Source organism: Mesorhizobium sp. M0293 (assembly GCF_040321735.1).
Lineage (GTDB): Bacteria > Pseudomonadota > Alphaproteobacteria > Rhizobiales > Rhizobiaceae > Mesorhizobium.
Genome location: NZ_JAMYSA010000004.1, coordinates 1 through 56961 on the forward strand (window position 1 = coordinate 1; position 56961 = coordinate 56961).

The 56961-nt window shown below is 61.3% G+C and carries 55 protein-coding genes and 2 pseudogenes; 38 read left to right on the forward strand and 19 right to left on the reverse strand.

The window, feature by feature from the left end; genetic code table 11:
* The 11 genes from groL to NKJ06_RS02690 form a co-directional block, all read right to left on the reverse strand.
* Window positions 1-1076, reverse strand: a 1076-nt coding sequence (groL, locus tag NKJ06_RS02640; RefSeq protein ID WP_352808967.1) for a chaperonin GroEL, incomplete at its 3' end; no start/stop codon positions are given.
* Between the two features lie 63 nt (window positions 1077-1139).
* On the reverse strand, window positions 1140-1436 hold the full coding sequence (gene groES / locus NKJ06_RS02645; protein WP_352808968.1) for a co-chaperone GroES: 297 nt from the start codon (window positions 1434-1436) through the stop codon (window positions 1140-1142).
* A 430-nt stretch (window positions 1437-1866) separates the two neighbouring features.
* Window positions 1867-2850, reverse strand: coding sequence for a 3-oxopimeloyl-[acyl-carrier-protein] synthase BioZ (bioZ, locus tag NKJ06_RS02650; protein ID WP_023766585.1), 984 nt, complete (start codon window positions 2848-2850; stop codon window positions 1867-1869).
* Complete coding sequence (locus NKJ06_RS02655) at window positions 2847-4112, reverse strand: adenosylmethionine--8-amino-7-oxononanoate transaminase (protein WP_352808971.1); 1266 nt, start codon at window positions 4110-4112, stop codon at window positions 2847-2849. The genes bioZ and NKJ06_RS02655 overlap by 4 nt, the downstream gene beginning before the upstream one ends.
* Window positions 4112-4747 carry a dethiobiotin synthase gene (bioD, locus tag NKJ06_RS02660; protein ID WP_352808974.1) on the reverse strand — a complete coding sequence of 212 codons (636 nt, stop codon included), beginning with the start codon at window positions 4745-4747 and terminating at the stop codon, window positions 4112-4114. The genes NKJ06_RS02655 and bioD overlap by 1 nt, the downstream gene beginning before the upstream one ends.
* Complete coding sequence (locus NKJ06_RS02665) at window positions 4744-5892, reverse strand: 8-amino-7-oxononanoate synthase (RefSeq protein WP_023814406.1); 1149 nt, start codon at window positions 5890-5892, stop codon at window positions 4744-4746. Before NKJ06_RS02665 ends, bioD begins: the two co-directional genes overlap by 4 nt.
* Window positions 5889-6887, reverse strand: coding sequence for a biotin synthase BioB (gene bioB, locus NKJ06_RS02670; RefSeq protein WP_352809077.1), 999 nt, complete (start codon window positions 6885-6887; stop codon window positions 5889-5891). The genes NKJ06_RS02665 and bioB overlap by 4 nt, the downstream gene beginning before the upstream one ends.
* A 94-nt stretch (window positions 6888-6981) precedes the next feature.
* Window positions 6982-7836, reverse strand: a complete 855-nt coding sequence (gene nadC / locus NKJ06_RS02675; RefSeq protein WP_023766589.1) for a carboxylating nicotinate-nucleotide diphosphorylase — start codon at window positions 7834-7836, stop codon at window positions 6982-6984.
* Window positions 7836-9377 carry an L-aspartate oxidase gene (locus NKJ06_RS02680; protein ID WP_023766590.1) on the reverse strand — a complete coding sequence of 514 codons (1542 nt, stop codon included), beginning with the start codon at window positions 9375-9377 and terminating at the stop codon, window positions 7836-7838. The genes nadC and NKJ06_RS02680 overlap by 1 nt, the downstream gene beginning before the upstream one ends.
* On the reverse strand, window positions 9374-10348 hold the full coding sequence (nadA, locus tag NKJ06_RS02685; RefSeq protein WP_023766591.1) for a quinolinate synthase NadA: 975 nt from the start codon (window positions 10346-10348) through the stop codon (window positions 9374-9376). Before nadA ends, NKJ06_RS02680 begins: the two co-directional genes overlap by 4 nt.
* A 67-nt stretch (window positions 10349-10415) precedes the next feature.
* Window positions 10416-11384 (reverse strand): NUDIX hydrolase, encoded by a 969-nt coding sequence (locus NKJ06_RS02690; protein WP_352567807.1) that lies wholly within the window; start codon window positions 11382-11384, stop codon window positions 10416-10418.
* A 173-nt stretch (window positions 11385-11557) separates the two neighbouring features.
* On the opposite strand from NKJ06_RS02690, the gene panB reads away from it, so the two are divergent.
* The 7 genes and pseudogenes from panB to NKJ06_RS02725 all read left to right on the forward strand — a co-directional run bounded on the left by panB (window position 11558) and on the right by NKJ06_RS02725 (window position 16797).
* Window positions 11558-12418: a 3-methyl-2-oxobutanoate hydroxymethyltransferase gene (gene panB / locus NKJ06_RS02695; protein ID WP_352808977.1), complete on the forward strand. Its 861-nt coding sequence runs from the start codon at window positions 11558-11560 to the stop codon at window positions 12416-12418.
* Window positions 12415-13269, forward strand: a complete 855-nt coding sequence (gene panC / locus NKJ06_RS02700; RefSeq protein ID WP_352808979.1) for a pantoate--beta-alanine ligase — start codon at window positions 12415-12417, stop codon at window positions 13267-13269. Before panB ends, panC begins: the two co-directional genes overlap by 4 nt.
* A 92-nt stretch (window positions 13270-13361) precedes the next feature.
* Window positions 13362-14087 carry a LuxR family transcriptional regulator gene (locus NKJ06_RS02705; RefSeq protein ID WP_023766594.1) on the forward strand — a complete coding sequence of 242 codons (726 nt, stop codon included), beginning with the start codon at window positions 13362-13364 and terminating at the stop codon, window positions 14085-14087.
* Between the two features lie 93 nt (window positions 14088-14180).
* Window positions 14181-14813: an acyl-homoserine-lactone synthase gene (locus tag NKJ06_RS02710; protein WP_023766595.1), complete on the forward strand. Its 633-nt coding sequence runs from the start codon at window positions 14181-14183 to the stop codon at window positions 14811-14813.
* A 22-nt stretch (window positions 14814-14835) separates the two neighbouring features.
* Window positions 14836-15210, forward strand: coding sequence for a transcriptional regulator domain-containing protein (locus tag NKJ06_RS02715; RefSeq protein WP_350314065.1), 375 nt, complete (start codon window positions 14836-14838; stop codon window positions 15208-15210).
* 67 nt (window positions 15211-15277) lie between these two features.
* The gene (locus tag NKJ06_RS02720) at window positions 15278-15679 is read left to right on the forward strand and encodes a DUF2285 domain-containing protein (RefSeq protein WP_245264243.1); all 402 of its coding nucleotides are present in this window, start codon (window positions 15278-15280) and stop codon (window positions 15677-15679) included.
* 155 nt (window positions 15680-15834) lie between these two features.
* Window positions 15835-16797: pseudogene (locus tag NKJ06_RS02725) on the forward strand (hypothetical protein).
* A 491-nt stretch (window positions 16798-17288) separates the two neighbouring features.
* Here the strand turns inward: NKJ06_RS02725 and NKJ06_RS02730 are convergent.
* From NKJ06_RS02730 to NKJ06_RS02740, 3 genes are all read right to left on the reverse strand, one after another.
* Window positions 17289-18068: a Crp/Fnr family transcriptional regulator gene (locus NKJ06_RS02730; RefSeq protein ID WP_023766597.1), complete on the reverse strand. Its 780-nt coding sequence runs from the start codon at window positions 18066-18068 to the stop codon at window positions 17289-17291.
* Between the two features lie 454 nt (window positions 18069-18522).
* Entirely contained in the window at window positions 18523-18981 is a 459-nt protein-coding gene (locus tag NKJ06_RS02735) for a hypothetical protein (protein WP_023766598.1), read from the reverse strand.
* Window positions 18978-19418 carry a hypothetical protein gene (locus tag NKJ06_RS02740; protein ID WP_156934443.1) on the reverse strand — a complete coding sequence of 147 codons (441 nt, stop codon included), beginning with the start codon at window positions 19416-19418 and terminating at the stop codon, window positions 18978-18980. The genes NKJ06_RS02735 and NKJ06_RS02740 overlap by 4 nt, the downstream gene beginning before the upstream one ends.
* 730 nt (window positions 19419-20148) lie before the next feature.
* Between NKJ06_RS02740 and bluB the strand changes: the two are divergent.
* The 5 genes and pseudogenes from bluB (at window position 20149) to NKJ06_RS02770 (ending at window position 24278) form a co-directional block, all read left to right on the forward strand.
* Window positions 20149-20769 (forward strand): annotated as a pseudogene (gene bluB / locus NKJ06_RS35775) (5,6-dimethylbenzimidazole synthase).
* Window positions 20770-21084: 315 nt separating this feature from the next.
* Window positions 21085-21261: a class I SAM-dependent methyltransferase gene (locus NKJ06_RS02755; RefSeq protein WP_023762808.1), complete on the forward strand. Its 177-nt coding sequence runs from the start codon at window positions 21085-21087 to the stop codon at window positions 21259-21261.
* On the forward strand, window positions 21245-21400 hold the full coding sequence (locus NKJ06_RS02760) for a hypothetical protein (protein WP_023809321.1): 156 nt from the start codon (window positions 21245-21247) through the stop codon (window positions 21398-21400). Before NKJ06_RS02755 ends, NKJ06_RS02760 begins: the two co-directional genes overlap by 17 nt.
* Window positions 21401-21682: 282 nt before the next feature.
* Complete coding sequence (glmS, locus tag NKJ06_RS02765; RefSeq protein ID WP_023766603.1) at window positions 21683-23503, forward strand: glutamine--fructose-6-phosphate transaminase (isomerizing); 1821 nt, start codon at window positions 21683-21685, stop codon at window positions 23501-23503.
* Window positions 23504-24023: 520 nt separating this feature from the next.
* Window positions 24024-24278 (forward strand): helix-turn-helix domain-containing protein, encoded by a 255-nt coding sequence (locus tag NKJ06_RS02770; protein WP_023735822.1) that lies wholly within the window; start codon window positions 24024-24026, stop codon window positions 24276-24278.
* Between the two features lie 928 nt (window positions 24279-25206).
* Here NKJ06_RS02770 and NKJ06_RS02775 read toward each other — a convergent pair.
* Window positions 25207-25596, reverse strand: a complete 390-nt coding sequence (locus NKJ06_RS02775; RefSeq protein WP_352775763.1) for a hypothetical protein — start codon at window positions 25594-25596, stop codon at window positions 25207-25209.
* Window positions 25597-25999: 403 nt separating this feature from the next.
* Here NKJ06_RS02775 and queC point away from each other — a divergent pair, with 403 nt between their 5' ends.
* From queC to queE, 3 genes are read left to right on the forward strand one after another with little or no spacing between them, the layout of a single operon-like run.
* On the forward strand, window positions 26000-26698 hold the full coding sequence (gene queC, locus NKJ06_RS02780; RefSeq protein ID WP_023766604.1) for a 7-cyano-7-deazaguanine synthase QueC: 699 nt from the start codon (window positions 26000-26002) through the stop codon (window positions 26696-26698).
* On the forward strand, window positions 26698-27054 hold the full coding sequence (gene queD, locus NKJ06_RS02785) for a 6-carboxytetrahydropterin synthase QueD (RefSeq protein WP_023735818.1): 357 nt from the start codon (window positions 26698-26700) through the stop codon (window positions 27052-27054). The genes queC and queD overlap by 1 nt, the downstream gene beginning before the upstream one ends.
* On the forward strand, window positions 27051-27785 hold the full coding sequence (gene queE / locus NKJ06_RS02790; protein WP_023735817.1) for a 7-carboxy-7-deazaguanine synthase QueE: 735 nt from the start codon (window positions 27051-27053) through the stop codon (window positions 27783-27785). Before queD ends, queE begins: the two co-directional genes overlap by 4 nt.
* A gap of 335 nt (window positions 27786-28120) precedes the next feature.
* Here the strand turns inward: queE and hemN are convergent, their stop codons facing one another.
* The gene (gene hemN / locus NKJ06_RS02795; protein ID WP_352808983.1) at window positions 28121-29470 is read right to left on the reverse strand and encodes an oxygen-independent coproporphyrinogen III oxidase; all 1350 of its coding nucleotides are present in this window, start codon (window positions 29468-29470) and stop codon (window positions 28121-28123) included.
* Window positions 29471-29624: 154 nt separating this feature from the next.
* On the opposite strand from hemN, the gene NKJ06_RS02800 reads away from it, so the two are divergent.
* The 13 genes from NKJ06_RS02800 to NKJ06_RS02860 all read left to right on the forward strand — a co-directional run bounded on the left by NKJ06_RS02800 (window position 29625) and on the right by NKJ06_RS02860 (window position 43755).
* Window positions 29625-30371, forward strand: coding sequence for a Crp/Fnr family transcriptional regulator (locus tag NKJ06_RS02800; RefSeq protein WP_023766606.1), 747 nt, complete (start codon window positions 29625-29627; stop codon window positions 30369-30371).
* 547 nt (window positions 30372-30918) lie between these two features.
* Window positions 30919-32529, forward strand: coding sequence for a cytochrome-c oxidase, cbb3-type subunit I (gene ccoN / locus NKJ06_RS02805; RefSeq protein WP_352441140.1), 1611 nt, complete (start codon window positions 30919-30921; stop codon window positions 32527-32529).
* Between the two features lie 11 nt (window positions 32530-32540).
* Window positions 32541-33272, forward strand: coding sequence for a cytochrome-c oxidase, cbb3-type subunit II (gene ccoO, locus NKJ06_RS02810; protein ID WP_352808985.1), 732 nt, complete (start codon window positions 32541-32543; stop codon window positions 33270-33272).
* A gap of 11 nt (window positions 33273-33283) precedes the next feature.
* Complete coding sequence (locus NKJ06_RS02815) at window positions 33284-33433, forward strand: CcoQ/FixQ family Cbb3-type cytochrome c oxidase assembly chaperone (RefSeq protein ID WP_023735812.1); 150 nt, start codon at window positions 33284-33286, stop codon at window positions 33431-33433.
* Between the two features lie 2 nt (window positions 33434-33435).
* Window positions 33436-34299, forward strand: a complete 864-nt coding sequence (gene ccoP / locus NKJ06_RS02820) for a cytochrome-c oxidase, cbb3-type subunit III (protein WP_352808988.1) — start codon at window positions 33436-33438, stop codon at window positions 34297-34299.
* A 129-nt stretch (window positions 34300-34428) separates the two neighbouring features.
* Window positions 34429-35988: a cytochrome c oxidase accessory protein CcoG gene (ccoG, locus tag NKJ06_RS02825; protein ID WP_352808990.1), complete on the forward strand. Its 1560-nt coding sequence runs from the start codon at window positions 34429-34431 to the stop codon at window positions 35986-35988.
* Window positions 35985-36482, forward strand: a complete 498-nt coding sequence (locus NKJ06_RS02830; protein WP_352441137.1) for a FixH family protein — start codon at window positions 35985-35987, stop codon at window positions 36480-36482. Before ccoG ends, NKJ06_RS02830 begins: the two co-directional genes overlap by 4 nt.
* A complete protein-coding gene (locus NKJ06_RS02835) occupies window positions 36479-38767 on the forward strand; it encodes a heavy metal translocating P-type ATPase (RefSeq protein ID WP_352808992.1) in 2289 nt (762 codons plus the stop codon). Before NKJ06_RS02830 ends, NKJ06_RS02835 begins: the two co-directional genes overlap by 4 nt.
* Window positions 38764-38934: a cbb3-type cytochrome oxidase assembly protein CcoS gene (gene ccoS, locus NKJ06_RS02840; RefSeq protein ID WP_023762793.1), complete on the forward strand. Its 171-nt coding sequence runs from the start codon at window positions 38764-38766 to the stop codon at window positions 38932-38934. Before NKJ06_RS02835 ends, ccoS (NKJ06_RS02840) begins: the two co-directional genes overlap by 4 nt.
* Before the next feature lie 475 nt (window positions 38935-39409).
* Complete coding sequence (locus NKJ06_RS02845) at window positions 39410-39670, forward strand: BON domain-containing protein (RefSeq protein ID WP_352808994.1); 261 nt, start codon at window positions 39410-39412, stop codon at window positions 39668-39670.
* Window positions 39671-39835: 165 nt separating this feature from the next.
* Window positions 39836-39952: a cbb3-type cytochrome oxidase assembly protein CcoS gene (gene ccoS, locus NKJ06_RS02850; protein ID WP_084025756.1), complete on the forward strand. Its 117-nt coding sequence runs from the start codon at window positions 39836-39838 to the stop codon at window positions 39950-39952.
* 417 nt (window positions 39953-40369) lie between these two features.
* On the forward strand, window positions 40370-41551 hold the full coding sequence (ubiM, locus tag NKJ06_RS02855) for a 5-demethoxyubiquinol-8 5-hydroxylase UbiM (RefSeq protein WP_352809079.1): 1182 nt from the start codon (window positions 40370-40372) through the stop codon (window positions 41549-41551).
* Window positions 41552-41844: 293 nt separating this feature from the next.
* On the forward strand, window positions 41845-43755 hold the full coding sequence (locus NKJ06_RS02860) for a putative bifunctional diguanylate cyclase/phosphodiesterase (RefSeq protein WP_352808996.1): 1911 nt from the start codon (window positions 41845-41847) through the stop codon (window positions 43753-43755).
* A 94-nt stretch (window positions 43756-43849) separates the two neighbouring features.
* Here the strand turns inward: NKJ06_RS02860 and NKJ06_RS02865 are convergent, their stop codons facing one another.
* A complete protein-coding gene (locus tag NKJ06_RS02865; RefSeq protein WP_352808998.1) occupies window positions 43850-44131 on the reverse strand; it encodes a DNA -binding domain-containing protein in 282 nt (93 codons plus the stop codon).
* A 104-nt stretch (window positions 44132-44235) separates the two neighbouring features.
* Here NKJ06_RS02865 and NKJ06_RS02870 point away from each other — a divergent pair, with 104 nt between their 5' ends.
* From NKJ06_RS02870 to rlxS, 8 genes are all read left to right on the forward strand, one after another.
* Entirely contained in the window at window positions 44236-44469 is a 234-nt protein-coding gene (locus NKJ06_RS02870) for a helix-turn-helix domain-containing protein (RefSeq protein WP_023735803.1), read from the forward strand.
* A 538-nt stretch (window positions 44470-45007) separates the two neighbouring features.
* Entirely contained in the window at window positions 45008-45970 is a 963-nt protein-coding gene (locus NKJ06_RS02875) for an ArdC family protein (RefSeq protein ID WP_352752674.1), read from the forward strand.
* 347 nt (window positions 45971-46317) lie between these two features.
* Window positions 46318-46521 (forward strand): hypothetical protein, encoded by a 204-nt coding sequence (locus NKJ06_RS02880; protein WP_352567832.1) that lies wholly within the window; start codon window positions 46318-46320, stop codon window positions 46519-46521.
* Between the two features lie 544 nt (window positions 46522-47065).
* Window positions 47066-47389, forward strand: coding sequence for a DUF736 domain-containing protein (locus NKJ06_RS02885; RefSeq protein WP_023762782.1), 324 nt, complete (start codon window positions 47066-47068; stop codon window positions 47387-47389).
* A 169-nt stretch (window positions 47390-47558) separates the two neighbouring features.
* Window positions 47559-47828: a helix-turn-helix transcriptional regulator gene (locus NKJ06_RS02890; RefSeq protein WP_023735797.1), complete on the forward strand. Its 270-nt coding sequence runs from the start codon at window positions 47559-47561 to the stop codon at window positions 47826-47828.
* Complete coding sequence (gene lepB, locus NKJ06_RS02895) at window positions 47825-48373, forward strand: signal peptidase I (protein WP_352809002.1); 549 nt, start codon at window positions 47825-47827, stop codon at window positions 48371-48373. Before NKJ06_RS02890 ends, lepB begins: the two co-directional genes overlap by 4 nt.
* A gap of 17 nt (window positions 48374-48390) precedes the next feature.
* A complete protein-coding gene (locus NKJ06_RS02900) occupies window positions 48391-49047 on the forward strand; it encodes a lytic transglycosylase domain-containing protein (protein ID WP_352789956.1) in 657 nt (218 codons plus the stop codon).
* Between the two features lie 184 nt (window positions 49048-49231).
* On the forward strand, window positions 49232-51202 hold the full coding sequence (gene rlxS / locus NKJ06_RS02905; protein WP_352809004.1) for a relaxase/mobilization nuclease RlxS: 1971 nt from the start codon (window positions 49232-49234) through the stop codon (window positions 51200-51202).
* 752 nt (window positions 51203-51954) lie between these two features.
* On the opposite strand, the gene NKJ06_RS02910 is transcribed toward rlxS, so the two are convergent.
* Both NKJ06_RS02910 and NKJ06_RS02915 read right to left on the reverse strand, forming a co-directional pair.
* Window positions 51955-53601, reverse strand: a complete 1647-nt coding sequence (locus NKJ06_RS02910; RefSeq protein WP_031203413.1) for an MFS transporter — start codon at window positions 53599-53601, stop codon at window positions 51955-51957.
* A gap of 546 nt (window positions 53602-54147) precedes the next feature.
* Complete coding sequence (locus NKJ06_RS02915) at window positions 54148-55293, reverse strand: trans-sulfuration enzyme family protein (protein WP_352695812.1); 1146 nt, start codon at window positions 55291-55293, stop codon at window positions 54148-54150.
* 89 nt (window positions 55294-55382) lie between these two features.
* Between NKJ06_RS02915 and NKJ06_RS02920 the strand changes: the two genes are divergently transcribed.
* Complete coding sequence (locus NKJ06_RS02920) at window positions 55383-56027, forward strand: helix-turn-helix domain-containing protein (protein ID WP_352809007.1); 645 nt, start codon at window positions 55383-55385, stop codon at window positions 56025-56027.
* Between the two features lie 48 nt (window positions 56028-56075).
* The gene (locus tag NKJ06_RS02925; RefSeq protein WP_352809009.1) at window positions 56076-56714 is read left to right on the forward strand and encodes an FMN-binding negative transcriptional regulator; all 639 of its coding nucleotides are present in this window, start codon (window positions 56076-56078) and stop codon (window positions 56712-56714) included.
* Window positions 56715-56961: the final 247 nt, after the last annotated feature.

A 56961-nucleotide genomic window follows, 5' to 3' on the forward strand; every position in this document is an offset into this window, starting at 1 on the left:
TCCGAAGTGGTCTCTTCGATCTGCTGCTTGATCTGGGCAACGCGGCCCTGGATCTCGGCCTTCTTGCCGGCGCCGTCGACGATGGTGGTGTTCTCCTTGGAGATCGACACCTTCTTGGCGCGGCCGAGCATGTTGAGGCCGACGTTCTCGAGCTTGATGCCGAGGTCTTCGGAGATGACCTGGCCACCGGTGAGGATGGCGATGTCTTCCAGCATGGCCTTGCGGCGATCACCGAAGCCCGGCGCCTTGACGGCGGCGATCTTAAGGCCGCCACGCAGCTTGTTGACGACCAGCGTGGCGAGCGCCTCGCCTTCGACGTCTTCCGAGATGATGAGCAGCGGCTTCGAGGTCTGCACGACGGCTTCGAGGACCGGCAGCATCGCCTGCAGGTTGGAGAGCTTCTTCTCGTGCAGGAGGATGTAGACGTCCTCCAGTTCGGCAACCATCTTGTCGGCGTTGGTGACGAAGTAGGGCGAGAGATAGCCGCGGTCGAACTGCATGCCTTCGACGACCTCGAGTTCAGTCTCGGCGGTCTTGGCTTCCTCAACCGTGATGACGCCTTCGTTGCCGACCTTCTGCATCGCTTCCGCGATCATCTTCCCGACCGACTCGTCGCCATTGCCGGCGATCGTGCCGACCTGGGCAACTTCCTCGGAGGTCTTGATCTTCTTGGCAGCCTTGCCGAGCGCCGCGACGACTTCGGTCACGGCCAGATCGATGCCGCGCTTCAGGTCCATCGGGTTCATGCCGGCGGCAACGGCCTTGTTGCCTTCCTGGACGATCGACTGCGCCAGAACGGTCGCGGTTGTGGTGCCGTCACCGGCGATGTCGTTGGTCTTCGAAGCAACTTCGCGGATCATCTGCGCGCCCATGTTTTCGAACTTGTCGGAAAGTTCGATTTCCTTGGCGACGGTGACCCCGTCCTTGGTGATGCGCGGTGCGCCGAACGACTTGTCGATGACGACGTTGCGGCCCTTGGGGCCGAGGGTGACCTTCACCGCGTCGGCGAGGATGTTGATGCCGTGAAGCATGCGCTCGCGGGCATCGCGGGAGAATTTTACGTCTTTGGCAGCCATTTTTTTACTCCTGGGCATCTCGCCCGAAATTCAGATTTGATGGTGCGAAGGAAAGGCCTGATATCAGCCGATGATGCCCATAATGTCGGATTCCTTCATGATCAGAAGGTCTTCGCCATTGAGCTTGACTTCGGTACCCGACCACTTGCCGAACAGGATGCGGTCGCCGGCCTTGACGTCCAGCGGGACCAGCTTGCCTGCTTCGTCACGAGCGCCGGAGCCGACGGCGATGATCTCGCCTTCCTGCGGCTTTTCCTTCGCCGTATCCGGGATGATGATCCCGCCGGCGGTCTTGGATTCGGATTCGACCCGGCGAACGACCACGCGGTCAAGCAGCGGCCGGAAATTCGACTTTGCCATTTTTGGATGTCCTTGGTGCGGATGTTGAACGGTTCTCCGTTGCCGGAGCGTGCTTAGCACTCAGCGGAAGCGAGTGCTAACGCGGCAATGAGATAAGCCGCATGCTCCTGCTAGTCAAGACGAAAGAGCAAAGAGCAAAGAGAAAAGAGCAGACAGCAAAGAGAAGAGAGCAAAGAGCGTGTAAGCATCGAGCCTTTTATGTGAACAATGTCGGGTATCAGACATATATGGGGCGGCTCACCCTTTGTATTTGAGCTTTATTCAGATGGCACGAATGATGCAACAGGTGATGCATTTGATCTCATCCAGAGGCTCGCACGGGGTCGTGCTGCGTCAGCTCGGTCATGTCGAGCTTCAGAAGGCCATTTTGGCATTGGTTCTGTTGCCCTATTCCCATTCATGACCAGTCCTGCGCGCGTGAGCCGGCCGGCTAGATTCCAACCACGAGAGCGCCGCCGCTGAGACCCGCACCCGCCGCCGACAGAAGGATTTTCTCTCCAGGCTGGAATGGCTCCGTCTGGTTGGCGAGCGAGAGCGACAGCGGGATCGTCGCGGCCGAAGAGTTGCCGTATTCGGCAATCGTCTTGACAATTGCTTGGTCCGCGATGCCGAGGTTCCTCCCGACCGCGTCGAAAATCCGAGTATTGGCCTGATGGGGCACGAACCGGCCGAGATCGTGTGGCCGCACTCCGGCAGCGGCTAGCGCGCTTATCGAGCAATTGGTCATCATCTCGACGGCCTTTGCGAACACTTCGCGGCCGTCCGTCATCCTCATTCGGGTTTGCGCGAGATCGAGGTCACCGTGGAACGGCTTGTTGCTTCCTCCTGCGGGAATCTGGATCAGCCCGTATCGCGAGCCGTCCGAAGCCACCGAGGCACCGAGAATGCCCCGATCAGCATCATCGCACTGACCGATCACCAGGGCGCCGGCGGCATCGGCAAACAGGACCGAGCTTGCGCGCTCGGCTGGATTGATGCGGCGGCTGAGGATATTGGCGGCGATAACAAGGCTCGCTTTGCCGTGCAGGCGGGTAAATCCGTCCGCAAACATCAGCGCATAGATGAAGCCGGCGCAGGCGCCTGTCAGATCCACCGCGCCTGCGCTGCCAAGGCCAAGCTTGTGTGCGACCAGCGGCGCGCTCGGCGGCAGAAGATGGTCGGGCGTCGAGGTGGCAAGCAACAGCAGACCGATGTCGTGGCGCGCAATACCGGCGTTCGCCAGCGCCATGTCGCCGGCCTGCGCAGCAAGACCAGACAGCGTGTCTTCGTCGGTTGCCCAGAAGCGCGACCGTATCCCGGTACGCCTTTCGATCCAGCCTGGATCAAGACCGAGATTGCTCTCGATTTCGGCATTCGCCACCTTTCGCCCAGGCGCATGATGGCCAAACCCGAGAATGCGCGACGACTTGCTCATGGCCTGGACCCGAAGCGTTCGCCCGCCCCCTCGATGGCGTCATAGAGTCGCTCGAGCTCGTCGCCTGCCATGCAATAGGGCGGGAGAAGGTAGAGGACATTGCCGAGCGGGCGCACAAGCAGGCCGCGCTCGAGGAAGAACGCACGCAGCTTCGGACCAATCTCGGCGAGATAACCTGCGGAACCGGTTCGCAGGTCGAGCGCCGCGATCGTGCCGGTCGCGCGGCTGTTGGCAAAAAATGGATTGTCCCGAAACCGTTGCAGCCCGGCGGCCTGCATCGCGCTCAATGCCGTTATCCGCTCGGCCACCGGCTCGTCCCGCCAGATCTCGACATTGGCAAGTGCTGCCGCGCAGGCAATCGGGTTGGCGGTGTAGGAGCTCGAATGGAAAAACGTCTTCTTCCGGTCCTCGGAATAATGAGCCTGGAAGATGGCATCGGTGGCAAGCGTTACGGCCAGCGGGATGGCGCCGCCGGTCAGGCCTTTCGAGGTGCACAGGATATCTGGAGAGATCGATGCCTGCTCGCAGGCGAACATGGTTCCGGTCCGCCCCCAGCCGGTCATCACTTCGTCGGCGATCAGCAGCGTGCCGGAGGCCTCAGTGATCTTCTTCAATTCGGCCAGAACTGAAGCCGGATACATCAGCATGCCGCCGGCGCCCAGCACCAGCGGCTCGACGATTAAGGCTGCGGCTCGTCGATCGCGGGTCACAGCCTCTAAACGATCCAGCGTCTCTTGCTCGCGCCCCGCTGCCGGAAAGGGGATGGTGGCGACCTCGAACAGCAAGGGTTCGTAGGCGGCGTTGAACACGCCACGCGCACCGACGCTCATCGTGCCGATCGTGTCGCCATGATAGCTGTGATCCATGACGACGATGCGCGAGCGTGGGGCGCCGATATTGCGGAAATAACCGAGCGCCATCTTCAGCGCTACTTCGACCGAGGTCGAGCCACTGTCGGAATAGAACACCCAGTCGAGTCCAGCGGGAGCGAGGCCGACAAGCGCCTTGGCCAAGCGCTCTGCCGGCTCGTGCGTGAAGCCCGCAAAGATGATCTGGTCGAGGCTCGACGCGGTTGTCTCGATTGCCTTCATGATGCGGGGATGGCGGTGGCCATGTGTGACGACCCACCAGGAGGAGATGGCGTCCAGGATGCGGGCGCCGTCGGCCCTGCGGAGATAGGCGCCTTCAGTCCGGACGATTTCTGGGATCGCAGGCTCGAGCGCGTGCTGGGTGAAGGGATGCCACACATGAGACTGCGACATCAGTCACCTCCAGTAATCGAGGCGAAGGCGAAGCCGGCAATCATTGCGTCCCTCAGTGTCTTGCCGGTCAGCAGATCGAGGTGCGGCAGCCTGCCGAGCTGCGGCGCACCGCTGAATTCCACGATGGTCCGTTGCGTATCGGCCATCTCATCGCCGATGAAAGCGATGCCGGCCAACGGGATGGATCGGGCGCGGAGCGCCTCGATCGAGAGCAAGGTGTGGTTGATGGTGCCGAGCGTGGTGCGGGCGCACAGAATAACGGGCAGCCGCCATTCAGCGAAGATGTCGATGAGCCTTGTGCGCCGGTTGAGCGGCACCATCAGGCCGCCGGAGCCTTCGATGACGAGCGGCGTCGGTAGGACGGGAAAAGCAAGATCGGCAGCCTTGATCGCCACGCCGTCGATCTCGGCCGAACGATGCGGCGACAGCGGGCTCCGCAAGCGGTAGGCTTCCGGCAGCACGCGCTCTGAGGGCAAGCCGGCAAGCCGCGCGACCACTTCGCTGTCGGTCTCGCCGTCGAGGCCCGATTGCACCGGTTTCCAGTAAAAGCCGTCGAGCGAACCGGCGAGCCCAGCCGCAAACACGGTCTTGCCAACTCCCGTGTCGGTTCCGGTGATGACGATGCGTTGGGTCATACCGCCTCCGGTGATGTTTGGGCCAACACCTCGACCAGCGCCTCGACCATGGCGGAAATGTCGGCTTCGCCGATATTGAGCGTCAGTGAGATGCGCAGCCGCGACGTGCGCACGGTCGGAGGACGAATACCGCGTATGTCGAAGCCGCGGGCCTGCAGGCGCGCCGCCACTGCCATGGTGCGCCTGATATCGCCGATTACGAGGGGCTGGATCTGCGAGCCGCTGGGTATCACGCCGCAGCGCTCGGCCAGCTGGCGGCCGGCGAGGGCAACGCGTTCATGCAGCTGAACACGCCGCATAGGCTCGTCGGCGAGCATTGCGAGTGCTTCGCGCACTGCCACTGCCATCAGCGGCGATGGCGCGGTGGCGTAGATGAATGGCCGGCAACGGTTGATCAGATACTCGCACAGTGCCCTCGGCCCGGTCACGAGCCCACCAGATGCGCCGAGCGCCTTGCCGCAGGTGTGGAGCGCGACGATGTTGTCGCGGCCCTCGAAAGCGGCGGCAAGCCCCCGGCCGTCCGGTCCCCAGACGCCGGTCGAATGCGCCTCGTCAATGACGATGAATGCGCCGTGCCGATCGGCAAGCGCGACCAGGCTCTCCAAAGGCGCGCAGTCGCCATCCATGCTGTAAAGGCTCTCCACCGCGATCCAGACGCATCCCATGCCGCCTGCGGCGCGCCAACGTGTGATCGCATCCTCAACAGCGGTGGCATCGTTGTGCGCGGCCAGCACGAACTGTGCGCGCCCGGCCTGCGCACCCTCATGCATGCTGGCATGGGCGAGCTCATCGAGAACCAAAAGATCGCCCTTCCGCGGCAGGGCGCTCAGCAGAGCGAAGTTGGCGATGTAGCCGCTGCCGAAGAACAGCGCGCGGTCGGCTCCAAAGAATGCCGCCGCGTCTGCCTCGAGCTGCTCGTGTTCCGGTGCATTGCCGCGCAACAGCCGCGACCCGGTGGCGCCAACCGGCGTGCCCCGCGCAATCGCCGCCACAACAGCATCGCCAAGTCTCCTGGACGAGGCCAGCCCGAGATAGTCGTTCGACGAGAAATCGAGACCTGCGCGCGGCGCAAGCGTCCGCAGCCGGTCCTTGCGGGCCAGTCCCTGCAAGGTCGCGTCATAGCGGGCAAGCGGTGCCCCGTTCATTGCGCCTCGAGTTCCATCGGCTCAATGCCGAGACGGCGGAACAGAAGGCTATCCTTGTCCTCACCGGGATTGTCCGCCGTCAGCAGCGTGTCGCCGACGAAAATCGAGTTGGCACCGGCAAAAAAGGACAGCGCCTGCATCTCGTCGGTCATGGCGGTGCGGCCGGCGGAAAGACGCACATGCGATTTCGGCATCATGATGCGCGCCAGGGCGATCACGCGCACGAATTCGATCGGCTCAATAGGCTTGGCATCGGCAAGCGGGGTGCCGGCGATCGGGATCAGCATGTTGATCGGGACGCTTTCCGGCGGCTCGGGTAGGTTCGCCAGCGTAACCAGCATGTCGATCCGGTCCACCGGATCTTCGCCCATGCCGACAATACCGCCGCAGCAGACCTTGATGCCGGATCGACGAACCTGCTCAAGCGTGTCGAGCCGCTCGGCATAGCCGCGCGTGCTGATGATCTCGCTGTAGTAGCGTTCCGACGTATCGATGTTGTGGTTGTAGTAGTCGAGGCCCGCCTGCTTCAGTCGAGCGGCTTGCTCAAGATCGAGCATGCCGAGCGTCATGCAGGTCTCCATGCCCAGCGCCTTGACGCCTTCGACCATCGCCACCACCGCATCCATGTCGCGCGCCTTGGGGTTTCGCCAGGCCGCGCCCATGCAATAACGCGTGGCGCCGGCATCACGCGCCTTGGTCGCCTCGGCGATGACGCGCCGGACCTCCATCAGCTTCGACGCCTTCAGGCCGGTTTCGTGACGCGCCGACTGGCTGCAATAGCCACAATCCTCCGGGCATCCTCCCGTCTTGATGCTGAGCAGCCGGCTGAGCTGGACCTTGTTTGGATCGAAATTCTGGCGGTGCACCGTTTGCGCCAGGAAGAGGAGATTGTTGAAGGGGGCATGGTAAAGTGCCTGAGCCTTCTCCAGGGTCCACGCTCCGGGGTCAGGGGATTGAGCCTGTGGCGATGTCTGCGTTGAACTTGCCGTTTGCATGTCCATGCTGTTCCTCCGGTCTGTCTTGCGGGGTCTTTGCTATCTGACTGTTGACGATCGGAGAGGACAGTTGACCCAATCCTGACTCAGACAATCATGAGCCCCGATGGTCGAGGCCGATATCCAGGATCGGCGCGCTGTGGATGAGTCGGCCGACCGAAATCAGATCAACGCCGGTCGCGGCAACCGCCCGCGCTGTATGGGACGTGATCCCGCCAGAAGCCTCGGTGATAGCGCGGCCACCGACCATTGCGACGGCGCGGCGAAGATCGGGGAGGGACATGTTGTCGAGCAGAACCGCATCGGGAGCGAAGCCAAGTACCTCCTCCAACTGGGCCAGAGTATCGACCTCGACTTCGATCTTGACGAGATGACCGGCCGCTCTTCGTGCTCGCTCGAGCGCTGGGCGGACGCCGCCTGCGATGGCGATGTGGTTGTCCTTGATCAAAATTGCATCGTCCAGACCGAAGCGGTGATTGGACCCGCCACCTGCGCGCACGGCATACTTTTCGACTGCCCGCAATCCGGGCGTCGTCTTGCGGGTGCAGACGATCTTCGCGCCATACCCACGAACCGCAGCGACGATCGATGCCGTTGCCGTGGCGATGCCGCTCAGATGGCACAAAAAATTGAGTGCCGTCCTTTCGGCTGTGAGAATGGCCCGGGCCGGGCCAACCACTGATGCAATGATCTCTCCATCCACGACATTGCAGCCGTCTGCGCGCTCCACCGAGATTTCGACAGCAGGATCAATCAAGCCGAAAGCGAGCATCGCCAGATCGAGGCCGGCGACAACTCCGGACTGTCGCGCCACCAACACGGTTCCCGCTTGGTATTCCTTCGGGACGATGGCCTGCGTGGTCAAGTCGCCGGCTCTGCCAAGATCTTCAAGAAGAGCTGCCCGTACAAGCGGCTCAAGCACGACCGTGGGTAGCGGTGAAAGTGTCATCACTTCGGCCCTTCGAGACTTGGCGAGTGTCCGAGTCCCCGCGCTGTAGCCAAGGCGGCTTCGAGGGTGATTTCGGACCGTCGGGCGGCAGTCGCATGATGAGGAAAATCTGTCCGGTAATGAGCGCCGCGGCTTTCTTCGCGCAACAAGGCGGCAACCGCGATCATTAGCCCGACAGCCGCCGGATCCGAGACCGCATCCTTGCTTTCGGCGAGCGGCAATAAGGCACGCGCGGCTGCTTTCAACCCTTCACCGTCCCGGACGATGCCGAGTGCGCGCGACAGGAAAACACGCACGCGTATCGGAGCGGGCGGTGGGTAAACGTTCGCAAACGCAGGCCTTGTTCTGCGCGCAGGCGTCCCGGCGACACTTTCAGCGACCCAGCGGGCGCACACGATGGCTTCTGTCAAGGAATTGCTGGCGAGCCTGTTGGCGCCATGCAGTCCTGTCGAAGCGACTTCGCCGCAGGCCCACAGCCCCTTGACGGAGGTTCTGCCGGAGCTGTCCACTGCAACGCCACCCATGTGGTAGTGTTGGGCCGGCCGAATGGGGATGAGATCGCGGGCGGGATTGATGCCCGCTCCACGACAGGCTGATGCGATTGTCGGGAAATGTCGAGCGAATGCCGGGCCAGGCCGTTGTCGGGCGTCGAGAAAAACACGGTGGCCGTCCGCAAGATGGTTCCACACGGCCCGGGCCAAGACATCGCGAGGCGCAAGTTCCGCCCCTGGCACGCTCTGGAGAAAAGCCTGGCCGGTTTCATCGATCAGGGCAGCACCTTCGCCTCGGACAGCCTCGCTGACCAGCGCCATAGGGCGTTCCGGGCCGTCAAGCGCGGTCGGGTGGAACTGGATGAATTCGAGGTCGGCTAGGACAGCTCCAGCGCGGGCCGCAAGTGCAAGGCCTTGTCCGCAACTTCCCCAAGGGTTCGTGGTGTCGAGAAACAGTCCCCCGATGCCACCGGTGGCGAGGACGACCCGCCGTGAGCCGAAGAAGAAAGGTCCGATCGAACAGCTCGCCCAGACGCCCCGGATCGCATTCTCTCGCACGGCCAGCCGGCGCGCTTCCACGCCCTCCACGACAACTATCGACGGAGTGGAACGCACAGCCGCGATCAGGGCACGCATGATCTCACGCCCGGTGCCGTCCCCATGCGCATGAACGATGCGACGTCGGCTGTGTGCGGCCTCCAATCCGAGGCACAGTGATCCTTTCGGCGTGCGGTCAAAGGGAACCCCAAAGGCCGCAAGCCCCTCTATCGCCTTGGGCGCGGCTTGGAGGATGCGGCTCGCCACGTCTCTGTCGCAGAGACCATCCCCGGCAGCAAGCGTATCGGCCAGGTGCATTGCCGGCTCGTCGTCTTCGCCGAAACTTGCAGCCAGACCCCCCTGTGCCCAGGTGCTCGAATTGTCAGCTCCCAGCAGCGACCTTGACAGAAGAAGCACCGGCTCCGGCGACAGTTGAAGCGCGGTCATCAGTCCGGCGATGCCGCCGCCGATGATGATGGGACGCCCGAAGAAGCTGCGGAGGTCGGCGCTCAAACTGCCAGCATCCGTTCGACCGCAAGCCGCGCGCGCCCGGCGATCCCGGGTTCGATGGTTACGACATGTTGGTTCTGCTCGAGCGCCGTGCGGATGTTGGCAAGCGTGATCCGCTTCATGTGCGGGCACAAATTGCAGGGCCGGATGAACTCGACCTCTGGGTGCGCTAACGCGACGTTGTCGCTCATCGAGCATTCCGTCATCAGCACGACACGTGGCGGCCTTTGCCCTTCGACATAGTCGGACATGGCAGCCGTCGAGCCGGAAAAATCTGCTTCAGCCACGACGTCGGGCGGGCATTCGGGATGGGCGAGCACGACCACGCCGGGATGGCTTTCGCGCAACTCGCGGATGTCGGCCGGTGTAAAGCGCTCATGCACCTCGCAATGCCCTTTCCAGGCGATGATCTGTACATCGGTCTGGGCGGCGATATTCTGGGCCAGATATTCGTCCGGCAGCATGATCACCCGGAGAACCCCAAGGGATTCGACGACCGCCTTGGCGTTGCCGGATGTACAGCAGATATCCGACTCGGCTTTCACTTCGGCCGACGTGTTTACATAAGTAATGATCGGAACGCCGGGATAACGCTGGCGCATCAAGCGCACGTCTTCTGCCGTGATTGATTCCGCCAACGAGCAACCGGCGCTGAGATCCGGAATGAGCACGGTCTTGTCCGGATTAAGGAGCTTGGCCGTTTCGGCCATGAAATGGACGCCGGCCAGCACGATGACTTGCGCCTCGATCGTCGCAGCCGTGCGGGCTAATGCCAAGCTGTCGCCGACGATGTCGGCCACGCAATGGAAAATCTCGGGCGTCTGATAGTTGTGCGCCAGGATGATGGCGTTGCGCTCGCGCTTCAGTGCAAGGATCGCCTCGATATCGTCGACGAAAGCCGGCCATTCGATCGGCGGGATCACTCGCCGGACGCGCTCGTAGAGCAACGCGGCCGCAGGCAGCATGGCGCTCATCAACCCTCTCCCGCTTATACTCTAATTGAAAATAACCAGCATATACTTGCTGTGAGTATAAGGGATGTCAACCCCGCGCCAGCGGCAATTTTGTCCCGGCGATGAGCCTATCGTCGAGAACGGCGTGGCGGAAACGGAAAAGCTTCGCTGGCCGGCCGCCGGTCTCAGTAGTGGCCTCTCCGGTCTCCTCGACCAGCTCCTGCTGTTCGATCAGTCGGCGAAAGTTCGGCTTGTGGATGAGTCTGCCGGCGAGCGCCTCCACGGTTCGCTGCAGCTGCAAAAGCGTGAAGACCGGCGGCATCAGCTCAAAGACGACCGGCCGGTATTTGATCTTGGAGCGCAGCCGCGCAATGCCGGTCGCCACGATGCGGCGATGATCGGCGACCATGGACTTGCTGGGCACCAGCGGAGGGGGCGCCGCGTCCCGCCCTCTTACGGCCTCTTGGACCAGGCCTGCTTCGTAGACTAACTCATAGCGTTGAAGCGTGAGTTCCTCGTTCCAAAGGCGGTCGTCGAAGCCGAAGGCTATCGTCGCCCGCTGCCAGCGTTCACGTCGCGTGGCCGCATCGCGGACGCCGTTTGCCCATTCAATCAGGCGTGGTCGCAGAACGTCCAGCACGACCGGAGGCGTGCCGGAGCGGTGGTCCTCCCATGGAAAATATTCATACCAATTCTGCCATCCGCACTTGGGCGAGCCCGCTGCCTGTTCCTTGCGGGTCAATGCAAGATAGCTGATGGAGATGACGCGCTGCTGGCGCTCGGCGCCGATGCGATCCCGATCAGCGAACGTGTAGAGTTGCTCAATGTACCCCAGCCGATGGCCGGTCTGCTGCTCGACCCACCCCCTCAAGCCGGATTGCAGCGATCGGTGCTCAAGCGCAAAGGGACCGGAGGGCAAGGTGTCTGCCTGGCCGATGGTGAGGACACAGGGTTCACTGTCGTTTACGGCGACGACAAGGGCGATCAGGTCCACTTTGACGTCGTCGGCCTTGAAGGCGGCTCTGTCTTTCCTGAGTCGTATTGCCTGATCGTCCATGTTCGCGAATTGGTTTGCCAGCTCGGGGGGGCACTTAATCGATTTAGTGTAAGCGCGCCTGTCGGCACGTCAACACCCCACAGCTGCACGGCCATTTTTTTGCTCTTCGCACCTGCACAAAAATGTGCGAAAGGCGACACCCGCGGTTGGTAACGTAGGGGAAGGAGGATCCATTGAGCGCGTTTGGTGATACCAAGGCGATCACACCGCCGGATATTCGTTCGCGCAAAGGTGGGACGCCGCTCGTCTGCCTTACCGCCTATACCACCCCAGTCGCGCGGCTTGTCGATCCCCATTGTGATGTGGTGCTCGTCGGCGACAGCGTCGGCATGGTTCTCCACGGTCTGCCCTCGACGCTCGGTGTCACGCTGGAGATGATGATCACGCATGGCCAGGCGGTTCGCCGTGGCATCAAGCAGGCGCTGATGGTCGTCGACCTGCCGTTCGGTTCCTTCGAAGAAAGCCCAGAGCAGGCTTTCCGAAATGCTGCGCGCGTCATGGCGGAGACCGGCTGCACGGCCGTCAAGCTCGAAGGCGGCGAAACGATGGCAGAGACGATCGGCTTCCTCGCCGCACGCGGCGTGCCCGTCATGGCTCATGTCGGCTTGACGCCGCAGGCCATCAACGCCATCGGTGGCTACCGCGTGCAGGGCAGGGGCGGGGATGCCGAGCGCATCAGGCGCGACGCACTTGCCGTGAGCGAAGCGGGCGCCTTTGCGGTCGTCCTGGAAAAGGTTCCTGAGGCGCTCGCCCGCCGGATCACCGGGGAGGTGGCGGCCCCGACCATTGGCATCGGTGCCTCGGCAGCCTGTGACGGCCAGATTCTCGTCGTCGACGACATGCTGGGCCTCTTCGGCGACTTCCGACCCAAGTTCGTCAAGCGCTATGCTGAACTGGGGGAGGCGGCTGCGGCTGCGATCGCTTCCTATGCGCACGAGGTGAAGGAGCGCCAGTTTCCGGCCGCCAAGCACGTGTTTGCCGATGCGCCCAAGCCCGCCGACACGGACGCCACCAAGAGCGGAGAAGCAGCGTGAGCGTGCCGATCGTCAGGAGCGTTGACCAGCTTCGCGAAATCGTCGCCGCATGGCGCCGCGAGGGCGTGAGGATTGCCGTGGTGCCAACCATGGGCGTCCTGCATGAGGGCCATCTCAGCCTGGTGCGCGCTGCACTCGAGAAAGCAGACCGTGTGATCGTGACGCTCTTCGTCAACCCGAAGCAATTCAATAGCCAGGCCGATCTTGCCGCGTATCCGCGCACCGAGGACGAGGATGCCGCCAAGCTGGCACCGGTTGGCGCGCACCTGCTTTATGCGCCAGATGCAGAGGAGATGTATCCGGCGGGCTTCGCCACCACCGTTTCGGTGTCCGGTGTCAGCGAGGGCCTGTGCGGTGCCTTCCGGCCGGGACATTTCGATGGCGTGGCGACCGTCGTCGCCAAGCTCTTCCTGCAGACCAGCGCTGACTTCGGCTTCTTTGGCGAAAAGGACTTTCAGCAAATTCACCTGGTCAGGCGCATGGCCCGGGATCTGGATATTCCAATCACCATTGTTGCCTGTCCGACAGTCCGTGAAGCCGACGGTCTTGCGCTATCATCGCGCAATGTGCGGCTCTCGCCAGCGCAACGCGCTGTTGCTCCCAAGCTATCATCGGTCCTGCTCAAGACGGCTGAGCGGCTTGGGCGCGGCTCACCCGTCCTGCCAACGCTTGCAGAATCTCGCGCAGCAATTCTGGCTCGCGAGGTCGAATACCTGGAACTTCGCGAAGAGGCAGATCTGCACCCGATGCCAAGCCTTGATCGACCGGCACGGTTGCTTGCCGCGGCCTGGCTCGGCGGCACACGTCTCATAGACAACGTCAGACTATTTCGGATTGGTTCAACAGATTAGCCACGTTCTCGGCACGCGCTGTATCCGTCCGGGATCGTTTAAAACAAGGTCTCTGCCTGGCATTGAGCGAACGGAGGTTACGCACAGGGCAAATGCATCGCGTGTTTGAGAACTTCGTCGAGCAACTGTCTGCAAGTGTTGATGCTGCCGATCTCTGTGAGGCAATGGCCTCCGCTGCAGCCGGCTTCGACTTCCCGCTATTCGCCTATTTCACTTACCCGTCGGCCTCCGGCGACGCCCCCCAATTGATTTCAAACTATCCTTCATCCTGGACATCACGTTATCTGCAACAGCGGTACCACAGGTTTGATCCGGTCATCCTGCGCGGGCTGCAAGGCTGGGATACATTCGATTGGGGTGTGGACCGCGCTCGACACTGTCTGCCGAATTCGCAGCAACAAATTCTGGAGAGTGCGGCTGAGTTTGGCATCTGCGGCGGCCTGACGATGTCCATGCATGATCATCTCGGCCGGTTTGCTGCCCTGACCTTTGCTTCCGACGAGTCCCGTCCGCTTCTGTTGCGGTCACTGGCACGTTACGAAAAAGCATTGCAGCTGGTGGCCATCAACTTTCATATCCACGTCCGGCGCAGGCTCGCCGATGATCGCGTGGTGGATGGTGTAACGCTCACCCCGCGGGAGTTCGAGTGCCTGAAATGGGCGGCGCGCGGCAAGTCGGCTTGGGATATCAGCCAGCTTCTCGGCGTCTCAAAGCGCACCGTGACTTTTCACTTGGAAAACGCCAAGGCAAAGTTTGGCGTTCGAACGATCAACCAGGCCGTTGCACGCATGGCTGCCTCCGGCCAGACGAGATCCTGATTCTTCAGCCACGATACCTGTAAACCTCTACAGGCTGCATCGCTGTCAGCTTTGCCCTTCGATGGCGGGAACACATCCCACATGGAGGCGACCATGATGCAACTGATAACACCAGACTTTTACAACGAGTTTGCAGGCGAACTCAAAGAGATGCACGGGCTCAGGTTTCGGGTGTTCAAGGAAAGGCTCGATTGGGAAGTTGATACCGAAGACCAGATGGAATCCGATTCGTTTGATGCTCTGAAGCCCGTCTATCTGCTCCTCAAAGGATCCGACTGGCGAATTCGCGGTTGCGTGCGTCTTCTGCCCAGCACCGGACCCACAATGTTGCGCGACACCTTCCCGGTGCTGCTGGGTGCTGACGTCGTGCCCTCGACCACCGACATATGGGAGAGCAGTCGTTTCGCGCTCGATCTTCCTCCGTCGGCGCCCAAGGCTGCGGGCGGGCTGGCCCAGGCGACCTACGAGCTCTTCGCGGGCATGATCGAGTTCGGCTTGGCCAAGGATCTGACCCGGATAGTAACGGTGACGGATACGCGCATGGAGCGGATCCTCCGCCTGGCTACGTGGCCATTGTCGCGCATCGGAGAACCCAAATGCGTCGGCAAAACGGAGGCGGTGGCTGGGTTTCTCGAGATTTCCCACGCGAGCCTTTTGCGCATCCGCAGCAGGGGACGTCTGATTGGACCGGTACTGTGGCAACCGGTTCTAGGCCCGTCGGCATAGCGCTATAGTGGACACCTGAGCCATGAAGGATGCTGGTCTGTCCAAGGAAGCGACGGTCGGCCTTGTATGCTGGCCGGACTGGCGTCGCCACGACGCTTACCACTATGCCAGACGATTGCCACGCACTGGCTGGGCCTGGGAGTTTCTTCGGCGCAATCCACAATTCCAGCGCGACCACGCCAAAATGGCACCGTCCGCCTGCATTGTCGGACCCCAAGGCGACATGCAGATAATCGAGTTGACGACAGGATCAGCTCTCCTAAGACAATGGAGCCTTCTTTTTCGCCGACGCGCCACTTTCGGACGCTACATCGGCGAGGGTCTTTTGGGATCCGCGCGATTGCGCCTGTATTCTACGAGCGGCCGCGGAGCCGCTTGGGCTCGACCACGATTTTGAACCGCTTCACCTTTCTTCGCTCTCATGCTGCAAGGACATCCTGCTGACAGCTGCGGGCGTGCAGCACGTGCTGCTGAGGGAGAACTGCCGGAGTCTGCAGATCGCCGTTTCCGGTGCGTCCGTCCTCCGCCCGTTGCGGCTATATGTCGACGCGATCGTTCAGCCGCAGCACCTCAAGTTCCATGTCGCTGCCCTTCAGTTCTTGAACCACGTCAATGGTTGCGCCCGCCTGTCAGCTGCTTGCTTTCCGCCGGAACACCGCGGAGCGCGTCTGCGTATCGTACTCCAGGCTTTGGATGGCTCGCTTGCCGGAGCATCTCATCAGGAGGTCGCCATTGCCTTGTTCGGGACACGCCGCGTCGAAGAAGATTGGCGTCATCCAGGTGGCCATCTTCGCGATCAGGTACGTCGCGCCATCCAACGTGGCCGCTACCTGATGGGCGGCGGCTACAGACAGTTCCTGAGGTAATTGGGGCGGTTGCGATTGTCTTATTCGAACGCGCAACCTCCATTTCTGAGTGCAATTGTGCGTTGCACAAAACGTGGCAAGCGCCCAGTTCTTCCGCGGCGAAGCACTGGGACCCAACCTTCGTCGATGAGTGCATTCATGCCTTGAGGATCCCGATGACCGTTATGAACCCCGACAAAGCCGGCGCGGCAAGCCTTGAGACGATCGCGCGAAACGGCAGCATGCTGCGTCGCATAGCCGTACGCATTCCGACCTACCTGTCGGATATTCGCGAGAACCCGGCGTGGCTGCCCATGTTCATGTTGGCGCGCACCATGCCGGCACGGAGAATGCACTGGCGTGGTGCAAAGCCGGTCCGAAGGTCGCAAAGAGCCCAGGATACGATGTTTGCCGGTATCAATTGCCAGGACGTTGTCGACGCGCTGCGAATGGATGGGCTTTTTCCCGGCCTCGTCCTGCCAACAATGGTGGCTGAAGATGTAGCCGCATTCGCCAGGTGCACACCTTGTTTCGGCACGAATTCATGCCGGCGGAGCATGCGGTGGCTGAGGCGCGGTTTGGCCGTCCGTTGCTCAGCGGTCATTCATTATTTCGAGCGCATTCTGGGCTGTAACTTGGCCGTTGCCATCCAAAACGATCCGCTGCTCATGGATATTGCCGCGCACTATCTCGGCGGCCAGGCGACGCTGATCACAACGCGCGTCTGGTGGAGCTTCCCGACCGGCCAGGCGTCGGACGCCGACAAGAACCTGGCTTCGCTCGGCAAATACCACTTCGATCTGGACGACTGGCGGATGCTGAAGTTCTTTTTCTATCTGGTGCCCGTCGACGAGGGGACCGGCCCGCATGTCTATGTCCGCGGCAGCCATGATCGCCGCGCCCTCAAGCACCAACTTACGCTTGTCGTCGGCCATCCCGCGCAAGAGATTCTGGACGTGTACGGCAAGCAGAGCCCGGTCACGCTGACCGGCGAGGCCGGTTTCGGTTTCGTCGAGGATCCGTTCGGGTTCCATATGGGCACCGTGCCGGCGCACAGGCCACGGCTGATGATGGAAGTTGGCTTCGGGGTTTCTCCTCCATCACGCCGCCGCTTCCATGGCGAGCCTGTGATCCGCTGATTTCGAAAAGTCCCGAAACAGCCTTCCCGGACCACAAGTCTTGTGAGGCAAGATAAGGCTATGCCGCCAATCGATCTGTTCGGCGCCCAAAGCGGTTGTCCGCACATGCCTTGAACTGGGCTGGTGCAATGAGTCTCGCCATTGCTCCAACCAGCGCATGAATGCCTGCTTAATCGAGGTTAGACGGCAGTGCGCCCCAAGATCCTCCTCGATATCGCCTCAGATGCTCTTCGAAAACCGCCTTTACGGACCGAGTCATCTCGGGTCCCCTTTGCAGTGGCCGGAAGGTGGTGCACAGCCGTATCGTGCTTCGGAATCCTGAATGGATGCGAGGGGCGGTTTCCCTGGGGCGGCGCATGCAGCGGTGCCGGCATGACAGCTTCGTCTTGGATCTGATGCTCGACAACGTCGGCGGTGAAGGCTCTGTTTAGGCGGCTTACCCGGACATGGCCTCAATGCAGGAGATCGGCCATCTCCCTGTTCGAGCACATTCATTGGCGATCAGGCGCCTGCGGCCAAGGCAGTTGGCTGATTAGCCGAGCGTATTCGGCTTCAGCCCTGCCATACGACCCGTCAGCCAGCGCAATCAGACGCGTGCGATCAAGGATAACGACCTCTCCTCGCATCGATCGTATCAGACCTTGCCCCTCTAACATTTGCAGCGCTATGGTGACGCCGGGCCGCCTGACACCGAGCATGACTGATAAGAACTCGTGCGTAATCGCCAAGCGGTTTCCGTCGACGCGATCATCACACATCACCAGCCATCTTGAGAGCCTATCGACGATGTTCATCCGGGCATTGCTGAGCGCGGTGAAGCTTGCCTGGAGGTGAAAGTAGTGAACGTAGCGGAGCAGAAAAGTTCGCAGGGTTGGGCTTGTCAAAAGCGCCTTGGTGAAGAGGCCCGCGTCGATAACAAAGGCGCGGGCTTCTAATTGCACGTAACAATCGTGCGTTGATCGGTCATCGCCCATGATAAGCGCTGAGCCGGTCATGCCCTCACAACCAATGATTCCGATCTCAGCTTCAATACCAGGCCGCAGTTCGCCCACCACTGACCCGAGACCGCTCTCGAAGAAGTACACGGTTCTGATTGGTGACCCCGCCACTTCGAGATGCGTCTTCAGTCCAAGGGAGACGCTTTCCAAGTGAGGTTGCAGCAATGCCAAATCTGCCGAGCACATTCGAAGCAGCAGCGAATTGCGATAGATGGAATTTTGGCGGGTGTCGCGTTGCGCGGCAGTGTGAGTTTGTGAACTGGAGTCTGTCATAGCTCCCTCTCCCTATTGGGGCGGAAGCATGTTGATCGCTCACAGCCGACGGACGCCCTTAGAGTTGCCGTCGATGGCACACTGTATGCCTGCGAACCCCGGATGTCCCATTTTTTTGATTAACTGCCTTGACCGGCGCGAGCCAAGGTTTGGCGCGCCCGCGCTAACACGGCATTCAGATACCCAGACCTTACGGAGGCCTCACCGCACAGGGCGGTGCGCACTCCGGCTCGACGACGGCTGTCGAAATCAGACTGCTGTGGATGCACTACCATTGACCGGTACTAGGATTCTCGACCTCGCCGATAAGCTCGTCTGTACAGCAAGCGGCCTTCCTGCCTATCCCAATATCAAAAGTCAAACCCGCCGCAGATGCATATGCCTGGCAGCATGTGTCGGTCTTTGGCCACGCATCTGCGACACCGAAATCAAGTAGCCCGCCATGGCGCGACCCTCAATCTTCTACTTCAGGGAGCCTGCCCTGCCATTCAAGGTCAGTCAGCACTTCGGCCTCCACAGTCATGTTTTCCGCGAATTCACCGGCATGTTCGGCGAGAAGCTTTCTCGCCGCGACGACCGCTGAACGCTTTCCTTCGCACTTCTCGTGGAACCTGGCTACGCTCTGGCCTACGTGGTCGCCGTTCCATTTTATTACGCCCACTATGGCATACCAGACGCCTTTCCCGGTCCTGCGACGTCGCAGAATTTCGAGTCGCTGATCTGCCAATTGGGCGATGGCTTGGTAGAGAAGTTCGTGCTCCGGGCGGTCGGCACCTCTCGAACGAGCCTCATGGGCAAAGCCCTTCAGGCTAGGCTCCTTAAGTTCAGCTACTGCGTGCGAAATCTTCCACAGATTTGCGGTAGCCTCGTCGAGTGCGTGCCGAGCATCATAGGTAAGCGGCGGTCGCTTCACCGAACCCCCTGCGCGGATCTCATCTTGTCCGACTTCACCTTCGGCCAGATGTCTGCGGCAATCCTGTCGAGTTCGGCCTTGCCCACTACCCAGCGGTGCTCCTCCTCAGCCCTCTTCTTGGAGAGCTTTGGCTGAAGTGCCACCACCGTTCCCTTGTTGTCGGAATCATTGAAGGTGGCGCTCATAATGTCGCTAGTCGACCGTGTGAGGCCCTTTCGGATATCGCCCGCAGCATCGAAAACCCAATAGGCTCCTTGGGCATCTAGAATCCGATTCGGCGCGGTGCCTTCGTTCTCAACTATCACCGAGACGACCCGCTGGCGTGTGCCGGCGTATTGCGGGAGAGCGTCCTTTCCGAAGATCATTCCCTCTACAAGCCGCCGCGATAGCCGCAGAGGTTCGCTGTTCTCCGGGAATATGTAGTGACGACTGGACACCCGGCTTCGCTCCTTCGATCGCCGAAACGCGATGGCACATTCATGGTAGGCGGCTGTCTAAAGATTGCAGTATCAAAACTCATTGGCAGCATTTGATCAACTATCGCTCACGCTGCTGGATACGAGCAGCTGTCGCACTTCGCCGGAGACAAATAAGTCAACCGCGAATTGACTGTGAGAGGGATGAGTCCCAATTGGGTGATGCCTGACACTGGTGGAAGGCGAAACTGCGGGCGACTGGAAGCTCAGCAATGCCCATGAAATTGGGCAGCTGGTGCTGGTCCGGCGCTATGACGTCAGACGATGGTATCTGCCGAATGACCTGGGGAACCTTCGGGGACGTCGAGGCCGACGTGGTCGGAAGCAAAATGAGTTACAGGCGGTGCGGCAGGAACGAGTATATGCAAGCTGAGACGCCTGTCGCCGTCGCCGCGTTCTAGGCCGACGTTCTCCGCATTCCGAGGCCTGGTGAGCGATACGGGTGCGCCTGAGTGTCAATGGCGCATTTAGCAAAGGCCCTGGCACATGATTCACCGCCGTGCGAGCTGATCGAAACTGGTTTGCTGGATTGCATCGTAATAGCGCCGCCCACCAGGAAACATTTTTCTATCGTTTGCGGTTAGGGCCGCATGGCGCGCTTGTCGGACGCAACAAGCCAGCTTGGGCAATAGGCAGCTGGCAATCCACCCCGTACTCCCTACTGCAATCCCTAGCCCCGAACGAGACCGCCATGCCGTCACCTCCCGATTTCGCCGACGATTTTCGGGCCGGGCTGATCACGCTGCTGCGCTGGCGCAGGGATGTGCGGCGCTTCGAGCCGACGGCTCTGCCGGAGGGCAAGCTGGAACGGCTGCTCGAGCTCGCCAGCATTGCGCCCTGCGTTGGCCTCAGCCAGCCCTTGCGCTTCGTAGTGGTCGACAGCCTCGAGCGGCGCACCGCCGGTGAGAGACTGCTTCGAACGCTGCAATGCCGAGGCGCTCACGTGCTTTTCGGGAGAGCGCGCTGCACTCTATGCCCGGCTGAAGCTTGCCGGTCTCAACGAGGCGCCCTGTCAGTTCGCGGTTTTCGCCGACCGCACGACCGGACAAGGCCTTGGGCTCGGTCGCATAACCATGCCGGCGACCATCGACTATTCGGCCGTCATGGCGGTGCACACACTGTGGCTAGCGGCGCGGGCGGAAGGCATCGGCATGGGCTGGGTGTCGATCCTCGATGTGACCGAGATGGCCGAGATTCTCGACACGCCGCCCGAGTGGACGCTGATCGGTTATTTCTGCCTCGGCTAGCCTGCGAGGAGCACGACATGCCCACCTTGGAACGCGAGGCGGCCGCCGGTGGTAATCAGCGGTAGGGGGGTGCCCATCACTTCGTCTCTTCCCTGGCGATGAGCTTGACGCAGATCGGGTCGCCCTTCGCCATCGGGGTACATTGCCATTCCGGACCGAAGCCGAAGTTCGTGTTCTTGCCAAGGCCAGGAAAGAGCACTGACAAACCGGACCGCAGCGAAGATGGCGCTGGCGGCAACCGGGCTGAAGCCGGGCATGGAGGTGGTCGACCTCTGCTGCGGCGACGGCTGTGCCGATCGCCACGGTCGCCCGCCATGTCGTCGCCATAGACATCTACGCCGACCAGCTGGAGGCCACGCAGCGCCGCTACCGGCGCCGGCGTGACCAATTGCGAATTCGTCGCCGGCGACGCCTATGAACTCGCTACTCTGGTGTCACGCCCCGTCGACCTCGTCTTCATGGCCAACGCTTTCCATGGCGTCCCGGACCGACCGCGGCTGGCACGTGCCGTGCGCGAGGCGCTCGCCCCCGGCGGGCATTATGCCATCGTCAACTGACACCGGCGCCGCGCAGACGACGACGGTCCTGGGCGAGCCGCGCGGCCCGCGAAGCGAACTCAGGCTGTCGCCGAGACAGACCATCGCCGATGCCGAAGTCGGCGGCACAATGCTTCTACATGCCGGACTGCCTGACTAGGGCTCGCAGGCCGGTCGTCCGTCCACTGTCCAAGGCCTGCTGGCCGTTTCTGAGGCCGTGATCCTGCCGCGGGTGAGTCTGCGATTGTCATAAGAGCGTCAGGCGCGAATAGAACTTTAGGTCCCCACAGCAGCCGACCTATCCATGGGGCGGATGGTAGTGATCACTACAATCAATTGTACCAATATCATGGAATACTACTACAAGGCCGCCACTTAAAGCGGCCGGATGGGTATCCGTCTCGCGTGGGCGGATGCTGCCCGCAAAAATGCGGAGACGAACATGTGCGGGATTGTTGGCATCGTTGGGCAACAGCCGGTGTCGGATCGGTTGATCGGCGCGTTGAAGGGTTTGGAATATCGCGGCTATGATTCCGCCGGCGTTGCGACGATCATCGACGGTGCCTTGCACCGCCGGCGCGCCGAGGGCAAGCTCGTCAATCTCGAGAGGCGACTGAAGGAAGAGCCGCTGAGCGGCAAAGTCGGCATCGGCCACACGCGTTGGGCAACCCACGGGGCCTCGACGGAACGCAATGCGCACCCGCACTTTACCGACGGTGTCGCCGTCGTCCATAACGGCATCATCGAGAATTTCACCGAGCTGAAGGAGGAATTGGCGGCGGATGGCGCCGAGTTCCAGACCGACACTGACACCGAGGTCGTTGGGCATCTCTTGGCAAGATACCGCCGCGAGGGCATGAGGCCGCAAGAGGCCACGCGTGCCATGCTGAAACGCGTCAGGGGCGCCTATGCGCTTGCCATCCTCTTCGAAGATGAACCGTCGACCATCACGGCGGCGCGCAACGGACCACCGCTGGCGATCGGTCACGGCGACGGCGAGATGTTCCTGGGCTCCGACGCGATCGCTCTTGCGCCCTTCACCAATGAAATTACCTATCTCATGGACGGCGACTGGGCCATTGTCGGCAATTCGGGCGCCCATATCTTCGATATCGACGGCCATCCCGTCGAGCGTCCGTGCCATATCTCCACGGCCGCGGCCGATCTGGCCAACAAGGGCAGCCATCGCCACTTCATGGAGAAGGAAATATACGAGCAGCCCGAGGTCATCGCCCATGCTCTTCGTCATTACATCAAAATCATAGAGGGTCGCGACATGGTTCCTGGCATCGATTTCGCCAAGGTTCCGAGCTTGGCGATCTCTGCCTGCGGGACCGCCTATCTCGCCGGACTGATCGGAAAATACTGGTTCGAGCGCTATGCGCGCCTGACGGTTGAAATCGACGTTGCGTCTGAATTCCGTTACCGCGAGATCCCTTTGCCGCCGCAGTCCGCGGCTCTTTTCATTTCGCAATCCGGCGAAACCGCCGATACGCTTGCATCGTTGAGGTACTGCAAGGAGCGTGGGCTGAAAATTGGCGCTATCGTCAATGCCTGCGAATCGACCATCGCTCGGGAGGCCGATACGGTCTTCCCGATCCTTGCCGGACCGGAGATCGGCGTCGCCTCTACCAAGGCTTTTACCTGCCAGCTTGCCGTTCTAGCCGCACTCGCCATCAGCGCCGCCAGAGCCCGCGGGACCGTCCCCGAAGGCGAGCTGCAGGCGCTCGTCAGGAGCCTCGCCGAATTGCCGCGCGTCATGGGCCAGGTACTCAACAGCATCCAGCCGGAGATCGAGTTCTTGTCGCGCGAACTGTCAAAGTATCGTGACGTCCTGTATCTCGGCCGTGGCACCAGTTTCCCGCTAGCGATGGAAGGAGCGCTGAAGCTCAAGGAGATTTCCTACATCCATGCCGAAGGCTATGCAGCGGGTGAATTGAAGCACGGGCCAATCGCATTGATAGACGAGAACATGCCGGTGATCGTCATCGCGCCCCATGACCGCTTTTTCGACAAGACCGTCTCCAACATGCAGGAAGTGGCTGCCCGTGGAGGGCGGATTATCCTCATCACCGATAAAAATGGGGCAGCCGCATCGAAACTCGACACCATGCACACGCTCGTGCTGCCGGTAGTCGACGAGATTATCGCGCCAATGATCTTCTCGCTGCCGATACAGCTTCTTGCCTACCACACGGCGCTCTTCATGGGGACAGATGTAGACCAGCCGCGCAATCTCGCAAAATCGGTCACGGTCGAATGATTGTGAACCTGTACAGATGGCGAAGCTCTCGATGGAAAGCTACCCTTTGTCTGGATCCGGATGAAAACCAGATGACCAGTGTTTGCTGGAATTTGGAATCCCTTTTTTCGGCCGGTCGATCGGGGCACAGGGCGATCGAGCTTCCTAGAGCCGACGTCAGCACGCAGCCGGGGGCTTTCAAGAGTGGGTCTTTCGCTCCCCCGCCGGTGGAGATTGGCCGAAGGAAGCAGTGTCCGTACCGGGAGTTCGAGTTGGTGTTCAGAGTTCCAGGGCCCCCTCCTGAGATGGCCTGATCGGCTGTAGCGCATCCGACCTGCGATCCTTCGCGAATAATTCTCGCCGTTGGCTTTCTTGATTAGAAGGAGGTGAGCCGCCATATTCCGATCCAGCTCCTAATTCAGGCGGCCCATTCCATGGATGAAGCCGGTCCGGCTGAATGGACGTCCATTTTTTGATTTGCTTGGTCTGCGCCGCCGGGGGGGTATCTCCCGAGGGAGCTCCCATGTTCTTGGAGATGTTTATGAACGATTCGCGCATTCCCGAACCAGTCTTGACGGCTATGTCGCAGGGGACCCACATCGTCCGCGCTTATCGTGAGCACCTTGGGTATTCGATCGAGGACCTGACGGTCGCGAGCGGGCTTGCCGCTGAGGAAATTCAAAACATCGAGCGAGGTCTGAGGTACAACAAGGGATATCGGGATCGGATAGCGAGATCGCTTTCCATACCTGTGGGAATCCTTGAGGCAGAGTCGCACATTTCGGACGCCGCCTGATCAGTCGGATGATCCGCAATGGGTGGACTACCGCTCTTGTGATGTGAAGCTTGCGGCTGATTGTAGACGCTGATTCCGTTGGGATGCCTCTGGCGCAGTACCGCCAAGAGAATCTCGTCAACTTTCCGATGCAGGAACCCTTCACATGGGCTCGCGAACAACAAGGCGATGTAGCCGCCCGGAGTGCTACGAAACGTGCACGAGGGCATCGGCTCGCGACGAAGGATTGTAACGGCGAACTCTTGGTAGTTCGGCGAGGCGATGCTGGCGCTTGAGCATCAACTCGGCCTACGAGAGTGGCTACTCCTAGGCTGAATCGGCCAACATGGCCGGCATCGCGCCGCTCTGAAAATAACATGGCGGGCATCCTGACGTTTCCGGGTTGACTATGGGTGTTCGAACCACGAAAAGGGGCCGCTCTTCGTGAGTGGCGTGCGCCGGCAGTCTAACCCCAAGCCCCCCCGCCCAGGCTGCCGGCGCGCTTCTAGAAAGATCGAGGTAGGCACTCGCTGCGCTCTGCCCGCCGACACCTTGTGCTTCCTCCAGCGAGTCCAGCGGACCACCATGGGTGTTGCCAGTTCTGGTGCTTACCCACGTCCATTTGCGATCTCGGGTCATTGAGAGTACCGCAAGCACCCTCTCTGCTGGATGGCAACGCGGCTCGCGCCGCCCGTATGCAGCGCAAGCTCCATGCACGAGGTCGTCCCTTCAAAATACTTGATGCAGTTGCGCTTGCGTAGCTCCTTGCATGCGCTCGATGCCAGGAGGAGACCTCTGTCTAAACGCTCGCATCGATGCAACGCCGTTGATCACCATCATCGCGGCGACCGCTTCGCGGGGGGCCGCAGCCGTTTTGGAGCATGACGATCATGCCGGCGCCATCGCAGTGACGCACATGCAAAATTCACAGATGCATTCTCGCCCAATGCTAGGTGCCCAGCATATGTCCGGCATCCCGCAACGCGGCTACGAAGAGACGGGCATTGCCGTTGGCATCCATCTTGGCCTGCATCGACAGGGGCATCCCGTGCCAGCTCTCCAAGGACGCAATGTAATGTGAGAACATGCCGTTAACGATGCAATAGTGGGTAACTAGGCCGTGTACATCCAACGCCAGCACGCCGAATTGGCCGCCGTGATATCGGATGGCAGCGACCCGCTGGACCTGCGCGTCACCGTCGATCCGCACGTCGAAAAGCAGGATGCCGCGGCTCCTGGTGGCTATCTCGGCGGCTTTTTCAGCGAAGCTCAACGAGAGCGAGCGGACGCTTTCGACTGCCATCTGTAAAACCATCAAGTTCAGTTCATCCACTGACATAAGGTACCTGTGCGCAAGACATGGGTGATTGCAATCGACCACACCGCTTGTTCACAGATGTCGGCTCATCACCGGTTATTCAGGGTTTGCCGGTCATCTTTGCGGCAAGCCATCCGGGCTCCTTGTACCCTGCAACCGTTGCAGTGGCGTCCCTCGGCGCTCGGAACCGCCAGGCTCTGCTCGTCGAGAACTTTGTCCGCGAGCAGCGGCCGCTTGAGCATTCCGCTGAAGCGTGACGTCTCACCAGTCCGTGTCCTTGCAGCTCACCGCGAGGGCGTTTTGCGCACCGCACGCAAGCGCACGAAACTGGTCTCCGTTCACTTCACAAAATGGTTTTCCTGAAGTACTGGAGCGCAGAGAAATCTCCGGTCGCAGCCTACCCGGTTAAAACAAGGACCCAACGATGAAGACTCTCGTCGTCTGCTCCGGCGGATTGGATTCCGTTACTCTTGCTCACAAGGTGGCAGCGGAGCACCAGCTTACCGGCCTGCTATCGTTCGATTACGGCCAACGGCATAGGAAGGAATTGGGCTTCGCCACCCTTTGCGCGGAGCGCCTGGGCGTCCCGCAGCGAATCATCGACATCCACGAGATCGGCGGCGGCCTTTCCGGCTCCGCGCTGACCGACAATGTGGACGTGCCCGATGGGCACTATGCCGAAGATACGATGAAGGTAACGGTGGTGCCCAACCGGAACGCCATCATGTTGGCCATTGCCTTCGGCCTCGCCGCAGCGCAAGACGCTGACGCGGTGGCGACGGCCGTGCATGGTGGGGATCATATTGTCTATCCCGATTGCCGTCCGGCCTTCATCGATGCTTTCCAGATGATGCAGGACCACGCGCTCGACGGCTACGCGCAGATTCGCCTTTATGCACCCTATGTGAACCTGACGAAGGCGGACATTGTTAGGGATGGAGCCACATACGGCACGCCGTTTGCGCAGACCTGGTCCTGTTACAAGGGCGCCGAGCGTCATTGCGGGAGGTGCGGGACCTGCGTCGAGCGGCGTGAGGCGTTTCACATCGCCGGGCACCCGGACCCAACCGAGTACGAGGACTCCGACTTCTGGCTCGGAGCGCTGCGAAGGACCACCGCGTAATGTTCCGCATCACCAAGGAATTCCACTTCTCAGCCTCGCATCAGCTCACCTCATTGCCACCCGATCACCAATGCGCGCGCCTGCACGGACATAACTACATCGTCGAAGTGGAGCTTTCAGCGAATGGACTGGACGATCACGGCTTCGTGCGCGACTACCACGATTTGGCGCCATTCAAACGCTACATCGACGAGAGCTTCGACCACCGACATCTCAACGACGTGCTGGGACACGAGCAAGTCACGGCGGAATATCTGGCCAGACATTTCTACGACTGGTGCAAGGCACGCCTGAGCGAAACCGCGGCCGTGCGGGTGAGCGAAACGCCGAAAACCTGGGCGGAATACCGGCCATGACCAATACGCATCCCGCAATCCGCGTTAGCGAGATTTTCGGGCCGACGATCCAGGGCGAGGGCGTGCTCATAGGTTTGCCGACGATCTTCGTCAGAACCGGCGGGTGTGACTTTCGCTGTTCCTGGTGCGACAGCCTGCATGCTGTGGACAATCAATTCCGCCATGAATGGGAGATGATGTCCGTCGGCGCGGTGTGGAAAAATGTGCTTGCGCTTTCCGGTGGCCGCCCGCTTATGGTGTCACTGTCAGGCGGCAATCCGGCCATCCAGCCGCTCGGCGCGCTCATCGACCGAGGCCATGGTGACGGTTACCGTTTTGCGCTGGAAACCCAAGGTTCGCTTGCCAGGGACTGGTTTGCGCACCTTGACGTGCTGATCCTCAGCCCAAAGCCGCCGTCAAGCCAAATGACGACAGATTGGGCCGCTGTCGAGGCGTGCCTCCAGGCGGCACAAGGCAAGCCCCAAATCGTGCTCAAGCTCATTGTTTTCGACGAAAGGGACTACGCCTACGCGAAAGACGCCGCTGCGCAATTTCCGCAACTTCCGATCTATCTGCAACCCGGCAATCACACGCCGCCACACCCGGCAAATGATGACGCGCCCGTCGACCTTGACGGAATATTGAAGCGCATGGAGTGGCTGGTTGACAGCGTGACCCGCGACAAATGGTTCGAAGCCCGCGTGCTACCGCAGCTGCACGTTATGCTCTGGGGTAACAAGAGAGCCGTCTAGGCCAGGCCCTTTCCACCGGAACTGCACCGGCATATTCGGGTGAACGGGTGGTTCAACGTTGACCGCGCTGCCGGGGTGCTTGCGGACTTCTGCCACCGGCCCAAGTGTTGTCAGCCGCTTGCACGGCACCTTGCATTCTCCTTGCAAGGTCGAAGGGAGCTGTCGCCGACAACCATGATCTCACAGGCAGGGCATGAGCGGGCGACATCGTCGCCATGCCAAGACGCGTCTGGTCCGCTTCGAACCGTCTCGGCCGACGGTCGCCGGTCAACAGTGGAAAACGATCGCAATCGGTTCACGATCGAGTGAGAGCCATGACCGTTCCTCTGCGGTGCTCAGACTGCCGCCGAGTGCCTGGCCGTTCCAGTTTCGAAATATTTGTCGAACCTGGCCGCGATGCTTCGGACGAAAGGGCGACTTTCAGCCGGCACAACGAATCTGTCGCCATCAAGTTCAAGCAATCGAACCGGATCGTGGAGGGCCATGGAACTTGACTGAAGGAGGAGCCTCTGGCCGGCCTCGCCGAAGCGTTCCACCAGATCGATGGCCGAGAAGGCGAAGTCGCACATCAAACGTTCGATGATCCAGCCGCGAACGCGGTCGTCGTCGGAAAGTGCGATACCGCGGACGGCGGCCAGCCCGCCGTCATCAACCGTGCATCGATATTCGCGGGTCGAAGGCATGTTCTGCGCATAGCCCTGCCGAAACTGGCTGATGGACGATGGGCCTAGCCCAATCAAGGTTTCGCAGCAATCGTCGGTGTAACCCTGAAAGTTCCGGTGCAGTGTTCCGGCGCGGGCGGCAAGGGCCAGGGCATCGCCGGGTTTGGCGAAATGGTCGAGGCCGATTGCTTCGTACCCCTGGTCCACGATCGCCCGCGCCGCCAGTTGCAATTGAGCAAATCTCTCCGCGGGACCGGGCAGCCATGCCTCGTCTATCATGGTCTGATGTTTCTTGAACCACGGCACATGGGCGTAGCCAAAAAGCACTATCCTGTCGGGTTCCAAGGTCAGCGCCTGCGCGACGGTGGAGGAGACGCTCTCCCTCGTCTGGTGCGGCAAGCCGTAGAGCAGGTCTAGATTGACCGATTCGACGCCGCGCGAACGAACACCGTCGACTACCGCTTTGGTCTGCAAAAAGCTCTGCTCGCGGTTGATTGCCTTCTGAACCTTCGGATCGAAGTCCTGGACGCCGAGGCTCGCACGGGTCGTGCCGATTTCGGCAAGCGCATCGAGGCGGGCATCGTCCATATCATTGGGTTCGATTTCAACGCTGATCTTGGCGCCGGGAAGAAAGGCGAAGCTGTTGCGCAGGACGCTTCCCAGCGCCACAATATCCTCAGGTTCCAGCATCGTCGGGGAACCGCCGCCGAAATGAACCGCGCGAACTCGGCCCTTGCCGGTAACAAGGCCGCCAACCGTGGCGATCTCCGCATACAGCGAGCGCAGATAAGCGGCCACCGGCTCGTAGTGGCGGGTCTGTTTGGTATGGCACGCGCAGAACCAGCAGAGCCTGTCGCAATAGGGAATATGCAGGTAAAGCGATATCTCGTCACCACCTTCGAGCGCCTCCAACCAGCCTCGGTAAACGACGGCATCGACGCCCGCATGGAAATGGGGCGCAGTCGGATAACTGGTATAGCGCGGGACGTTCTCGCCAAGTCTGGCAGCTAGCTTTTGTCGCATGTCGTGGTCCACCGTGTTTGCGTCGCCCGAACTGTGGATGCTTGGATGAGCCTAAGCCCTGATTTCGATCAACCTTCAGCACGGACAAACTGCCGCAAGGATTTTTCTACCGTGGATTGCTATCCTGCCCGCACTGGACCGGTAGAGCGATCGAATGACATTACGGCAGGATATTCACAGTTCCGGCATTCCCGTTCTTTGCCTGCCTTGCGAGGCACGGCGCCGCGGTGTCTGTGGCGCGCTCGAGCCAGACGATTTGGCTCAGCTCGCCAAAACGTCGTCGCGGCACAATATCGAGCCGGGGGTCGAACTGATCGGCGACGCCGAGGCGGTGGACTGTTATTCAAACGTGCTTTCAGGCGTGGTGAAGCTCACGAAGAGCCTTTCGGACGGCCGCCAGCAGATCGTCGGTCTCCAGTTCGCGCCGGATTTTCTGGGACGGCCCTTCAAGATGAAAAGTGCGATCAATGCGGAAGCGGCAACAGCTGTCTCGCTGTGCTCGTTTCCGAGAGCGGCCATCGAACGGATGATGAAGCAGTCACCCGAATTTGTGCATCGCCTGCTCAAGCAGGCGCTGAACGAACTTGACGAGGCCCGCGAATGGATGGTGACTCTGGGGCGCAAGACCGCACCAGAGAAGGTGGCGAGCTTTCTCCTCATGATTGCCCGGAACATCGACTCCAATGTTGACCCGGCGGCTAGGTCGGCATGCTTCGAGCTGCCGATGACGCGTGCCGACATATCTGATTTCCTTGGCATCACAAACGAGACCGTGAGCCGTCAGCTGACCAGCCTGAGAATGGACGGCGTGATTCGGATCGAGAACAACCGCCGCGTCACCGTGGACAGCATGAGCCGGCTGGAACGGCGCTGCGGCGGCCGAGGCGCAATAGCCGTTTGAATGACACGGAGCTGCATGGCCCACGCCACTTACTTCATTCGGGGCAGGGCATGCTCGCGTTGGGCTCAGAAGACATCGCGTAGCGACAGCCCGTTCTAATTCCGATCGTATACGCCAGTTGCGTTTCGGCTCGTCGGCGAAGCATCCACACTTGGCCGAAGTCAATATGCCTCATACGCAGGCGAAAATCGCCGTCTCCCCAAACTATAAATGTCGCGAAGGCAGCGCAACGCTGGCGCTGGCTGTTCCAAGGCATTGAAACGATCGACGTTCGGTAAGGCATCGGCCTGCTTACCAGCGTCACAGAAGGTGCGCTCACACGCCCGCGGTCGCCTCCTACCCGGGCCCCGACTGGGGACGCCGGGCCTGTCCATAAACCGGCGGCCGGTGCTGCACTTCCACATTCGACACAGTCTGATCGCACCGAACTCGATGCTGCTCGAAGCAAAATGGTGCGGCTCTGACATGGATCAGGGCGAGCAGGCGACGGCTGCGCAATAAGGCACCGCGGTTTGGCATCCGCCGGAATTGGAAATCGGGGCTTGCGATGAAATTCGGCAAAGAAATCGTGCTTCTAAGCCTGTTCGCATTCGCGGCTTTGGTGGCCGCTGGCGCTGGGGTGGATGAACCCTTTCGCCAGCATATGTGGGTCTTGTTCTTCGCCTTGGCTGGCTTCACTGCGATCCTGTTGCGCAACACTGAGTTCAAGCCTGCCGCGCCGATCGACCCGTCCGCTTACATGGACGGGCCAATCCGCTATGGCGCCATCGCCACCATGTTCTGGGGTGTCATCGGCATGCTTGTCGGCGTGGTCATCGCGCTGCAGCTTGCCTATCCCGATCTCAACATCCAGCCCTGGTTCAACTTTGGCCGTTTGCGGCCACTGCATACGTCGGGAGTCGTCTTCGCCTTCGGCGGCAACGCGCTGCTTTGCACGTCTCTCTATGTCGTGCAACGCACCTGCCGCGCCCGGCTGTTCGGCGGCGATCTCGGCTGGTTCGTGTTCTGGGGCTACCAGCTCTTCATCGTCATGGCAGCGACTGGCTACCTGCTCGGCATCACCGAGAGCCGCGAATACGCCGAGCCCGAATGGTATGTGGACATCTGGCTGACCATTGTCTGGGTCGCCTATCTCATCCTGTTCCTCGGCACGATCCTGAAGCGCAAGGAACCCCACATCTACGTCGCCAACTGGTTCTACCTGTCCTTCATCGTCACCATCGCGATGCTGCATGTGGTCAACAACCTCTCCATGCCCGCCTCCTTCCTGGGCTCGAAGAGCTATTCGGCTTTCTCCGGGGTCCAGGACGCTCTGACGCAATGGTGGTATGGCCACAACGCCGTGGGCTTCTTTCTGACCGCCGGCTTTCTCGGCATGATGTATTATTTCGTACCCAAGCAGGCGAACCGGCCGGTCTATTCCTACCGGCTGTCGATCGTCCATTTCTGGGCAATCATCTTTCTCTACATCTGGGCTGGACCCCATCATTTGCACTACACCGCCTTGCCCGATTGGGCGCAGACGCTCGGCATGGTGTTCTCGATCATGCTGTGGATGCCGTCATGGGGCGGCATGATCAATGGCCTGATGACGCTGTCGGGCGCCTGGGACAAGCTCCGCACCGATCCGATCATCCGCATGATGGTGATGGCCATCGCCTTCTACGGCATGTCCACCTTCGAGGGCCCGATGATGTCGATCAAGACGGTCAACTCGCTGTCGCACTATACCGACTGGACCATCGGACACGTCCATTCGGGCGCACTCGGCTGGGTCGGCATGATCTCGTTCGGCGCGCTTTATTACATGGTGCCGAAGCTGTGGAACCGTGAACGGCTCTACTCGCTGCGCCTCGTTACCTGGCACTTCTGGCTGGCGACGCTTGGCATCGTTGTCTACGCGTCGGTCATGTGGGTGTCCGGCATCATGCAGGGCCTGATGTGGCGCGAATACGACGAGCAGGGCTTCCTGGTCTACTCCTTCGCCGAAACCGTGGCCGCCATGCACCCCTACTACATCATGCGCGCCATCGGCGGAGCCATGTACCTTTCCGGCGCCCTGATCATGGCGTGGAACATCGCCATGACCATCCTTGGCTACCGGCGCGAGGAGGATCCGATGCCCGGCTCCGTTCCCGCCCTCCAGCTTGCGCGATGATGAGACAGAAAATGAGGTTGATGAACAGACACGCGGTCATCGAGAAGAACGCTACACTTCTTCTCCTCGGGTCGCTGCTGGTCGTGACAATCGGCGGCATCGTCGAGATCGCGCCGCTCTTCTATCTCGACAACACGATCGAGAAGGTCGAAGGCATGCGGCCCTACTCGCCGCTCGAACTCGTCGGGCGCAACATCTATGTGCGTGAGGGATGCTATCTATGCCATAGCCAGATGATCCGCCCGTTCCGTGACGAGGTCGAGCGCTATGGGCATTACAGCCTGGCGGCCGAGTCGATGTATGATCATCCCTTCCAGTGGGGATCGAAGCGCACCGGACCGGACCTCGCTCGGGTTGGCGATCGCTACTCAAATCTTTGGCATGTCGAGCACCTCACGGACCCTCGTTCCGTGGTGCCGGAATCCATCATGCCGAGCTATGGCTTTCTGAAGGATACGCCGATCGCGGTGAAGGATTTCTCGACGCATCTGGTTGCCAACAGGCGCGTCGGCGTTCCCTACTCCGACGACATGGTCGCTAACGCCAATGCCGATATGATGGCGCAGGCTGATCCCAATGCCGACACGTCCGGCCTCGAGGCCCGCTACCCCAAGGCCAGGATCGGCGATTTCGACGGTGATCCGCAGCAAGTCACCGAAATGGACGCCCTGGTTTCCTATCTCCAGATGCTCGGCACGCTTGTCGATTTCAAGAACTACGATGAGACCGCCGGCTACCGCTGAGGACAATGGCGATGACGTACAATTTCATGCGGGAGTTTGCTGACAGCTGGGGCCTGCTTGCCATCGCTCTTTTCTTCATCGGATCCGTTGCCTTTGCACTTCGCCCCGGCAGCCGCAGGCAAGCCGGCGAAGCAGCTCAAATTCCTCTGAAGGAGGACTGATCATGAGCAGCGATCACATTGACGAGGTTTCCGGCATCTCGACGACCGGTCATGAGTGGGACGGCATTCGCGAGCTCAACAACCCGCTCCCGCGCTGGTGGGTCATCACCTTCTACATGACCATAGTCTGGGCGATCGGTTACACAATTGCCTACCCGGCATGGCCGCTGTTGCACTCCGCGACAAAGGGCGTATTTGGCTATTCCAGCCGCAACGAAGTCAAGAACGAGTTGTCCGCGGCCGAAGCGGCAAAGGGCAAATATGTCGCCGCAATAGAGTCGAAAAGTGTTTCGGAGATTGCTGCGGATGACACGCTGCGCGAATTCGCCGTCGCTGCCGGCGCCGCCGCGTTCAAGGTCAATTGCGTGCAGTGCCACGGTTCCGGCGCCCAGGGGTCCAAGGGCTTTCCGAACCTAAATGACGACGACTGGCTGTGGGGCGGCGAGGTGGACCAGATCCAGCAGACGATCGCTCATGGCATCCGCTTCGCCTCCGACCCGGCTACGCGCCTGTCGGAAATGCCGGCCTTTGGCGACATCATCACCGCCGATCAGATCAAACAGGTCAGCACCTACGTTGCCAGCCTGTCCGGCACTGTCGGCGATCAATCGTTGGTCGCGCCCGGCGCCAAGGTCTTCGCCGAAAATTGCGTGGCCTGTCACGGCGACAATGCAAAAGGCAACAAGGAACTCGGCGCTCCAGATCTGACCGACGCCATCTGGCTCTACGGGTCAGGCGAAGCGGCCATCGCCGCCCAGGTCACCGCGCCGAAACAGGGCGTGATGCCGGCCTGGGGCGCGCGCCTCGGCGAGACCAAGGTCAAGGAACTGGCGGTCTACATCCATTCGCTTGGCGGCGGAGAATAGGAGCAGAAGCCTATTCTCGTCCTCCCCCTCCCGCCAAGCGACGAGGCCCGGCGCAAGCCGGGCCTCGGCATCATCCAGAACCGATGAGTCGGTTTCCGGCGAAATCGTCGCTGGTGACTGGAGCTTCTCGTGCTTGATAACACGCAAATAGAAAGGATCGAACCCACGCCGGTCAACTCCGCCAAGGTGCGTCAGCCAATGTACGCTGCGCGCAAGAAGATCTTCCCGAAGCGGGCCTCGGGCAGCTTTCGCCAGTTCAAATGGCTGGTGATGGCGGTCACGCTCGGCATCTACTATCTGACGCCGTGGCTGCGCTGGGATCGGGGCTCGTTTAGCCCGGACCAGGCCGTGCTGCTCGATGTCGCCAACCGGCGTTTCTATTTCTTCTTCATCGAGATATGGCCGCAGGAATTCTACTATGTCGCCGGCCTTCTGGTCATGGCCGGCGTCGGTCTTTTCCTGATCACGTCGACTGTCGGCCGTGCCTGGTGTGGCTACACATGCCCGCAGACCGTATGGGTCGACCTGTTCCTGGTCGTCGAGCGCGCGATAGAGGGCGACCGCAACGCTCGTATCAAGCTTGATGCCGGTCTCTGGACCCCCCGCAAACTCGTGCTGCGGGTATCGAAACACGCCATCTGGCTGGCCATAGGCGCGCTGACGGGCGGCGCCTGGATCTTCTATTTCGCTGACGCGCCGACGCTGCTCGGCGAACTCTTCACCGGCACGGCAGCGCCTGTCGCCTACATCACCGTCGCGGTTCTGGCGGCTACCACCTACACGTTCGGCGGTCTGATGCGCGAACAGGTCTGCACCTATATGTGCCCGTGGCCCCGCATCCAGGCGGCCATGCTCGATGAAAATTCCCTCACTGTCACCTACAATGAATGGCGCGGCGAACCGCGTTCGCGCCACGCCAAGAAGGTGCTGGCCGCAGGCCAGCTCGTGGGCGACTGCGTCGACTGCAATGCCTGTGTCGCGGTCTGCCCGATGGGGATCGACATTCGCGATGGCCAGCAGCTCGAATGCATCACCTGCGCGCTCTGCATCGACGCCTGTGACGGCGTCATGGACAAGCTCGGCAAGGAGCGTGGGCTGATCGCCTATGCGACGCTCTCCGACTACAACGCCAACATGATGCTGGCGACTGCAGGCGGGTCCAGCTCAGTCAATCCGGCGCTGGTCAGGACGGATGACGGCCTGTTTTCGGACAGAGTGGCGCATTTCCACATCCGCAAGATCTTTCGGCCACGCACCTATGTCTACATGGCCATGTGGTCGCTGATCGGCCTGGGCCTCCTCTACTCGCTGCTGACGCGCGACCGGCTCGAAATCAATGTCCTGCACGACCGCAATCCACAATTCGTGACGCTCTCCGACGGCTCGATCCGCAACGGCTACACCGTCAAGCTGCTCAACATGATCCCCGAGCCGAGGACGATCGTCGTAACCATGCAGGACCTTGAAGGCGCTGACATGGTCGTCGTCGGCGACGACATCCCCGCAGGCCGTTCCTTCGCCATTCCGGTCGAACCCGACCGCCTGAAAATGCTGAGGGTCTTCGTTCGCCAGCCGGCGGACCAGATCCGCGCTCCGGCACAGACCTTCAAGTTCCGCGTCGAGGACAAGGCGAGCTTCGAGTCGAACGAGTACACCGCCACCTTCAACGCGCCGGAGACTGCCAGATGAGCGCCAGAACACAAAAAACCCGCGAATTCACCGGCAGGCACATGTTGGCCATCATCCTGGCCTTTTTCGGTGTGGTCATCGCGGTCAATCTGACCATGGCGACGCTTGCCAACACGAGCTGGACCGGCCTGGTCGTCGAAAACACCTATGTGGCGAGCCAGCAGTTCAACAGGAAGGCCGAGGAAGGGCGGGCGCAGGCAGCCCTCGGCTGGACCGGCAAGCTGACCATCGCATCGGGTGAAGTCCGCTACGGCCTCATCGACGCCGCCGGCAAACCGGTTCCCTTGCATGGCGTGAAGGCGCTGTTTCGCCATCCCGCTTACGAAAAAGAGGATGAATCCATCAAGCTCGTCCTCGCCTCGGGTCAGGAATTCGCCGCCCAGCATATGCCGAAGGACGGTGTCTGGATCGTCGAAATCGACGCCGATGCCGGTCTGGCAAGACCATATCGCGACGTGCGCAGGATCATGATTTCCCATGGAGCGCTGAAGTGAGCTGCTGCGCGCCGGGCGCCGAAATGGCGCTTGATCTGGTCAACGCCGGATCGGTCCTGCCGTCCAGCCAGGAGATCAGGCTGGCGAGCCGATCGCTTGGCGATGATCTCCGCCAGACCGATCTTTCGGTCCCCACGGTTCATTGCGCGGCCTGCATCCAGGCGATCGAGACAGCACTGGGAAAGCTCGATCAAGTGGAGAGCGCTCGTGTCAACCTGTCGACGAAGCGGGTCGCGGTCCGCTGGCGTGGAAACCAGGTACCACCATTCGTCGCCGCGCTGGGACGGCTGGGCTACGAGGCGCATCTGTTCGACCCCGAGGTCGACAACAAGGACAAGACGCTTTCGGAGCTGATCCGCGCCGTTGCTGTCGCCGGCTTTGCGGCGGGCAACATCATGCTGCTTTCGGTCTCTGTCTGGTCCGGTGCTGAAGGCGCTACCCGCGACCTGTTCCACTGGGTCTCGGCGCTTATCGCCATCCCGCCACTGGCCTTCGCCGGCGGCATCTTCTTCCGCTCGGCCTGGAATGCGCTGCGTCACGGCCGCATGAACATGGATGTGCCGATCGCGGTCGGGGTGTCCCTAGCCTACGCCATGAGCCTCTATGAGACGATCAACCATGGCGACCACGCCTATTTCGATGCATCGGTGTCGCTGCTGTTCTTCCTGTTGATCGGCCGCACGTTGGATCACGTCATGCGCGAACGTGCCCGGACCGCCGTGAAAGGCCTGTCCCAGTTGGCCGCACGTGGCGCCATGGTGCTGCGCGGCGATGGTGCACGCGACTATCTGCCGGTTGGCGAGATCGAACTTGGCATGCTGCTGTTGATCGCTGCCGGCGAGAGAATCCCCGTCGACGGCAAGATCATTCAAGGGGCCTCGGATCTGGACTGCTCGTTGGTTTCCGGCGAGAGCACGCCTCGAAACGTAGCGGCAGGCGAAGCCGTGCAGGCCGGTGTCCTCAACCTAACCGGCCCGCTGACGATCGAGGCGACCGCCGCCGCGAAAGATTCGTTTCTGGCGGAAATGGTTCGGCTGATGGAGTCCGCAGAGGGCGGCCGCGCGCATTATCGCCGGATCGCCGATCGTGTTTCAGCGCTCTATGCCCCGGTGGTTCATCTCACAGCCTTCGCGACGTTCCTTGGCTGGATGGCGGCGACCGGTGACTGGCACCGGGCCATAACCATCGCCATTGCCGTTCTCATCATCACATGCCCATGCGCGCTCGGCCTCGCCGTACCGATCGTCCAGGTGGTCGCGGCGCGGCGCCTGTTCGAGAACGGCATCATGGTCAAGGACGGTTCGGCCATGGAGCGCCTGGCGACGATTGATAGAGCGGTGTTCGACAAGACCGGAACGCTCACCCTCGGCCAGCCCCGGCTGGTCAATGCGGACTCGATTGATCCGGCCATGCTGGCAATCGCGGGAGACATGGCTGCGCATTCGCGTCACCCGTTTTCAAAGGCCATAGCCGGTTTTGCCCGCCTTGGCGGGCAGCACAAATTCGATGCCGTCACCGAGCACCCGGGTTTCGGGATCGAGGCCACAGCCGCCGGTAGCACCTGGCGGCTGGGCCGGCGCGGATGGGCTGGATGGAAGGCCCGGACCGGCGGCGAAGGCAAACATGGCTATGGCGGAACGGTGCTGACAAAAGACGGGTTCATTGTCGCGACCTTCGATTTTGAGGACGCGCTGCGCGCCGACGCCAGGGCGGCCATCGATCAACTGCACAACGCTGGTATATGCGTGGAGATGCTGTCGGGCGACACCGCGAAAGCCTGCGCCGAGGTTGCGGACGGGCTTGGTGTCGATGATTTCGTTCCCTGCCTGCTGCCGTCCGGCAAGGTTGAACGCATCGAGACGCTGGCGAGGGACGGGCACAAGGTTCTGATGGTTGGCGACGGGCTCAACGATACGCCGGCGCTGAGCGCTGCGCATGTCTCGATCGCACCCGCCACCGCCGCCGACATTGGCCGCAATGCAGCCGACTTCGTTTTCCTGCGCGAAAGCCTCTTGGCGGTCCCGCTGGCTGTTGACGTATCGCGCAAGGCGGGAAGCCTGATCCGACAGAACATAACAATTGCGATCGTTTATAATGCTGTTGCCGTGCCGATCGCCATTCTGGGCCATGTTACGCCTCTTATCGCCGCGGTCGCGATGTCAGCCTCGTCATTGCTCGTGGTTGGAAATGCCATGCGTCTGCAAGGCTTCGCAACGGGTGCGTCGTCCGCGATTGCGCGGCAAGACAGGCCCGCGCGGGCCGGCGCCTTGGCTCAATCGTCATGACGACGCTCGTCTACCTCATCCCCGTAGCGCTATTCCTTGGCGCACTCGGCCTGTCCGGCTTCCTTTGGGCGTTGAGAAGCGGCCAGTACGAGGATCTCGATGGCGCGGCGGAGCGCATTCTCATCGACAGCGACGACGGCGCGGAGAATGCCACTCGTTCCAAGTGACTCAGATCAAAGCGCCGCGGGTCGGGATGTCCTATCGTCGTCCGACGAAAGATCAGGAGGGTGAGGATGCAAGCCGAATCCTTAATGACAAAGCCAGTCATCACGACGCATGCGACGCGACGATCGCCGAAGCGGTCATGCTTTCAAGCAAAGTCAGCTGCCTGCCAGTAACGACCAGCGACGGCACCTTGGTTGGCATGTAAGCAAAAGCGACTTCTTGCGCCGAGAGGAACTCGGAACCCAGCGTGTGCGTCCGCGCTGGCTGGAGCTTGATCTTGGCCCGGGCACAACCGCCAATGACTATGTGTGCGCTCGAATGGACGGATCATCCATCAGGTGATGACCACACACGTCATCTCGGCGCCTCCTGTCGACCTGATGATGCAACATCGCACAACAATGTCCCGATTGTCGATTCGGGAAAGGGTCGTCGGCATCATCACGCGAACTGATTTGCTGCTTGTCCTGATCCGCCATGCCGAAACAGGGAACCACGCCACCCGATGACGAACGGATCCGCAAGGCTATCCTTGCCGAGCTGCAGCCACAAACCTGGAGCGGTGGTGACTTGATCGATGTGAGGGTCAGCGACGGCCTTGTCGAACTGAAGGGGGCGATTGTCGACGAGCGTCAGCGGAAGGCAGCGATCGTTGCGGCTGAGAAGGTTGCCGGCGTCGGGCAAGTCAAGGACCGCCTCCTCCTCAGTACGGATCCGTTCTCGGTGATGGTTTCATAGCTGCGAAAAAAGCGGGGACGCCAAGCAGAGTCCCTTTGGTTCTGCTCCCTTCCCACATCACTTGGACATGAGGCCGTCGGCGAGTTCCTTCGGCGTCTAGCGCGTTAGGAGAGCACGCTGTCGGCAGCAAGACGCCCGTCCAGACGGAAATGCGGTGGCCGCTGCCTGTTTTGGTGGGGCTTGGACCGGGGCTTCCTGTGGATCTTGAAGAGCGGCCAATACGAAGATCTCGACGGCTCCGCCGAGCGGGTCCTTATCGATCGGGAAGAGCCGCGAGGCTGAACCGGTTGGCGGCGCCAACGACTGTGCGGATGCTGGTCGTCAGTCGACCGAATCTTTGCTGGCGATTGCCCGCGTCATGACGATATCGGCGCGGTGCGAAGAACGGATCAGCCACAATACGTTGCCGAACCTTTGGCCAGGAGGGGCACGCGATTGGGAAGCCGACCATTCAGAATGCCCAGACATGGAGACGTTTTCACGGCAATCGACCACTCGACCGTGAACCCGCCGCTGACGGGTTTGTCGAGCCTGGTTGATCCAGATCAGCGTTATCTCTTCATCGGCATGGTTTCATTGACCAGGCTTCCAACGGAGAACGCATGTCTATCGAGTTGGGGAGATGAGCGGCAAACCGTGGGTGATTGCGATGCTTCAAGAGCGCTTCGTGTCGAAGATAGCCGCTATGGCGGCACGCTGATGGCCGGCTATGTCGACAAATTCGACATCATTGTCGTCGGAGCTGGTCCGGTCGGACTTGCCTTCGCAGCATCGCTCGCCTGGAGCCGACTCAAGGTGGCAGTGGTTGAACGGCAGTCGCTCGACAGCCTGGCGAATCCGGCTTTCGACGGTCGCGAGATCGCGCTGACCCACGCATCAGTGAGAATCCTTCGCGAGCTCGGCGCCTGGGATGCCATCCCCGCATCGGACAAATCACCGCTTCATGGCGCGCGCGTGCTCAACGGATCCAGCCCTTTCGCCCTGAGCTTCGATGCTCCCAGCGGATCTGGGGAACCACTCGGATTTCTGGTCCCAAATTGTCGGATCCGCGATGCCCTGTTCAAAATTGTCCACTTCCAGGATCATGCCCGGCTGCTGTGCGGCAACTCGGTCGTCAATGCAACAAATAGCGAAGACGAGGCGGTCATAACGCTTTCTGATGGCAGGCAATTGGCCGCTCGGCTGCTCGTAGCAGCGGATTCGCGTTTGTCCCCGATGCGCGACCTGCTCGGCATTGGCGCCAACATCCATCCGCTTGGCCACTCCATGCTGATTTGCCGAGTGAGGCACGAGCGCGTCCATCACCAGATCGCGGTCGAATGGTTCGACCACCATCAGACCATAGCGATGTTGCCGCTCATGGAAGGCGTGTCGTCGCTGCTTCTGACTTTGCGCTCAAGCGAGGCCGACAGACTGTCTGCTCTCGACGACGAATTGTTCCGCATGGAATTGATGAACCGGTGTCGAGGACGCCTCGGACAGATGACCCTGGCAAGCACCCGCCATGCCTATCCGCTGGTCACGACCTGGGCGCACAAGTTCTCGGCTCCGAGTGCGGCACTGATCGGAGACGCTGCCATTGGCATGCACCCGGTGACCGCGCATGGCTTCAACATCGGCCTCAGCGGCCAGAAGCAACTCGCTCATAAAATACTGACAGCATGTCGCGCCCGCCGCGACATTGCCGATCCCGACATGCTCGGCAGATACGAAAGCCGGCTGCGGCTGTCGGCGGGGCCGCTCTATCATGCCACCAACATGCTTGTCGGTCTCTACTCAAGCGAGCACTCGGCGGCACGGCTTGCAAGACATGCTGGGCTCCGCTTTGCCCAACATCTTCCCTTTGTCCGCCATGGCATTTCGGCCATGCTCAGGCGGTGAATCGCACAGAGCGCTGCCGCTCTGGAACGCTGTCTCGGCGAGGCTTCCTTGTCTTGCTGGCGCGCGTCGTCGCGGGGCAAGGCTGTCTCCTGGTGACGTTGCCGATCATGGCATGATTCGGATCAAGGCACGCGCGCGGGCGAAGCCTTGATGATTCGGCAATGCAAGCCAAAGGTGTGACCCGAAGCATGGTGAGCGCACTGGTTACCCTCGCTGGGTAGTTAACCCGTCCTTCAGTGGGCTTGCATAGATTTGGTCCTCGCGAACAACGACGCAAGCAAGCTGGTCCATTCATGGCACCCCTAAAGGAAGAAGAATCGCTGGAGGCCAAAATCCGTCAGGATCAGCTTGCTGACCTGAGGGCCGGGCTCTTCGTGTCGATGCCGATAAGCGCGATCCTGTCAGGCCTGATTTGCGCGGTGCAGGCCCTTTCTGGCGGCGGCTTTGCCGCTGCCAGCTGGTTCCTGGTCGTCAATGCGCTAAATGCCGTCCGGCTTGCACTCGCCCGTTTTCAGCTAAAGGAAACGGGGCGCCATCAGGATTTGCTTGGCGTTTTGCCGCGCCTTCGCATGTTTGGCGTCCTTGCCCTTCTGGCAGGGTTTGCCTGGTCCTTCCCGGCCGTGCTGACTGTTGGATACACAACACCACAAGCACCGATGCATCTGGTCATACTGGCGGGCATTTCAGCTGGTGCGGTTACATATGGCAGTTCGTATGCCGCGGCGGCGACCAGCTTCATCACACCTCCACTCCTCATCACGGTGGCGTGCCTTTTGGCGAAAGGCAATTTTGAACGCTACATTCTGGCTTTCACCGTTCTGCTCTTCATGGGCGGCTTGGTCCGAGCTTCGTTTGTTGGGCAGGCGCGCTTCCGCGAAGCAAGCCGCCTGAGACATGAGGCAGAGCGATTTGCGTCGGAAATGGAGCGCAACTCCAGGGAGGACCATCTGACCGCCCTTCTCAACAGGCGGGGCCTTGAACACGCCATTGGTCGGTTCAAGACCGCGGATGGCCCCTTCGTGGCAATGCTGATTGATCTGGACGGCTTCAAATCTGTCAACGACACCTACGGTCACAGGACCGGTGATGAACTGCTTGTCATGATCGCCCGCCGCATAGAGCAGGAAGCACCCGAAGGCTCAACGCTCGCTCGTATCGGCGGCGATGAATTCGTGCTGGTTTTTCCCTCAACGAGAGCTTCGCTTTCTGCCAGTGATCTCGCCTCCAATATCATAGCCAAAATTGCTCGCCCCTATATCGAGGTCGCGTCCGTTCGGGTCGGGGCATCGATAGGGATATACTTGGCGCAGACGCCGAGCCTGACTGAAATGTTGTTGCGGGCGGATATCGCCCTGTATACGGCCAAGCGCCATGGCAGGAACGAATTTTGCCTTTTCGATGCCGAACTCGACAGGGAACTGCAACGTCGCCAGTCGATCGAACGGGATCTTCATTCGGCGATAAAGACGGGAAGATTGCAACCTTGGTTCCAGCCGATCGTGAAACTCGAAACCGAGACCGTGGTCGGTTTTGAAGCCTTGCTGAGATGGTCCCATCCGACGCATGGTGCCATCTCTCCACCCGAAATCATCACGGCCGCACGCGAAACCGGAATGCTTCAGCTGCTGACGCAAACCGTATTCGCCGACTGTTGTGCTTTTATCGACGGCTTGGTGAAGGCTGACTGTCGTGACATTCGTGTGGCGATGAATGTTTCCCCTCGCGAACTGGAAGCCGGCGATATCGACGACATGGTTCTGGAGGGTCTGGCGGCAAGAGGCCTGCCTGCGACGATGTTCGAAATCGAGATTACCGAAGAATCGCCGGTGGACCCGGACAGAGTGGATGAAAAGCTCGGACGGCTTTCACATGCCGGTATTTCCATCGCGCTCGATGACTTCGGCACCGGCTTTTCTACCTTGGCATCTCTCAAGGACCGTCGTATACGCAAGGTGAAAATAGACCAGGGCTTCATTCGCGGCTTGGCCAAGTCCCGAGAGGACCGACTGCTTGTCAAATCGGTCATCGAACTCGGTGACATGCTCGGGATCGAGGTCATGGCCGAGGGCGTCGAAACAGAGGCGGATCGGCAAACCCTGCACAAGCTTGGCTGCCGAACCGCTCAGGGCTTCCTCTTCTCCAAGGCTGTGCCTTTGATGCAAGCACTGGAAATGGCAGTCAAACAGCACGCGAACCAGTTGTGACCGCTCCCGCCGCGCCGGCTGTCGCGGCCGTGCGCTGCCGAATTTGGCTACAGAGACTTGCCTGCTCGAAACACGTGGCAGTGGGCGTTGTGCATCAGCCGGCGAACAGTTCCTTGTAGCCGGTCGTCACCATCCAGTTCGCACGGTCGATATGGCTGCGAAGAGCTTTGCGGGCGCGGACCGGGTCAATGGACGGGTCGATGCCGAGAATGCGCTCGACCATCTCCTTTTCGCTGGCATTGTCGGCGCAGGCATCCAGGATCCGCAGGTAGATCGTGAAATGCTCCCTGTCGTAGCTCGTGAGGTTCTCCGACCAGGGGACTTCATCGCTCAAAGTTGAGCTTCGAGTCTCATCTGTTCCCATTGATCCATTCATGCCTGCGAACCTCGCCTGTGAGCGCACGCAGTATATCCCAAAATGGGATAATCCGAAACCGGGATTAGTCGCTGATCCGGTCTTTACCCGACCGGTTCGCCTCCATGCCCAAATCCCTTCGATCGCCCCGCCACCAGCGGTTTCTGGCCCAGCTGGTTTCGCTGCGCAAGGCCAAAGGCCTGACCCAGGAGCAGCTGGCTGACAAGCTTGGTCGTCCCCAATCCTTCGTGGCCAAGTACGAGGGCGCAGAGCGGCGTCTCGACGTCATCGAGTTTCTCGACATAACTGCGGCCATTGACGCTGATCCGTGCGAGATTCTGTCCAGCCTCCGGTCCTAGCGGGCGCGCCGCATCTATCATGATCCGGACAGGAATATTGTCTAGGACAATGCCTCAATTTGTTGAAAGGCGAGCGCTGGTTTTCGGAGGAAGCCGCGCGCACGGCGCCGATGCCGTCGGGTTTCTCGACGTAACTGCGCCGCCTGACCATGTGCGAAAAAACTTGTCGCGCGCCCGCGCGCCTGACGACGCGCACCAGGTGCTCGTGAACCGAGCCCGCTTTTCTTCGGCAAGCTCAGGCGGTCTCGGCCATTCGGCTTCGCCCCTTGGCGTGGGCAGCCCTTCGGGCTGTGACGGCCGCCGCCCTTGCGGGCGGCGCGGTTTGTCTGTTGGCCTTTCCCGGCGGCGCGGGGCGGGCGGCACTCCCTTCTAGACCCGCCGCGGCAGCCCGCAACCCTTCGCGTGCCGCTCAGGGTCCTCCTCTTCGTTCCGGTCCTTCGGATGCGGTCCGCCTACTGGGCGGGCCCTTCCGGTCGCGACTCGCCGCCCACCCCGCTTCCGGGGAAAGGCGCGGCGATTGGTGAGCGGAGGATAACACATGCGTGCAAACAGCAAGCGTACCACCAGCGGAGAGGCTGGCGCAGGCAAGGGCAGGCGCCCGGGCGCCAGCCTCTATCAGGAGATCACCGACCGCATCATTGCCGAGCTGGAGCGCGGTACCGTGCCATGGGTCAAGCCATGGGGCAGCGCAAAAGCAGGCCTCGGCCTGCCGAGGAATGCGTCCACGGGGCGCAGCTATTCCGGCATCAATATCCTCATCCTGTGGGGCGCCGTCATCGAGCGCAGCTATCCCAGCCAGAATTGGCTGACCTTCCGGCAGGCGCTTGCCCTGGGTGGCAATGTCAGGAAAGGCGAGCGCGGCACGACCATCGTGCATGCCGACCGCTTTGTCCCCAAGGACGAGAAGGAGCGCGCACGCCACGAGGGCGATGCACCACAGGCCGTGCCTTTTCTGAAGCGCTTTACCGTCTTCAATGTCGCGCAGTGCGACAATCTTCCGGAACACCTCCATGCCCCCGCCGAGCCGCTGCCTCAGTGCGAGATCGTGCCGCAGGCCGAAACGCTGATTCGCGCCAGTGGTGCGGATTTCAGGGTCGGCGGCGATCGCGCTTTCTACATGCCGGGCAGCGACCACATTCAGGTGCCGCCGCAGCCGGCGTTCCATCAGCAGATCGACTATTACCGGACCTGCTTTCACGAGCTTGGCCACTGGACCGGCCACCCGACGCGGCTTGCTCGCGACCTCTCCGGCTCGTTCGGCTCCAAGGCTTACGCGCGTGAAGAATTGGTCGCCGAAATCACTGCCGCCTTCGTCTGCAGCAATCTCGGCATCGAGCCGACCGTGCGTCACGCCGATTACATCGGCTCATGGCTGAAGGTGCTGCGCGGGGACAACCGCGCCATTTTCCGTGCCGCCAGCCTCGCCTCGAAGGCCGCCGATTTCCTGCTTGGCCTTCAGGCCGATGCGGAAGGCGAGGCGCAAGAAGGGACTGCGGCATGACGATGCCCGATGCTCAACTGGCCACGACCGAGCCGACGCCGGATAGCGAGGAGATGCCCATTCCCGACGGCGCCCGGGACTCACCCGCCCCGATGCAGAACTATGCCGATCTGCATCGCCAAGGTGCGCCCCGAGCCGCAGCGCGCAGCCAACGAGACGGTGACTGCCATCCTTGCCGGCTGCAAGGCTGACGCCGCATTCGGCAAATGCGGCACAAGCTGTTGGCCTGCCCGGTGGTGGCCAGCGGCAATCGCGACCCCTTGCTGCCGCCGGCATGTTCGCGCGCAAGGTGGGCGCTCGGCGACGACAATTCGTGCGCGTCGTGGGCATATGGTGGCAACCGGACGATGCCTTTCGATCGCTTGCGCGACGAGGAAATCGCCGATTCGATGCTCACCGAGATCGGCGGCAAGAACATCGAGAAGCCGCCTCAGCTTGAGGCCTGGCTGCCGCGCTGGGTGAAATTCCCGGCCGAAAGCTACACCAGCCGCGAGGCCTTCCTATTCGCCGATCTGTGCGCAAGGAAGCAGTCGCTGTTCGTGCGCGAATAGTCGATCACGGCCCGAGCGGCGTTTTCTCGAGTACTGCCGCTAAGGACGCGCGCGCCGCTCCGGGCCGCGCCGGCTCCGATTGATCGTCTTGCCGAGCCAGTGCCGCGTGCGATAAATTCCAACGCCAATTCGCCCCCATTTCGGCAGCCCGCACCGGCCCGCATTGCTTGCTGAGGCGCCAGGCGCATGGCGCCAATTGCCAATCCGATTGCCGAGAGAGCCCGCGCCGCCGGCCCCCTGCATAGTGCCGCCTGCTCGTTGTGCCCCCGATCGCGCAACCTGTCTCCATTGTGTCTCAGGGACCATTCCCCTGCGCCTGGCTTGACGACCTATGGGCGGATCCGGCCCGCCCGAAACCCTCGCCGGCAGCTTTTTTCCCCGCCGCCTGCGGCGGCTTCCTCGCGCCGCTTCGCTTCAAAAAAACTCCCCGCTCGGGTCCTCCGCTATCGCTGCGGCCGTGCCGGTTCCGGCGATCCGGACGCGCCCATCACGGTCCGCCATCGCAGGGGAATGGTCCCCTGCGAGCACCAAGAGGAGACTGAAAATGACCGCAATCGGATACGTCACCAAACAGGAAAACGGCGGCTACAAGGGCCAGCTCAAGACGCTCAGCGTCCGCGCCGACATCGACATCGTGCCCAATCAGGCAAAGAGCGCCGACACCCATCCCGACTTCCGGGTGCTGACGCAAGGGGTCGAAGTGGGTGCGGCCTGGATCCGCACCGGCGAGACCTCCGGCAAGGACTATGTGAGCCTGTCGATTGCGGCCCCCGAGTTTGGCCCGCGCAAGCTCTACGCCAATCTGGGCCGCGCCGCCGGCCAGGATGACGACGACACTTACGCCATCATCTGGAACCCGGTCGACTGACCGGCCGACCCGCAAAGCCCTGCGCCGCCCACCGGCGCAGGGCCTCTCTCAGGACCCGTGAGGCCGCCGAAGGGGCGGCGAAAACTCGCCCCCCACTCTTCGCCCGTCCCCAAAACGATCTCGCTCGCCGATCCTCGGTTCGCTTGCCCGTAACGAACCGAGGATCATCATGGACGACGAAAACGAACGCGCAGCCCGCGCCAAGAAGGGCAGTCCGTTTCTCAACACCGCGCAGGCGGCCTTCTATATCGGGCTGTCCCAGCGCACGCTGGAGAAGATGCGCCTCAAAGGCGGTGGCCCACAATTCCGCAAGCACGGCCGCTATGTCCGCTATCACATCGACGAACTCGACGACTGGTCGAAAGGGCACGCGCAGGAGACCGCGCCCGAGGATGGCGCGCACGAATCCGGCTCGGCCGGTGAGGGAGGCCGCTCATGAGCCGGCGTCCCACCATCCGTCTGATCGGCAGCCATCTGCGGCGCATTCGAGCCCGCAAGACGATCGTCGTTGCCACAATCGGCCTTGGCCTGATCGGCTTCGCCGCCTTCGGCAAACCATCGCCCTGGCTGGTCTGGAACGCCTCGGCGAGTGCGCCGGTCGGCCTCTATCGCGTCGCATCCGGATCGCCCGCTCGTGGTGATCTCGTACTCGTCCACCCGCCAAGACCGGTCGCCGATCTCGCCGCCGAACGCTTCTATCTGCCCAGCAACGTGCCGCTGATCAAGCGCCTTGCGGCGCTGCCCGGCGAGCATGTCTGCACCTTCGGCGACGCCATCATCATCGGCGGCGAGATAGCCGCGCGCCGGCTTGCAACCGACACGCAGCACCGTCCGCTGCCTTGGTGGAATGCATGCCGAAAACTCGCCGCCGACGAGGTTTTCCTGCTCGGCAGCGATAAAGATCGCTCGTTCGACAGCCGCTATTTCGGGCCGGTGCCGGCCGAAAACATCATCGGGAGGCTCGTGCCGCTATGGACCGAGTGACCCTCCTTATGCTGAGCATGGCGTGTCTCGCACCATGCTCCTGTTCCGCCGCGACCAACACGAAGCCGGTCGTCATCTCCCATAGTCCGCAGCTTGCAAGATGGCAGCCCTTCGTAGCCGAAGCAAGCCGGCGTTTCAGCATTCCACAGACCTGGATTTATGCCGTCATGGATGCCGAAAGCCGGGGGCAGACGACGCTCAATGGGCGGCCGGTCACGTCGAGCGCCGGCGCCATTGGCCTCATGCAGGTGATGCCAGGCACCTACGAGGAGTTGCGCGCAGAGCTTGGCCTGGGAGCCGTCCCGCACGACCCTCGCGACAACATTCTGGCAGGCACTGCCTATCTGCGCGCCATGTATGACCGCTTCGGATTTCCAGGCCTGTTTGCAGCCTATAACGCCGGGCCGGAGCGCTACGAGCAGCATTTGCAGCGCGGGCGACCGCTGCCTAGCGAGACGGTTTCGTATCTGGAAGAGATCAAGGCGGCGGGCATTTCGGCCGGCGATATGGACGCGCTCACCGGCAAATCCCGTTCCAAAATCGCGCCGGAAATCCCGTCCGGGCAGTCGCTGTTTTTTCTCCGAAACGGTGTTTCCGTGACCGGCCCGAATGGCCAACTCCTGGTGCCGCTCGGATCGGAGCGAGCAAGGTCAGGCCGGCCGGATCGCAGGTGAGGGAGCGGCTACCGTGGTTCGGGCGGGGGCCAGGGGCAGGTCCGCGGAAGGCAAGATAAAGGCAGCGCCTCCTGGAGGCGGCCAAGTCTTTGTCTGCACATCCTTTTCCCAGGAGGTTGCCTGCGGGTCCAGGAGGGTCTGGCGCGCAAGCCTCTGAAATTGCTGCTCGTTCATCGGAGGCCGCATGCAGGATGACGAATTCACGCCGAAGCTCGGCAAAATTGGCTGGCGCGGCTCGAAGGCGGGCAAACGCTACGCTGGCCAGGTGCAGGCCGCGGTCAACCGAGCAGGCGGCAGGAGCGGACGCGGCAGCCGCTTCATCGGAAGCCGGGTGGGGCGCGGCGGGGCTGCTGCCGCAGTTCTTACACCGCGCGACCGCCACGCGGCGTTTCGGCAGCGGCGCGCAGTCGTCAAGGCACGCATCGTCAAGCTGGCCGGCAAGGGAGTCGACGGGGCTCGTGCGCACCTCCGCTACCTCCAGCGCGACGGCGTCACCCGGGAAGGCGAGCGTGGCGAGCTCTACGCTGCCAACAATGACCACGCGGACGGCAGGGCCTTTCTCGATCGCTCGAACGGTGACCGTCATCAGTTCCGCTTCATCGTCGCCCCTGAAGACGGAATCGAGTATGATGACCTGAAGCCGCTCACCCGGCGCCTCATGGCGCAAATGGAAGAAGACCTCGGCACCAGGCTAGACTGGGTGGCCGTCGACCATTTCAACACCGGCCATCCTCACACCCACATCATCGTGCGCGGCAGGGATGATCACGGCGAGAACCTCGTCATAGCGCGGGACTACATCTCCTCTGGCTTGCGCGAGCGCGCAGCCGAACTGGTTAGCCTCGACCTTGGCCCGCGCACCGACCGCGAGATCGAGCAGCGCTTGCGCCACGAGATGGAGCAGGAACGCTTCACCAGCATCGACCGGCAGCTGATTCGCATGCGCGACGATGAGGGGTGTGTCTCACCGGCCAGCCGAGACACCTTTCGCCAGACGCTGCACCAGGGCCGCCTGCGCAAGCTCGAGCGGATGGGCCTCGCCGAGGAGATGCCTGCGGGTCGCTGGCGCCTGGAGGATGAGCTCGAAGCCACGCTACGCCGCATCGGCGCGCGCGGCGACATCGTCAAGACCATCCATCGCGAGCTGACCGGCAAGGGGCTCGTCCGCAGTGCCGCCGACCATCTTATCCACGATCGATGCGACGGGTCGGCTCAAACCGTGGTCGGACGTGTCGTCGGGCGCGGGCTGGCCGACGAAATCACTGACCGCCATTACCTCGTCGTCGACGGCGTGGACGGCAAAAGCCACTATTTTGATATCGGCAAAGGCGAGGCCACCCAACCGACACCAGAGGGCTGCATAGTGCGGGTCAAGCCGAGGGACACCGGGCCAAGAAAAGTCGACCGCACAATTGCCGGCATCGCCACGGTCAACGACGGGCGCTACAGCATCGATATCCATCTCAAGCATGACCCCTCGGCCACCGAACGCTTTGCCGAAACGCACGTGCGGCGACTGGAGGCGATCCGCCGTGCGACCGGTGGCGTCGAGCGCGAGCCGGACGGCACATGGACAGTCGCGCCCGACCATCTCAACCGCGTCGCGGATTACGAGCGTCAGCGAGCGAGGGCCCAGCCTGTTGTCGTCGACAAGCTCTCATCAATGCCGCTGGAGAGCCAAGTAGGCTTCGACGGCGCCACCTGGATCGACCAGGAGCTGGTATCAGCCCACCCTGAGTCCTTGCGCGACTCTGGCTTCGGTCGCGAAGTACGTCAGGTCCAGGCCCGCCGACAGCAGTGGCTGATCGCGCAAGGTCTTGCCCATGATGCGCAGGATCGGGTCATCTATCGCGCCAACATGCTTTCAATGCTGCGCCAACGAGAGCTGAACCGTGTTGCCAGTCAGCTCTCGGACGAACTCGGGCTCTCGTATTCTGAAGCGCAGCATGGCAATCGAATAGACGGAACGCTGCGCTGCTGCGTCGAGCTCGCCGGCGGAAAATACGGTGTCATCGAGAAATCGCGCGAGTTCACGCTGGTGCCTTGGCGGCCGGTGCTTGAGCATCATATCGGCAAGGAGGTGTCTGGCGTGGTGCGCGCCGAGGGGATTTCCTGGACGATCGGACGCCAGAGGAGCGGGCCCGGCGTTTCGTGAACTGGCTATAATTTATTTGTCCGCGTTGAAACACATACTCAGCCCAGACGGAGTTCCTCCGCCTGCTGCTTGCTCGCAGCATTCATTTGGCGGAGAGTCAGTGTTCTGCATTTTGTAGTTCGCTCTGTCAAAAAGCGCTGGGAATATGCATCATGTTCTGCGTTGACACGGAAGGCGCGCCGACAGGTGCTGCGGATCGGCTCCCGATGGGCTGCCAGCTAGAAAGGTGGGCTGACTCGTGACAGCGCAAGGGGCTCTGGCGGCCGCGGTACGGCGACGCGAGTTCTGGCATCGAGGATGAAGCCGCACTTCCCGATCTTATTCTACTCGCAGGACCGGCAGACGCGGCGGTCGCCCGTGCGAGCATGCTGTTGGCCCTGGCGTGAACTGGCAGTCCGTCCCGGGGGGACTTTGTAAGGGAGAAAACTAGGCGGAAAAGGCGCGCGGCCCGTCTCCCCAGCAACCCGCCTTGCGGATCCTCCTCTGCCCGCTTCGCGGACGGGGATACCCTCCGCCCCCTTGCTATTCGTTGCCCGCCGCTATGCAAAGGACAGGCGACCTGAATCCGTGCTCAAGCCGATCTGGCGGCAGAGAGGGGAGTGTCGGGCTGAACATGGGACCCGTGATGGACATAATTGCCACGCGAATCCTCACGCTCGCCTAACCGGCCGGAACGATTTGCAATCCGGGCAGGCTCAACAAATTAAGGAGTAGCTCGTTCCGTGTCCAAGCCCAGACAAGTCTTGGTTTTCTCACGGGCGCGATACAAAAGGCACAGGCTGGACTTGGCTGCCGGGGGCGGGGCTTGTCGACCGCTCGATTGAAAGTGAGATGCGAGGCGGAGAATCACCCATGTGCAGAGCGGCAAGGCGCTCGCCTATGTCCCTGTCATTCACCGTTAGCCGATGGTTTAGACGAAGATAGTCCGTCCATGTCGGCGTGCGGAATGTCTCGGTCCAAAGCGTCGACTTCTGAAGGTCGCGCTGGAGGGTCCAGTCCCGCGCACCGGCGCGGCTCTGAACGCGCCGCCTTTCGCGCATGCAGCTCAGAAATTCATCGATACTCTCCTCGAGTATCGAGTACTCCACCTTGATCACGATCGGACCGCTCCTGGGCTTCAAAGGGAGGGCCAGTTCTGGTGGCCTGAAGTCGACGGCCGCTTGATCCGATTCCTCCCATAGCCGCACCGGCAATAGCTTTCCCACAGCCGCGACCAGCAACAGTGCCGCTGCAGCACCTTCCAAAGCCCACGTCAGCGAATAGTACTGCGCGACAGCACCCCAGATCCAGCTACCCGCTGCCATGCCGCCGTAGGTCAGGGCGTAATAAATGGACAGGGTGCGACCAACGACCCACCTTGGGCTTGCCAACTGCACACACACGTCGGTTCCGGTCCAGGTGACAACCCAGCCAGCGCCACCGATTGCAAGCGCGATCGCCGCCACAGCCACCGACGATGTGAGGGCCATCAAAAGGCAGCACGTTGCGCAAGCAACGGATGCGAGCGTGATCAATCGGTTCTGGGACGTGATGCGTCTCAAGTAGCTGCTGCCAATGCCGGCGATGAAGGCGCCTGTGCCGAAGCCGGCCAATAGCACGCCGTACACAATTGGCCCTCCCGCCAGTTGGTCGCGAACCAGGAGGGGGAGCAAAGCAAGGATCGAGATGCTTGACAGCCCGAACAGGGTTGCACGCACGATCGCCACTCTGATCTCTGAGGATATTGCCGTGAATCGCATGCCATCATGAATGGCCGTAGTCATCCGCTCGCGCGGAAGAGGCGAAGAGCGAACTTGCCACTGTGAGCGCAGAACAGCGCTCAACGGGACCAGGTCACTTAGCGCAGCGAGGGCGAAAGCCGTAAGGGGGCCCAGCAAAGCTAAGATTACACCGCCCAGCGCCGGTCCTATGCTCCGAACCACGTTGTACCCCACCGACATCAGCGTCACTGCAGCGGGTATGTCGCGCTTTTCCAGGATATCGCCGACCGAGGCGTGCCAGGCTGGATCGTTCAAGGCAAAGCCGCATCCGGCCAAGAAACTCAGTCCCAGGATCAGCCATGGACTAGCAAAGCCCAGTCCCACAGAGAGTGCCAGCGCCGTGGATGCCAGTGCGATCAGGCAGTGTCCGGCAAGCATCACGCCACGGCGGCTGAAGCTGTCTGCAATGGCTCCAGCAAGGATCGACAAGAAGAACGCGGGCAGTGTCGATGCAGCCTGTACGAGCGCAACCATCAGATCGGAGGCTGAAATCGTGGCCATGAGCCAGCTTATAGCCACGCTCTGCACCAGCCAGCCAAGGCTGGATATCTGCGTGGCTGTCCAGATAGAACGAAAGACCGGGTTGTGAAGAGGGATCAGTGTGTTTGCCGCAAAGCGCGGAGGATCTTGACGCCGCATCACTTCTCACCTCCACTGGGTGTCGTTCTTCCGCTCATTTGCTTGCAGCGGTGCGCTCTGTGCACTGACTGCGTCACAACGAAGTTCCGAGATCGCGCTCGCAACAAGGACGATGTGGCATCCACGGTGCTGATGCGCGTTGAGGTACCAACCTGGCCGTTAGCTGATGGGTCCCGCAGCCCGCTTGGTGCGGTCAGTTCTGCCCTGCGACTCTTGGCTTTGGACGGTGCTAGCGCCCCGATGGCCGGCTTGTCAAACTGCCGTAGTGCCAGCACATCCATCCCATCTGTTGACCGCGATCTCCGACGAGGTCGAGCAGCAGGAGGTCAACGGCAAATCTGGGTATTTCCGCTTCCGGTCGGGCGCGTGGCCATCGTCCAGAAACCCGAAGACGTTCATCACCCATGCGACCACACGCCCGAGTCGATGCGACACGGCGGTAGCGGTTCACCAGAGGACGTGCGTTCTACTCAGCAGGAACATTGTTCTGCCGATCGTCGGCTGCGCCAGCCGCCACATAAAGCGGCGCCAGAGTTCTTGCACCCGTCATTGCACTCCCGCTTTGCAGGTTTCGCCTAGGGCCTGCATCAGGTCATCGATAATGTCCTGAGGATGTTCAAGCCCTACAGAAATTCGCAGCAATCCGCCTGGCGCTTTGGACTTCGCACCTTCAACGGATGCGCGATGCTCAATCAGAGAATGCGTCCCGCCAAGGCTTGTCGCCCGGACAACAATCTTCAGGCGGCCGGCCACGGCCATTGCAGCATCGGCTCCGCCCTCGACGATGAAGGATAGCATCGCTCCGTAATGGCTCATTTGCCGCGTAGCAAGATCGTGTCCCGGATCAGTTTGCAGACCAGGAAAGAGCACTTTTTCGACGCGCGGATGAGACGCCAGGGCCTCGGCCACTTTCTGGGCGCCTTCGCAATGGGCGCGCATGCGGACCGGCAATGTCTGCAGGCCCCGCAACGCCAGCCAACAGTCGAAGGGCGCTGCGACGCTGCCCTTGTGTTTCTGGACCATCCGCAATGGGCGACCGAGGGGTGACGCATTTGGGACAATGACGACACCGGCCATCAAATCCGAGTGGCCGCCAATGTACTTTGTCGCCGAGTGCATCACTGCGTCTGCCCCGATTTCGAGTGGCAGTTGAAGCACTGGGGTGGCCCACGTATTGTCCACCACCGCCAAGGCGTTTGCCTCGTGCGCGATTGCGCAGATGGCCGCAATGTCGACAACGCGGATCATCGGGTTTGACGGCGTCTCGATCCAGACGAGGCCAGTCCGCTTCGATGTCACCGCGGCGCGCAAAGCGTCCAAATCGCGCATGTCGACTGGGGCAAAGTCGAAGCGAGACCCAATGTCGGTCTCTTCGATCAGCGAACGAATGCCGAAATACATGTCATCCGGCAGAACGATCCGACCCGCCGACGGATGGCTCTCGAAAACTGCAGCGATTGCGGCCATGCCCGAAGCGAAGGCGATGCCGTCTTCCCCTCCCTCAAGCCTCGCCATGGCCGCCTCGAACGCATTGCGTGTAGGATTTCCATCCCTTGTGTATTCGAAGCCGGACGGAAATGACCCGTTGGCACCGCGTTCGAACGTCGTGCTGGTGTGCAGCGGCATGGATACGGCCCCCGTGGACGCGTCGACCCCTCGGCCGCAGTGGATCGCCTTCGTCTCAAAACGCATCGGGTATTTCCTTCCTAACGGGCAGTTGCAATTTCGCCCCGGTCATTATACTGACCGCAATAGGTGAGCCGAGGTCCTAAGTCAATATAATGACCGATGTTACGACAGCCTTTGATGCCGAGCAGGTCCTTGGGCAAGCGATAGCGGCCCGGATCCGAGACTTGAGGCGTGACCAAAACCTGACCCTGGATCGACTGGCAAAACTGAGCGGCTTGTCCAAGGGAACCGTCGTCTCGCTCGAGCAAGGCAAGGCGAACCCTAGTATCGGCATACTTTGCCGACTGGCGGCGGCGTTTTCGCTCTCCGTGGCCGATTTGCTGAATGACGATCCTTCCATAGTTCGCCTCCCTATTGAGCGGACAGAGACGAGGAGGCTTTGGACAAGCGCCAAGGGAAGCTTTGCACAACTTCATTCATCGACCTCGGGGCGCACGATGTTCGAATTGTGGAGCTGGGTCATGATGCCGGGCGACGTGTTTTCCGCGGACGCTCATAGTCCGGATACGCGCGAGCTGATCTCGGTCAGTCAGGGTGCCCTGAGCGTTGTGGTAGGTGCCCATGTGGTAATTTTAAGCGAAGGCGAGAGTGCGCGGCTTGTCACTGACCAACCGCACTCATACGCGGCGGCATCTGATGTGCCCGCCCATTTCTCGATGGCGGTGCTTGAGCGTGGTGGACACCGAGATCCGGGGCACTCGTCGACGGCAGCGAAGATTCAGGAGCCCGTTCCGTAAGGCTCCGCCGATTACTAGCAACCGCCATTCGCGACAGGAGATAAACCGTTGTACGTTCCGCCTCATTTTGCCGTCCCTGATCAGAACGCCCTGTTCGAGCTTATCGAGAAACACCCGCTTGGTATCCTCGTCACCCAAAGCAAAGGCACACTGGACGCGAACCACCTCCCCTTCGAGCTTGACCGCTCGAAGGGAGACAAGGGCGTTCTCAATTGCCATGTCGCTCGCAAGAACCCAGTCTGGGAGGAAGTCGCCAATGGCGATGAGGTTCTCGTAATCTTCCGTGCGGCCGACGCTTACATCTCGCCGAACTGGTATCCAAGCAAGCATGAATTCCACAAGCAGGTGCCGACGTGGAACTATCTCGTCGTCCATGCCCACGGACGCATCACTGTCCGGGATGATGAGCGGTATGTGCGCCGCAACGTGGCGAAGCTCACTCATCTGCAAGAAACCTCGCAGCCGGTCCCATGGAAGATGGGCGACGCGCCGAGGGACTTCATCGACACGATGGTCAAGGCAATCGTCGCCCTGGAGATCGAGATCACCGGCCTGGTTGGAAAATCAAAACTCAGCCAGAACAAAGACTTGCGCGACATTCAGAACCCTGGTGAAATGCTGCGTGCCCAAGGGGCCATTGCGATGGGAGAAGCGATGCTCGCGGCTGCGGCGGCCAAATCCCAATAGCATGTGTCTTGTCCCGACAAAGCCGCTGGTGCCGGCTTCCGACGGGTCACCTAGCCCGCCTTGACGCACGGCAATAGCTTTTGACGGCCTGAAGCGACGCTGTGGTCACCGTTGTGATACTTTTCCACGCGCCTGGTCAGGCGGCAGGATTGCTCCGTCGTGACCGACGGGTTCGTTTCAGTCGCCTGCGCCCCGTTGTATGTCGGCGACCACCCGCGCAGCGGTTTATGAGGCGCAATCGCACGCG

What these genes read in the sequence shown, in the direction of transcription:
- groES (WP_352808968.1), bottom strand. Translation starts at nt 1,436, where the DNA reads ATGGCAAAGTCGAATTTCCGGCCGCTGCTTGACCGCGTGGTCGTTCGC.
- bioZ (WP_023766585.1), bottom strand. Translation starts at nt 2,850, where the DNA reads ATGAGCAAGTCGTCGCGCATTCTCGGGTTTGGCCATCATGCGCCTGGG.
- NKJ06_RS02655 (WP_352808971.1), bottom strand. Translation starts at nt 4,112, where the DNA reads ATGTCGCAGTCTCATGTGTGGCATCCCTTCACCCAGCACGCGCTCGAG.
- bioD (WP_352808974.1), bottom strand. Translation starts at nt 4,747, where the DNA reads ATGACCCAACGCATCGTCATCACCGGAACCGACACGGGAGTTGGCAAG.
- NKJ06_RS02665 (WP_023814406.1), bottom strand. Translation starts at nt 5,892, where the DNA reads ATGAACGGGGCACCGCTTGCCCGCTATGACGCGACCTTGCAGGGACTG.
- bioB (WP_352809077.1), bottom strand. Translation starts at nt 6,887, where the DNA reads ATGCAAACGGCAAGTTCAACGCAGACATCGCCACAGGCTCAATCCCCT.
- nadC (WP_023766589.1), bottom strand. Translation starts at nt 7,836, where the DNA reads ATGACACTTTCACCGCTACCCACGGTCGTGCTTGAGCCGCTTGTACGG.
- nadA (WP_023766591.1), bottom strand. Translation starts at nt 10,348, where the DNA reads ATGAGCGCCATGCTGCCTGCGGCCGCGTTGCTCTACGAGCGCGTCCGG.
- NKJ06_RS02690 (WP_352567807.1), bottom strand. Translation starts at nt 11,384, where the DNA reads ATGGACGATCAGGCAATACGACTCAGGAAAGACAGAGCCGCCTTCAAG.
- NKJ06_RS02705 (WP_023766594.1), top strand. Translation starts at nt 13,362, where the DNA reads ATGCATCGCGTGTTTGAGAACTTCGTCGAGCAACTGTCTGCAAGTGTT.
- NKJ06_RS02710 (WP_023766595.1), top strand. Translation starts at nt 14,181, where the DNA reads ATGATGCAACTGATAACACCAGACTTTTACAACGAGTTTGCAGGCGAA.
- NKJ06_RS02715 (WP_350314065.1), top strand. Translation starts at nt 14,836, where the DNA reads ATGAAGGATGCTGGTCTGTCCAAGGAAGCGACGGTCGGCCTTGTATGC.
- NKJ06_RS02730 (WP_023766597.1), bottom strand. Translation starts at nt 18,068, where the DNA reads ATGACAGACTCCAGTTCACAAACTCACACTGCCGCGCAACGCGACACC.
- NKJ06_RS02760 (WP_023809321.1), top strand. Translation starts at nt 21,245, where the DNA reads ATGCCATCGTCAACTGACACCGGCGCCGCGCAGACGACGACGGTCCTG.
- glmS (WP_023766603.1), top strand. Translation starts at nt 21,683, where the DNA reads ATGTGCGGGATTGTTGGCATCGTTGGGCAACAGCCGGTGTCGGATCGG.
- NKJ06_RS02770 (WP_023735822.1), top strand. Translation starts at nt 24,024, where the DNA reads ATGAACGATTCGCGCATTCCCGAACCAGTCTTGACGGCTATGTCGCAG.
- NKJ06_RS02775 (WP_352775763.1), bottom strand. Translation starts at nt 25,596, where the DNA reads ATGTCAGTGGATGAACTGAACTTGATGGTTTTACAGATGGCAGTCGAA.
- queC (WP_023766604.1), top strand. Translation starts at nt 26,000, where the DNA reads ATGAAGACTCTCGTCGTCTGCTCCGGCGGATTGGATTCCGTTACTCTT.
- queD (WP_023735818.1), top strand. Translation starts at nt 26,698, where the DNA reads ATGTTCCGCATCACCAAGGAATTCCACTTCTCAGCCTCGCATCAGCTC.
- queE (WP_023735817.1), top strand. Translation starts at nt 27,051, where the DNA reads ATGACCAATACGCATCCCGCAATCCGCGTTAGCGAGATTTTCGGGCCG.
- hemN (WP_352808983.1), bottom strand. Translation starts at nt 29,470, where the DNA reads ATGCGACAAAAGCTAGCTGCCAGACTTGGCGAGAACGTCCCGCGCTAT.
- NKJ06_RS02800 (WP_023766606.1), top strand. Translation starts at nt 29,625, where the DNA reads ATGACATTACGGCAGGATATTCACAGTTCCGGCATTCCCGTTCTTTGC.
- ccoN (WP_352441140.1), top strand. Translation starts at nt 30,919, where the DNA reads ATGAAATTCGGCAAAGAAATCGTGCTTCTAAGCCTGTTCGCATTCGCG.
- ccoO (WP_352808985.1), top strand. Translation starts at nt 32,541, where the DNA reads ATGAGGTTGATGAACAGACACGCGGTCATCGAGAAGAACGCTACACTT.
- NKJ06_RS02815 (WP_023735812.1), top strand. Translation starts at nt 33,284, where the DNA reads ATGACGTACAATTTCATGCGGGAGTTTGCTGACAGCTGGGGCCTGCTT.
- ccoP (WP_352808988.1), top strand. Translation starts at nt 33,436, where the DNA reads ATGAGCAGCGATCACATTGACGAGGTTTCCGGCATCTCGACGACCGGT.
- NKJ06_RS02830 (WP_352441137.1), top strand. Translation starts at nt 35,985, where the DNA reads ATGAGCGCCAGAACACAAAAAACCCGCGAATTCACCGGCAGGCACATG.
- ccoS (WP_023762793.1), top strand. Translation starts at nt 38,764, where the DNA reads ATGACGACGCTCGTCTACCTCATCCCCGTAGCGCTATTCCTTGGCGCA.
- NKJ06_RS02845 (WP_352808994.1), top strand. Translation starts at nt 39,410, where the DNA reads ATGCCGAAACAGGGAACCACGCCACCCGATGACGAACGGATCCGCAAG.
- ubiM (WP_352809079.1), top strand. Translation starts at nt 40,370, where the DNA reads ATGGCCGGCTATGTCGACAAATTCGACATCATTGTCGTCGGAGCTGGT.
- NKJ06_RS02860 (WP_352808996.1), top strand. Translation starts at nt 41,845, where the DNA reads ATGGCACCCCTAAAGGAAGAAGAATCGCTGGAGGCCAAAATCCGTCAG.
- NKJ06_RS02865 (WP_352808998.1), bottom strand. Translation starts at nt 44,131, where the DNA reads ATGAATGGATCAATGGGAACAGATGAGACTCGAAGCTCAACTTTGAGC.
- NKJ06_RS02870 (WP_023735803.1), top strand. Translation starts at nt 44,236, where the DNA reads ATGCCCAAATCCCTTCGATCGCCCCGCCACCAGCGGTTTCTGGCCCAG.
- NKJ06_RS02875 (WP_352752674.1), top strand. Translation starts at nt 45,008, where the DNA reads ATGCGTGCAAACAGCAAGCGTACCACCAGCGGAGAGGCTGGCGCAGGC.
- NKJ06_RS02880 (WP_352567832.1), top strand. Translation starts at nt 46,318, where the DNA reads ATGCCTTTCGATCGCTTGCGCGACGAGGAAATCGCCGATTCGATGCTC.
- NKJ06_RS02885 (WP_023762782.1), top strand. Translation starts at nt 47,066, where the DNA reads ATGACCGCAATCGGATACGTCACCAAACAGGAAAACGGCGGCTACAAG.
- NKJ06_RS02890 (WP_023735797.1), top strand. Translation starts at nt 47,559, where the DNA reads ATGGACGACGAAAACGAACGCGCAGCCCGCGCCAAGAAGGGCAGTCCG.
- lepB (WP_352809002.1), top strand. Translation starts at nt 47,825, where the DNA reads ATGAGCCGGCGTCCCACCATCCGTCTGATCGGCAGCCATCTGCGGCGC.
- NKJ06_RS02900 (WP_352789956.1), top strand. Translation starts at nt 48,391, where the DNA reads ATGGCGTGTCTCGCACCATGCTCCTGTTCCGCCGCGACCAACACGAAG.
- rlxS (WP_352809004.1), top strand. Translation starts at nt 49,232, where the DNA reads ATGCAGGATGACGAATTCACGCCGAAGCTCGGCAAAATTGGCTGGCGC.
- NKJ06_RS02910 (WP_031203413.1), bottom strand. Translation starts at nt 53,601, where the DNA reads ATGCGGCGTCAAGATCCTCCGCGCTTTGCGGCAAACACACTGATCCCT.
- NKJ06_RS02915 (WP_352695812.1), bottom strand. Translation starts at nt 55,293, where the DNA reads ATGCGTTTTGAGACGAAGGCGATCCACTGCGGCCGAGGGGTCGACGCG.
- NKJ06_RS02920 (WP_352809007.1), top strand. Translation starts at nt 55,383, where the DNA reads ATGACCGATGTTACGACAGCCTTTGATGCCGAGCAGGTCCTTGGGCAA.